The following is a 57,671-nucleotide window of genomic DNA, read 5'->3' on the forward strand; positions in this document are numbered from 1 at the left end:
GCCTGCCGCTGCAGGCCGCTTTCGCCGAGCAAGACGCCCGTCTCGCCGGAAGCTCCGGTCTCGGAGCCCTCACCCCGGCGGCGGCCCACCACCGACCCGGGCTGGCCCCGCACCGGCCACCCGCAACCCAACGCCCAAGGCCCAAGGCCCAAGGCCCAACCCCGCCGGAAACACCCCAACCCACTCGGGAAGGCCCCCGCGCATCCGACTCGAACCAGAGACCGCCCCCGCAGGGTGACGGCGTCGCACGGTGAGGTGGACGTGCGGCCGGAGTCGGGTGACGAAGGGCGCCGGGCCGTCATGGGCTCGGGCGGCGGTGGTTGTGCGCGGTGGTAGCTGTGGGCAGCCGCCATCGGCAGCCGCCGTCGGCGAGCGTGGCGGGCAGGGTTGCCGGGCCGTAGGCGGCACGTTTCTGCACAAAAGCGTGCACCGGCTCTCCTCTGCGTCGGGGTGGGGGGTTACAAAGGGGGCATGAAACAGGACGACGCCGGCACCGGCCCATGCGATACCGAACCGGGCGGCACCGACCGCGTCCGGTCCGACTCCGGATCCGTCGAGGGTGCCGCGCTGCGGGATCGTGCCGATGCCGTGTTGCGGGAGCTGGTGGGGGGTGAGGCTCGGCTGCGGGAGGATCAGTGGCGGGCCGTGGAGGCGCTGGTCGCGCGGCATCGGCGGGTTCTGGTGGTGCAGCGCACCGGGTGGGGCAAGTCGGCGGTGTACTTCGTGGCCACCGCGCTGCTGCGTGCCCGGGGGGCCGGGCCCACCGTGATCGTTTCGCCGTTGTTGGCGCTGATGCGCAATCAGGTCGATGCCGCCGCTCGCGCCGGGATCCGGGCCCGGACCATCAACTCGGCCAACGTCGACGATTGGGACGCGGTCCAGGCGGAGGTCGCCGACGGCACGGTGGATGTGCTTCTGGTCAGCCCGGAGAGGCTCAACAATCCCGATTTCCGGGACGGCGTGTTGCCCAAGTTGGCCGCCACCACCGGGCTGCTCGTGGTCGACGAGGCGCACTGTGTCTCCGACTGGGGGCACGACTTCCGGCCCGACTACCGTCGCCTGCGCACCCTCCTCGAGGAGTTGCCGGCGGGCGTCCCGGTCCTGGCCACCACCGCCACCGCGAACGCCCGGGTGAGCACCGACGTGGCCGAGCAACTGGACCCGACCGGCGACGCGCTGGTGCTGCGCGGCGCCCTCGATCGGGAGAGCCTGTCGCTGGGCGTGTTGCGGCTGCCCGATCCGGTCGAGCGGCTGGCCTGGCTCGACACCCACCTGCCCGAGCTGCCGGGCTCGGGGATCGTCTACACGCTGACCGTCGCCGCCGCCGAGGAGGTCACCGCGTTCCTGCGCTCGCGCGGCCACGCGGTCGCCTCGTACTCGGGCCGCACCGAGGATGCCGAGCGGCGGGTCGCCGAGGCCGATCTGCTGGCCAACCGGGTCAAGGCGCTCGTCGCGACCTCGGCCCTGGGCATGGGCTTCGACAAGGGCGACCTGGGCTTCGTCGTGCACTTGGGCGCCCCGCAGTCGCCGATCGCCTACTACCAGCAGATCGGCCGGGCCGGACGCGCGGTGGAGCGGGCCGACGTACTGCTGCTGCCCGGCCGGGAGGACGAGGCGATCTGGCGCTACTTCGGCTCGCTCGGCTTCCCCGCCCGCGAGCAGGTCGAGCGCACCCTGGCCGCGCTGGAGGGAGCCGGGCGCCCGCTGTCCACCCAGGCCCTCGAACCCCTGGTGGAACTGCGCCGCAACCGCCTGGAGCTGATGCTCAAGGTGCTCGACGTCGACGGCGCGGTCAAGCGGGTGCGCGGCGGCTGGATCACCACCGGGCACCCCTGGGTCTACGACGCCGAGCGCTACGCGCGCGTGGCCGCCGCGCGCGAGCACGAACAGCAGTCCATGCGCGACTACCAGGCCGACGGCACCTGCCGGATGGAATTCCTGCGCCGCTGCCTGGACGACCCGGGCGCCGCCCCGTGCGGGCGCTGCGATACGTGCTCCGGGCCGCGCCACGACGCCCGGGTGGATCCCGCCTCGCGCGACGCGGCACGCGCCGCGCTGGGTCGGCCGGGCGTGGAGGTGGAGGCGCGCCGGATGTGGCCCACCGGCATGGCGGTCACCGGGGTCGCGTTCAAGGGCCGCATCCCCGACGGCGAGCAGGCCGCTGCGGGGCGGGCCCTGGGCCGCTCCTCGGACATCGGCTGGGGCAACCGGCTGCGCCCGATCCTGGCCCCCGGCGCGCCCGACGCGCCCGTCCCCGACGCCGCGTTCGCCGCCGTCGTCGAGGTCCTGGCGGGGTGGGGCTGGCAGCGGCGCCCCGGCGGCGTGGTCACCATCGCCTCGCACACGCGCGGCACGTTGATCGACAGCCTCGGCGAGCGGCTGGCCGAGGTCGGCCGACTGCCCTGGCTGGGCCGGGTGGAATACGCGCCGGGCGCCGGCGGCCCCGCCCCGCGCAGCAACAGCGCCCAGCGGCTGCGCACGGTCGCCGACGCGTTCGTACTGCCGCCCGACGTCGCCGAGCGGGTGGCCGCCCTCGGCGCCCCGGTCCTGCTGGTCGACGACCGCACCGACACGGGGTGGACGCTCACCGTGGCGGCCCGCCTGCTGCGTCGCGCCGGCGCCGTCCAGGTGTTGCCCCTGGTGCTCATGATGGAGGGGTGACCCGCGCCGGCCGGTCGCCCGACCCGCCCGAGTCGATCGCCGGGTCGTCACTCGGACGTAGCGAATGATCACCGGTACGTGTTGCCGAGTTCGTCGGCGTCACGCAAGAATCGACAAGGCGTTCTCTTCACTTTCCCGTGCGGGCCCCCGCGGCGCCGCTCCGCCGCGAGCCGCCCGTAGTCGGAGCGTGCGCCGCTGTCCGCCATGGACGGAAGGAGGACCGTGCACATCGCCGTTACCGCGTCCCCGGCGCCGGCCCACACCGGCACGCCCCCGGCCAGTCCCTCCCGCTGGTTGGACCCGGAGTCCTGGCGCGCGCGCCGGATTCCCCTGCTGCGCGATCCGCGAGCGCTGCTCAAACGGCTCCACGACCTGCACCGACCGGCCGCCCGCACGGCGGTGGTCGCGGTCCTGGATCGGTCCGAACGACCGGTCGCCAGCGCGTCCTTCGGCTTCGGCGAGGGCCGCACCGACGGCTGGCGCTGTCGCAATCTGATCCTGGCCAACCTGCGCCTGATCGTCCCCGACGACCTGCGCCGGGGCACGCCCACGCACACCACGGTGCTGGCGGTGCATCGCGAGGGCGGCCGCGGCTGGGCGGCGGACGACGGCCGCTGGATGTGGGGGCTGCACGACGCGTGCGTGCTGCACGGTCTGCGCTGCGGCGCCTTCGCGATCGTCGCGGAGGACGGCTGGCAACTGGTCGCCGACGGGCGTCGCGGACGTACTCCCGCACTGCCCCCGGGCCGCGACGGCGGTCCCGGCGCCGGAACGCCGATCAGGGCAGCGGGCATCGCCCCGGCCCACCCCGCGACGGAACTGCCGCAGGTGCGCTACCTGCCGGAGACGGGGCCCACTCCCCTGGTACGACCCTCCGCGTCCTGATGGACACGTGTGTGATCAGGCGGTGAGACCACGCTCGGCGAGCCAGTCGACCAGATCGGTCGTGACCGTCAACGCGTGGTCCTGGACGAGTTCCGGGCTCTGCAGCCGCATGCGCAGATGTTGCGCGTGGAACGGCTTGATCCCGGAGATCAACTTGCGTACCCCGAACACGTTGCAGAACGCCCGGTCGTCACCGGCCGAGAAGGCGCGGTCCCATTCCTGGCGTTCTTCCCCGATGAGGGTCGTGTAGGCGTACCGGTTGAGATAGCCCGACAACATGTCGATGACGGTGCTACAGGCCCGGTACTGCTGTATTTTCAGCCGGTCCTCCTGGTCGCTGAGGAACCGGTCAAGGAGCTGCGCGATCGACGGCGATTCCGACATGGCAACGAACCGTAGCCGACCTTGGCGATTCGCGGGGCAGGGGGCCCGAGTTCGGTCGGACCGGATACGGCCGGGCCCCCTACGTGCTACGACGTGTTACGCGACGCCGGTGAGCGCGCGCACCCGCTCCACGTCGCCGCAAACCGTGACCGACGCCCCGGCCGTGAGCGCCGCGGTCAGGATCCGACCCGCGTCGGCGCCTTCGGCGAAACCGTTGACCACGACGACGACCGCGGACCGCCGCAGCGGACGCGAGGCCGGCAGCGACGCGTAGAACACGTCCTTGCCCTCGTCGTACTGGCGCCAGTACTGCGCGGCGCCGAACGTCTCCTCGTGCTGCTGCCACGGGTGCGGCCCACCCGTGGTCAGCACCAGGATCGCGCCGGGCTCGGTACCGGCCTCCAGGAGCGCGTCGACCGCGTCGTCGGCGACGTCGAAGACGTTGTCCGCGGTGGCGGGGATCAGCGTCACGCGCGGCGTCGGCGAGGCGGACAGGTCGGGGCCGGGCTTGGCCGCACCCGGCTTCGGGGGACCGGGCTTGGCCGGACCGGGCTTGGCGGCCGCGCTCGCCTGCCGCGGCACGGCGGGCTTGGGCGGGCCCGGCTTCGGGCCGGGGCGCGGTCCGGGCTTGGGCACCGCGCCGGACGGACGCGGCACGGACGGGGTCTCTGCTGCGGACGTCGTGTCCGCGGTGTTTTCGGCAGTCACCGGATTCACAGTCATGTCTGGGGAAGGCTCGGTTCGTTCGTGGCGGTACCGGGATGCCCGGCGGTGAGGAGACGCGGGGAGGGATCGGTGGAGTCCCGTTCCCCGGAGAACACGCGCGGCATGGTGGCAGTCCTATCAAAGCCGCGCGGAGCGTGCCCACCCAGGGTGCTCCTGGGGTGTGGCCCGGGCGTACGACGGCGCATACTACGATGCCCCGTCAGCTCGGCCGGATCAATCGTCCACCACCACCCCGTGCTCGATCACCAAAGCTGCCAGCCCCTCCGCGTAGCCCTGACCGACCGCTCGCAGACGCCAGGAGTCGCCGCGCCGATAGACCTCGGCCAGGATCATGACGGTCTCGTCGCCTCCGCTCAACCGGAATTCGGCGAGTCGACGGCAGGTCACGGGGTCGACGATACCGACGGTCACCGGCACCTGGGCGAAGGTGGTGCCACTCGTCGCGTCCAACGCGAGCGCGACCACGACCCGACTGCGGCCGGCGGGCAGCGTGGTGACGTCGATCTCGACCGAATCCGAGCCCGGTTCCACGTCGTTGGTGGTCCCGGTCTGGAGTTTGCCGGCCAACCGCACCGCCCCGCTGGCGTGTACCGGTTGGTTGAAGAACACCAGGTCGCCGTCGTCGCCGACCCGCCGATCGTCGTCGAGGACGAGGGCCACCGTGTCGCCGTCGACCTGCGCCGGCGCCCACCACGCGGCCTCGATCCGCACCGTGCCCGCGAACGGGCCCAGGTCCTCGATCGTGACCGCCTGCCCCCGCGTGAGCCCGCGCGGCGGCGCGACCGCCGGCCGCGGCGGTACGGTCGGCGCCGGGCCCGCGGTGGCCGACCGCGCCGACACCTCGCCCGACGCCGGGTGTTCCGGCTTCGGCGGCACCGAAGGGACCGGCGCGGGCGGCACCGGCACCGTCGGCCGCGGCGGCGTGCGCGTCCCCGAGCCCGGCGGTACCTGCGGCGGCGGCGTCTGCGGCCCCGGCACGGGCGGCGGCGTGCTCGGCCCGGCGTCCGGCACCGGCGGCACCTCGGGCGGCGGCGGCAACACGTCCGGGACGGTCGCCTCCAACACCTCGGCGGCCGACGACCCGGCCGCGACCGGCAGATCGGCCGCGGTCGGCGGCGGCGGGATGCTCGGCAGCGTCGCCCCCGTACCCGGCACCGGCGCCGGCGTGGTGGCGGACCCGGCCCCGGACATCGGCGCGCCCGACGCGGACTGCGCCTCGGTGACCTCGAACGCCTCCGTCGGCGCCGACGACGCGTCCGGCCCGAACGCCTCCGTCGCCTCGAATGCCTCGGTCGGCTCGGCCACCGCGGGCAGCACGTCCGAACCGTCCACGGGGGTGTCGTAGGGTCGGTACGGCCCCGGCGTGAACGACCCGGCGCCGGCCGGCGCCGAGGCGCTGGGCCTGGGCAGCAGGAAGCCGCTGGTGGTGCGCGGCATCCCCGGCACGGCAAGCGCCAACGAGGCGGCGGCCACCTGGGAGGCCGCGTCGGCCGCGCTGCTGCGCCCGCGCTCCAGGTCGGCGAGCAGCGCCAGGAACACCGGCTCGATCAGCACCCGGATGCCGCGCTGCCGAGCCCAGTAGGTGCGGTCCGCGGACTCGTCCGGATCGGCGACCACGAGCACGTCCACCCGGTCGTGGATGCCGGACGCCACGGACAGGTCCGCCCGGGCCATCCGCCGCTCCAACTCGCCCCGGGTGACCGCGAGATAGCCGTGGAACAGCACGTGCAGACCCGACTCGAGCGGCCGCCCCCGAGCCAGGATGCGCGGCCCGCCGCGACCCTCCTCGACGGTGGAGCGGGCCATCCCGACGATCTCGTCGAGCGCGGTGCGCGGAATGCCCAACTGCGCCGCCACACGGGTCAGATCGGCCCGTTCCTCCCGGTCGATCGGCCCGGCGGCGACCATCGAGGCGGCCAGCGCGGTCACGTACAACCGGTCCAGGTCCTTGCGCTGCTCCTCGGAGATGCCCAGGGAGACCGCCAGTTCGGCGAGGTCGATCGCCTCCTGCGGGGTGATCACCCGGTCCTCCAGGGCCGCGTCGAGCACCGCCAGGTAGCTGTCGGGCCCCTCCCCCACGCCGGTCGGCGGCCCGTACGCGCGGGCCTTCTCCAGGTACGACACCGCGTCCCGGCGGCGCACCTGCTCGGCCTCCTCGCGGGCGCGCCGGGCCGTGTGCGCGTCGTCGCGGGTGAACACGCGCGGCGGGTCGGCGCCGCGCCGCGGCCAGTTGAGCGAGGCGGCCACGGTCCGGGCCTGCTGCCAGTGCCGGGCCTCGCCCGCGCCGCGACTCAGGTAGTGCTCCAACAGGCGCGCCGTGCCCATCGCCTTGGCCGCCGCGCCGTGTCCGCCGTCCACCGGCACCCCGGCCGCCTCGCAGCAGGCGAGCAGCGTGAACCTGGGCGCCTCCGGCAGGTGGTGCGGCGCCTCGCGCATCGTGCACACGGTGGTCAGCGGTGGCACCGTCGGCCGGCCTCGGCGCTGGAACTCGCGCTCGACGAAGCCGATGTCGAAACGCGCGTTGTGCGCGACCACGACCCGCTGTCGGAACAGGTTGACCAGCCACGGCGCGACCTCGGCGAAGGTCGGGGCGTTGACCACGTCGTCGTCGAACAGCCCGTGGGCCTGGAAGTCGCCGGCGGGACCCTGCGGATCGAGCAGGGTCGTGAAGAACTCGGTCACGCGTCCGTCGAGATCGCATTGCGCGACCGCGATCTCGATGATGCGATGTCGATGTGGGGACAAACCCGTCGTCTCCACGGCCACCACCGAGTAGCCGGGGCATTCGAGGCGATCACCGATGCGCACAGTCACCCCCCAATGATGATGTGCCCGGTGCGGACTCCTTCGGTCGCATCCCGGCAAGCCCGACCTGCGGCGCGCGTCCACGGTACGCGCTCGCGACCGGTGCGGGGTACGGCGCGACCGATCGGGCGTAACCGTAGCGCTGGTGACGAGTCATCAGATATGACACGCGGTCAGGACGCGCTCTCCGAGGGCTGCGGCTTGCCGACCCGGATGCCCTTCAGGACGGTGTCGAGCGTCGCCTTGTCCGGAGCCCCGGCGGTGATCCCCATCTTGAACAGCACGCACGGGTATCTGCCGCGCTCGTTCCTCTCGTCGATCACCACCGCCTGCGCCCAGGCGGACTCCGCGTTCATGCCCAGGTCCTCGGGCTTGCCCGAGACCCGGCCGCGCAGGACGTAACCCGGGTGACCGTCCACCGTGATCGCCTTGTCCAGTTCCATGCTCTCCAGCTTGACCTTGCCGTTGCTGCCGCCGCTCACGTCCTTCTTCAGATCGGCGACCAACGCGGCCATGGAGTCGGCCTTGCGCGTGGTCAGCGTCACCCCCGCCACGTAGCACTTGCGCTCCGCCTGGAACCGGGTCTCGACGTCGGATCCGCCGCTGCGGGTCGCGGACTTGCTCGGGCAGGGCCCCTCCACCGCCTGGTCCGCCGGGGAGTCGGGGTCGGGGGTGACCCAGTCCTTGAACCTGGGCACGGTGAGCCCGGTGCCGGGGTCGGTGAGCGTGCCGTCCGTGGCCACCGTCGTGCCGCCGTCGTCGTCCCCGCCCAGGAGCACGATCAGCGCGGCGATCAGGCCGCCCACCACGACCAGCGCCAGCACGCTCAACCCGATCGCCTTGCCGCGGCCGGGTCGGGCGGCACCGGGGGGTGGCCCGATCGGCTGATAGCCGCCGGGATATCCCCCCTGGGGGTAGCCGGCGTGCGGCGGACCGGGCGGGGCGCTGACCGGCGGTGGCGGAATCTCGCCCTGCGCACGGGCCCGGGTCGAGGCGGTCCACTGCGCCCCGTCCCACCATCGCTCGGACCCGGGAGCCGACGGGTCTTCGTACCAGCCGGGAGGAATCGAGGCAGTCACCCGCGTGACGGTACAACCGGCCCCGGCGCGACACGAGCACCACCCGGCAAACGTGACCGTTCGGAGACGCGAACATCCCGAGCGGGCGCCGATCAGCCCAGGTCGAGGCCGAGTTGCCCGTCGACGGCCGGCTCCACGCGGGGTCGCTTCAGATGCCGCCACGCGGGCAGGTCGTCCCAGTACGCCCACGACATGCGGTGGTGGGGCGTGGGGCCGAATTCGGCCAACGCGGCGCGGTGCACCGGGGCCGGATAGCCGGCGTTGCCCGCGAAGCCGTACTCGGGGTACTTCTCGCCGAGCCCGGCCATCATCGCGTCGCGACGCACCTTCGCGAGCACCGAGGCCGCCGCGACACCGACGCAGGACTGGTCGCCCTTGATCACGCAGCGCACGGCCCACGGCACGCCGAGGAAGTCGTGCTTGCCGTCCAGGACGATCGTGTCGGGGCGGATCGGCAGCGCGGACAACGCCCGCACCGCGGCCAGCCGCAGCGCGGCGGTCATGCCGAGCGTGTCGATCTCCTCCGGCTCGGCCGCGCCGAACGCGTACGCCCGCACCCACGGCTCGACCGCGGCGGCCAGCTCCTCGCGACGCCGCGCGGTGAGCAACTTCGAGTCGGTGAGCCCCGCGGGCGGTACGGACAGGTCGGTGATCGCCGCGGCGACCAGCACCGGCCCGGCCCACGCACCACGCCCGACCTCGTCCACGCCCGCCACCACACGTGCGCCCCGAGCGATCAGCTCCCGCTCGACGTCGTAGGTCGGCGCCGCGATCCGCCCGCCGCCCCGACGCGGCCCGACGACCTTCTTGCCGGCGGCCTTCTTGCCGCCCACCTTCTTGGCGGCGATCGTCTTGCCGGCGACTTTCTTGGCGGCGACTTTCTTGGCGGCGGCCTTCTTGCCGGCGACCTTCTTGGCACCGACCTTCCGGCCGGCAAGCGTCTCGGCAGCGGCCTTCGGGCCCACCGTTGCCCTCGGCGCGCTTCGCGTCGGGGGGTGCGGCGTGGTGTCGGCGCTCGGCTCCGGGGCCGCGGTGTTCGCCGGGGAGTTCGTCGGTTCGGCGCTGGACTGCTTCACGTCTCCACCGTAGGTCACCCGTCAGCGGTGGCCGACCACCGTCTCGCGCTCCCCCTCGGCGATCGAAAGCGGCGGCTTGGGCTCGAAATAGGTCGACACCCCCGCCGCGCGCAGCCGGTCGCGCAGCGCCCGCGCCCCGGCCGCGTCCGCCAGCGCGGCCTCGGCCGCCGAGGCCAGGTCCAGTTCGACGCCGTCGTGGTCGGTGACGGTGCCCGTGCCGGCCCGACTCGGCCGCAGCCGGCCCCGTCCCGACTCGACCCACGCGCACTCCAGCAGGGCGGCCAGCGCCTCGGCGGTGTCCTCGCCGTGCCGGGCGATCAGTTCGCCGCCCCGCCCCTCCACCAGCAGGCCCAGCACGCCGCCGAGGGTGATCGGATACTCCGCGCCCGCCCGCCGCGCGGACATCCCGAGCGCCGCCGCCCTACGGGCCAGCCCGAATCCGAGCAGGTGCTCCAGGAACGCCTCGTCGGACAACTTCACCAGACCGTCCAGCGGCGCGAACCCGTGCCGCCCGAGGTGCCCGTCGTCGTCGGTGGCCAGCAGGTACGGGTGCACGTGCGCCAACAACCGCGGTTCGGCCGGCACACCACCCACCGAGTCCGTACCGGCGGGTGTGCCCCGTCCGTCCGTCGGCCGCGCCCGCAGCCGCTCGATCCGGGTCACGAGGGCCGCCTCCGGCTCGCTCCCGGCCCTGTCCCGCTCTCCCCGAAAAGCCCGGAATCCGGCGATCGGGTCGCGCGGTACGCACCCCGCCGCCATCCCCGGCACCAGGAGTTCGTCCCGGAACCGTCGCCAGTCCGCCCGCACAAGCGCCAGCTCGGTCAACGCGTCCACGACCGCCTCGGTGCCGTACGCGCGCGCGGCGGCCCGATCGGCGGCCCGCTCCTCGAAGCCCACCACGGGCGCGCACACCCGCCGATACAGCGCCGCGTAGCCGGCCGCCATCCGGGCCGACGCACCCCGTCCGGCGAACGCGTCGGCCAGGCCGACCACCGCGTCCACGCTGTGGCAGGCGATGCGGTCCGCCAGCGGGGGTCGGCGGCGGCGGGAATGGCCGAGCGCGTGCGCGATCACCACCCGCAGCCGGCGGCCGGTCATCACGTGGGGCAGCGTGCCGCCGAGGACCAGGTGTCGGCGCAGCAGGGTCCCGGGCCGGCGCACCACCCGCAGTTCGCAACCCGCGCCGCCGGTCAGCACGATCCCGTCCGGGACCGGCACCCGCAGGTCGGCGGCCACGTCCTCGACCAGCTCCCACAACACCGGCTGCGCCGCGGCGTCGACGGCGAGTCCGGCCGGCAGCCGGCGCGGGCCGGTGAGTTCGAACAGCAGGGCGACCACCGCGACCACGCCCAGCCCCCACAACACCGCCGCGCCCGAGGTGAAGAACCGCCCGTGGTCGACGATCGCGCCCGTGGCGAAGGCCACGACCAGAAGCGGCAGCGCGAGCACGACATAGAGCACGCCGAGGAGCAGCACCCCGGCGAGTGCGCGTAGGCCCGTCCGTGCGCCCATCGGTCCCCCTCGAGGAATATTCACCCGTTCGAGGACGACCCTAGAGCCTGGCCCACGACCCGCGCGGGATCCGCGGGCATCCGTGCGCATCGACCGACAACCGACCGCCCGCCGAGCGCCGAGGCGCCGGGGCGCCTCTAGGGCAACAGCGGCTCCAGCAACCGATGCGGCCGCCGCATCGCCCGGGTGACCGGATCGTCCCGGCGCAGCAGGTTCGCCCCCGGCCCCGGCGCCACCTCGGTGTCCGCCGGCGCGACCGGCGCCCCGCACACGGCGCAGACCCCGTGCGGATCGACCGCCCCGCCGCAGCCCTCGTGCCGGTAGATCCGGCAGGCCACCCCGTTCTGCACGTGCTGCTCGCCCCAGCGGGACATCGCCCGCAGGATCGGCCACAGGTCGATGCCGCGCTCGGTGAGCACGTACTCGTCGCGCGGCGGGGACTCCTGATAGCGGCGCCGATCCAGCACGCCCGCCTCGACCAGCGTCTGCAACCGGCCGGAGAGCACCGCGCGCGGGATGTCGAGGTGCCCGAGGAAGTCGCTGTAGCGCCGCACGCCGTAGAAGGCGTCCCGGACGATCAACAGCGTCCAGCGCTCGCCGACGAGTTCGAGCGTGCGGGCGAGCGAGCAGTCCTGCTGTTCGTAGTCCTTGCCCAAAGCCATGCGAGCACTTTAACCCCGGGTCGGTTCATTCATCGAACCAATAGGTGCTACGTTGCTCCGGCACCTTCGGTTCATTCACCGAACCGACGTCGCCAGGAATCGTAATCCGGGGAGCACGAACATGTCCGTCGCCACATCCACCGCCACGCGCACGACATCCGCGACGCCCGAGCCGACCCTCGACGGAAGCGGCGCCGACCGCACCGTGCCGGTGGTGGCGCTGGGCACGCTGTTGCTCCTGGCGACCTACACGATGCCGATGGCGATCGTCCCGGACACCGTCCGCGACCTGCACGCCGGTCCGAGCGGCCCGGCCTGGATCCTCAGCGCCATCGGCCTGGGTCTGTCCGCCGCCCTGCTGATCACCGGCAGCCTCGCCGACGACCTCGGTCGCCGCCGGGTGTTCACGGCGGGCGCGCTCGGCCTCGCGCTGTCCTCCGTACTCACCGCGCTGGCCCCGTCGCTGCCGCTGTTCGTGGTCGGCCGCGCCCTCCAAGGCGTCGCCGGCGCGGCGATCATGTCCGCCGGGCTCGGCCTGCTCGCGCACAACCACCGGGGCGCCGCTCGCGGGCGGGCGATGGCCGCCTACGGCTCCTCGATCGGCGTGGGCATGGTGCTCGGACCGCCGGCCGGCGCCGCCCTGGTCCAGTTGCACCGGTCCGCGCCCTACTGGTTCACCGCCCTCGCCGCGCTCGGCCTGGCCGTCGTCGCCCGCGGCATGCCCGAGTCGCGCGCCGAGCACCCGCGCCGGCCGGACGTATGGGGCACGCTCACCCTGGGCCCGGGCCTGATCGCGCTCACCGCCGCGCTCATCGAGGGCCGCCGGGGGTGGCAGCGCCCGGTGGTCGACGCGCTGCTGGTGGCCGCCGTACTCCTGCTGGCCGGCTACGCCGCGACCGCCCTGCGCGGCCGGGCGCCGATGCTGGACCTGCGCATGTTCGCCCGGCCCGCGTTCCTGGCCGCCACCTTCGGCGCGCTGATCGCCGGCATCGCGGTGATCGCCATCGCCGCCTACCTGGCCACCGTGTTCCAGGGCACCCTCGGCCTGAGCGCCCTGGACTCCGCGCTCCTGCTCGGCCTGTGGTCGGCCATGGCCGCGATCACCGCCTTCGTCGTCGGCCGGGTGCACGTGCTGCCCGATCCCGCCCACCGCTTCGCCGCGGGCCTGCTCGTCTCCGCCGTCGGCTTTCTGGGCCTGTACGGGATCGGCCCCGCCGACTCCTGGCTCCGGGCCGTACCGGGCCTGCTGGTCGGCGGCTTCGGGGTCGGCCTCGTCAACACCGCGCTGGCCCGCCTCGGGGTGGAGAGCGTGCCCGCCGACCGCGCGAGCATGGGCTCCGGCGCCAACAGCACCGCCCGCTACACCGGCGCCTCGATCGGCGCCGCGCTCGTGGTCGCCCTCGTCGACGCGGGCGGCATGGACCTGGCCATCCTGATGGCGGCCGGCGCATCCCTGCTCGGCGCCGTCGTCGTACTCGGCCTCCGGCGCGCCGAGCGGCGGGCGTAGACCGAGCGGCCCGCACCGGCCGCGCGGCAGGCGGCCCGGGAGCACAACGGCACAACCCGCGGGAATACCCTCGGCATCAAAGCGAATAAACCCACAAAGCCGCCCATGTCGGACACCCGCCGGCGACGCCGAGCCCCGCGTCTGGAAAACTCGGGTCATGTGACGAGCGACGTGCAGACACCCACGACGGATCGACCCGCGGCGCCGGCGGGTCGCCGTCGTTTCCGGGCACTCGCCAACGCGATCATCGAGCGTCCGTACCTGATAACCGCGGGTCTGATCGGCCTGATCATCGTCACCGGGGTGAACGGCCCCGACTGGCCGGCGCAATACTTCCGCACCTGGCTGATCCGCGACCACGGCACCTACCTGTGGAACAACCAGTGGTACGGCGGCCACCTGCTCCCGGGCTACAGCATCCTCGCGCCGGTGATCGCCTCCAAGATCGGCACCGCCACCCTCACCGCGCTGTCCTGCGTCACCTCGGCGTGGGCCTGGGACAAGCTCCGGGTCGGCGCCAACGACTTCGCCCGCCAGGTGGGCAGTTGCTGGTTCGCGGTGATGTGCAGCGTCGACTACCTGATCGGCCGCACCCCGTTCGCGCTCGGCGTCGCGGCGGGCATGCTCGCGATACTGGCCGCCCGCCGCCGGCACCCGCTGTGGGCCGGCTTCGCCGCGTTGTTGTGCGGCCTGTCCAGCCCGCTGTCCGGCGCGTTCCTGATGCTGGTCGCGCTCGCGTGGGTGCCCCGGGAGCGGGTCTGGCCGACCCGGCTGTGCTTCGCCCCGGCCGCGCTCGGCCTGGTCGCCGCGCTCGCGTTCCCGAACGAGGGCATGTTCCCGTTCCCGTGGTGGCGCTTCCTGCCGATCCTGGCCTTCGCCGCGGTCGGCCTGGCGATACTGCCCAAGGAACTCGCGAGCGCCCGGCGCTTCCTGTGGCTGTACGCCGCCACCGCGGTGATCTTCTTCTTCGTGCCGACCTCGCTCGGCGGCAACCTGGCCCGACTCGGCGAGCTGACCTCCGGGCCGCTGATGGCGGTGGTCCTGCTCTCGGCCGGCCGGCGCCGGCTGGTGGTGCTGCTGTCCCTGCCGCTGCTGGTCTGGCAGTTCCAGTCCGCCGCGCTGGCCATCACGCACGACATCAAGGACTCGCCGGGCGAGAAGCCGCAGTACTACGCGGGCATGCTCGACTACCTCCAGAAGAACAACACCCACCCGCTGGGTCGGGTGGAGATCCCGTTCACGCGCGGGCACTGGGAGTCGGTCTTCGTCGCCGAGAAGATGCCGCTGGCGCGCGGCTGGGAGCGCCAACTGGACCGCAACTACAACGCGGTGCTCTACCAGGAGGACCTGACCGTCGAGGAGTATCGCGACTGGATCGACGACACGGGCGTACGCTTCGTGGCCCTGCCCGACATCCCGATCGATCCGTCGGCGATCCCCGAGGCCGAGCTGATCCGCAAGGGCATCCCGTGGCTCAAGCCGGTCTACACGGAAAAGGACGGTCGCTGGCAGATCTGGGAGGTGGAGAACCCGAGCCCGATCGTCGAGGGGCCGGGCGAGCTGACCGAGCTGACGCCCAGCCGATTCTCCTTCGACGCGCACTCCGCGGGCACGTTCGTGGTGAAGATCCACCCGACCTTCTGGGTGACCGCCGACCGGCCCGAGATCGTGATCAAGGCGACCAAGGACGAGTGGAGCGAGATCACCGTCGACCGCCCCGGACCGGTCACGGTCTCCGCGCGCGACGCCAAACTCTTCAAGGGCAAGGGCAACAAACCCTGACCCGCGCCGGCCGGCCGGGGGCGGATCCGCGAGCCGCCCCCGGCCGACTCACGGCGCCGGCGGCGCGTCCGGGTCCAGACCGCCGGCCCACTTGGGCGCCCGGGGCTGCCACGCCTCGACCTCGGCCAGCAGGCTCGCGGCACCCCGCGCGACCAGCAGCGTCGAGCGCAGATCCGGCTTGAGGAAGCCGTTGGCGGTCATTGTGTCCAGCGCGGCGAGCAGCGGACGCCAGAAGCCGTCCACCTCCAGGACCGCGACCGGCTTGGCGTGGATGGCCAGGTGCTGCCAGGTCCAGACCTCGAACAACTCCTCCAGCGTGCCCGCACCGCCGGGCAGCGCGACGAAGGCGTCCGCCCGGGCCGCCATCGCCGCCTTGCGCTCGTGCATGGTCTCGGTGACCCGGAGATCGGTCAGGCCGCGGTGGGCGATCTCGCGATCCACCAGCGAGCGCGGCATCACACCGATCACCTCGCCGCCCGCCGCGAGACAGGCGTCGGCGACCGCGCCCATCAGACCCACGTGCCCGCCGCCGTAGACGATCCCGACACCCGCCTCCGCGAGCCCGCGGCCGAGTTCGGTCGCCGCCTCCCGGAACCGGGGCGAGACGCCCGACGCCGACCCCGCGAACACCGCTACCCGCATGACGGGCTCCCCTCGTCGACGACCACCGTGGTGGTGTGCGCAGAAAAATACGCCGATCGAATTCTGCCGAATCCGGTCACGCCGCCGAACGGCGGTCCCGTCCGGGGCGGCGTGGTCGAGCGTCGTCGGCCGGCCGCCGAATCGATGGCGAATCGAGTCGATGAATCGCCTCTCACCCGCCGTGACGGCGGCACAGTCCCGGCATAGAAGGGCAAATTCGGCCATCGTCGGCGGCCGTCACCGAACCCGACGTTGACGGGAAGACCCCTCGCCACGGCAGAATGCCCGCGTGCCCGCCACCGAGCGCCCTGCCTCGGACATCCCGTTCGAGCGGCTGTTTCCCGATCTGGACGACCATGGCCGTGAACGCCTGGTCGCCGCCGCGAGAGCGCTCGATCTGCGCCGCTCCCTCGACGACCCCGCGCGCTGGTTCTGGAACGAGCCCGACCCGCTGAGCCCGGAACCCGAGCCCGAACCGTCGCCGCACATCCTGGGCACCGCACTGCTCCTGTACGAGGCCGACGGGGACTGGCTGGAACTGGGCCTGGACGTCTGGCAGCTGGACGGGCCCTTCGTCAGCGTCACCGCCACCGTCGAGGTGGCGTGCTGGTGCGACACCGACCACAACATGCACGCGGTCCAACGCGCCGAATGGCCGGCGTCCACCGCGCAGGCGTTCCTGGAGGCGTTCCACACCGCCGCGCTGTCCGTGATCCGCCGCATCGAGGGCCCGCGCGACCCGCGCGACCTGCGCGCCCGCGCGGGGCTGCCCAACCCGCCCGAGCCACCCCCTGAGGATGACCCCGCCGCCCCCCCGAACGGCCCCGTGGTCTGAACCACCGATTCATCCGAACGAAGGATTTTTTCGCGGCACACCGGTGATTCCTCGGTGGACATTGCGTCATGGCCCGCCATACATCGGACAATCCGGCGTCCTACCTCAATGCCCACCTGCATCCCATCGGTCCCGGCGTGAAAAACTGGGCCCGTCATGACACACGCTCTGGACGGCCGCATACCCCTGGGGGAGCCCACATCGGGCGCGGGCGGGACCGCCCGCCGTACGTGGCGCCGACACGCGCGCATGGTGCTGATCGGAATCACCGAGCACCCCTACGTGATCACTCTGGCCCTGGTCGGCCTGCTGACCGTGCTCGGCATCAACGGCGCCGACTGGCCGGCCCAGATCTTCCGCGCCTGGCTGGTGCGCGACCACGGCGCGGTGTTGTGGAACAACCAGTGGTACGGCGGGCATCTGCTGCCCGGCTACAGCGTGATCACCCCGGTCCTGGCCGGCGGCATCGGCACCCGCCTGCTCACCGCGATCTCCTGCGTCACCGCCGCGTGGGCCTTCTCCCGGCTGCGCCTGGGCCGCGGGGATCTGGCCCGCCGGGTGGGCAGTTGCTGGTTCGCGGTCATCGTCAGCATCGAATACCTGATCGGCCGCACCCCGTTCGTGCTCGGCGTGGCCGCCGGCCTGATGGCGATCCTGGCGGCCCGGTCCGGGCACCGGGCGTGGGCGGCGGTGGCGGCCGGCTTCTGCGGCCTGGCCAGCCCGCTGGCCGCGGCGTTCCTGCTGATGATCGCGCTGGCGTGGGTGCCCTCCGAGCGGGTGTGGGCGACCCGGTTCAGCCTGTCGCCGGCCGTGCTCGGCCTGGTGATGTCGCTGGTCTTCCCCGGCGGCGGCGACTTCGCCTTCCCGCTGTGGCGGTTCGCCGCCATCCTGGGCTTCGCCGGCGTGGGCCTGGCCCTGGTGCCGCGCACCGAGGTCAGCGCGCGCCGCTTCCTGTGGTTGTACGCGCTCTCCTCCACCGTGCTGTTCCTGATCCCCAGCGCGGTGGGCGGCAACGTGGCCCGGCTCGGCGAGTTGTGCGCCGGTCCGCTGATGGCCGTGGTGCTGCTCTCGCTGGGCCGCCGCCGCCTGGTGATCCTGCTCGCCGTGCCGCTGCTCGCCTGGCAGTTCTCCTCCGCGGGCAAGGCGGTCGCCTTCAACAACCAGGACAGCACCGGCAAGAACTCCGCCTACTACACCGGGATGCTCGACTTCCTGGAGCGGGCCAATCTGCCGGTGGGCCGGATCGAGATCCCGTTCACCCGCGGCCACTGGGAGACCGTCTACGTCGCCGAGCACATGCCGCTCGCCCGCGGGTGGGAGCGCCAACTCGACCGCGCGCACAACTCGGTGCTGTACGGCCCCGGCCTGGACGAGGCGCAGTACCACGCGTGGGTGCGCGAGACCGGGGTGCGCTTCATCGCCCTGCCCGACGTCCCGCTGGACCCGTCCGCCAAGCGCGAGGCGGAGATCCTGCGCGCGGGCGCCGACTGGCTGGTCCCGGTGTGGTCCGACCCGCACTGGGTGATCTGGGAGGTGGCGGACCCGGTTCCGCTCCTGGACGGCCCCGGGCAACTGGTCGACATCACCCCGAGCGGCTTCACCCTGCTCGCCCAGCAGGCCGGCACGTTCACCGTACGGATCCACCGGACCAGCTGGTTCGTCGCGAACAAACCCAATACGAGCATCGGCGAGACCGAGGACGGCTGGACCGAGGTGACCGTCACCGAACCCGGTGAGGTCACCATCACGGCGAAGGCGTCGGCCGTCCTGCCCTGACGGGGGCGGGTAGGGTAATTCGGGTTCATGCCCTGGTGGAAAGGTAAAGCAGACCGATGGCCGAGCACCACGACCACTCCAGCCACGATCACCACGATCACGAAAAGGGCCGGATCTTTGTGATGGGCCGCCCGGTGGACTCGTACCCCGCCATGGCGCCCGAGGCCGCGCGCGGCAAGGTCCTGCGCGTCACCGTGGTCGGCGAGGAAGTCCTGCACCGGCCCTGCGCCGAGATCACCGAGTTCGGCACCGACGAGCTGAACACCCTGATCGACGACATGTTCCTGACCATGTACGTCGCCGACGGCGTGGGCCTGGCCGCGAACCAGGTCGACGTCGGCATCCGGCTGTTCGTCTACGACTGCGTGGACGAGGACGGCCACCGGCACGTCGGCCACATCCTCAACCCGGTCCTGGACGAACTGCCCGCGACCGAACGGCACCTGGAGGAGGCGGGCGAGGGCTGCCTGTCCGTCCCCGGCCCGCACGAGGACCTGGCCCGCCCCGACCGCGCCATCGCCCGGGGTGTGGACAAGGACGGCAACCCGCTGGTGATCGAGGGCGAGGGCTACTTCGCCCGCTGCCTCCAGCACGAGACCGACCACCTCAACGGCTACCTGTACATCGACCGGCTCTCCAAGCGCGAGCGCAAGAACGTGCTCAAGGAGATGGAGTCGATGCGGGACGAGGTGTTCGCCAAGCGCGACGCGAAGGCCAAGCAGCTCGCGGGCTGACGCGGGAGCGCCTTCGAGCACGACACCGCGAACGACACGACCGACAACGCCGGAAGGGGCGGGGAACCGATACCGGTTCCCCGCCCCTTCCGGGCGTTCACGTCAAACCCGGGCCACCGCCCTCGCGGTCAGCTGCACCCGCTGGTCGAGCCGCAGCCCTCACAGACGTAGCAGCTGCCCGCCGGACGCATCTTGATCCCGCAGGAGAAGCACAGCGGGGCGTCCGCGCTGCGGCCCTGGCGGGCCTCCAGCAGCTCGGTGGAGGAGTGCACCGCGGCCGGCACCGGCTTCAGGTCCGGGACCTTGGGCGGGGCGTCGGTCGGCGCGGACTGCGCGAGGGTGCGCATGTCCTCCGCGGCGGCCGGCTCGTCCGGCTCGTAGGAGCCGGTCTCCAGGTGCCGGGTGCGCTCCGCGGCGGAGTGGATGCCGAGCGCCGAGCGGGTCTCGAACGGCAGGTGGTCGAGGGCCAGGCGACGGAAGATGTAGTCGACGATCGACTGGGCCATCCGCACGTCCGGGTCGTCGGTCAGACCGGCCGGCTCGAACCGCATGTTGGTGAACTTGGAGACGTAGGTCTCCAGCGGCACGCCGTACTGGAGCCCCACCGAGACCGCGATCGAGAAGGCGTCCATCATGCCCGCGAGGGTCGAGCCCTGCTTGGACATCTTCAGGAAGACCTCGCCGAGGCCGTCGTCCGGGTAGGAGTTGGCGGTCATGTAGCCCTCGGCGCCACCCACCGAGAAGGAGGTGGTGATGCCGGGCCGGCCCTTGGGCAGGCGCTTGCGGACCGGGCGGTACTCGACGACCTTCTCCACCACGGTGGCCGCGGTCGACTTGCCGTCGTCGGCCTTGCCCTTGTTCTCGCCCTTGCCGGCCGAGAGCGGCTGGCCGACCTTGCAGTTGTCGCGGTAGATCGCCAGCGCCTTGATGCCCAGCTTCCAGCCCTGGAAGTAGATCTCCTCGATCTCCTCCACGGTGGCGTCCTCGGACATGTTGACCGTCTTGGAGATCGCGCCGGAGATCCACGGCTGGATCGCCGCCATCATCCGCACGTGGCCCATCGGCGAGATGGTGCGCTCGCCCATCGCGCAGTCGAACACCTCGTAGTGCTCGGTCTTCAGGCCGGGCGCGTCCACCACGTGGCCGTGCTCGGCGATGTGCTCGACGATCGCCTCGACCTGCTCCGGCTGGTAGCCGAGCCGGGCGAGCGCCCGGGCGACCGTGCCGTTGACGATCTGCATCGAGCCGCCGCCGACCAGCTTCTTGAACTTCACCAGCGCGAGGTCGGGCTCGACACCGGTGGTGTCGCAGTCCATCATCAGGCCGATCGTGCCGGTGGGGGCCAGCACCGAGGCCTGCGCGTTGCGGAAGCCGTGCTTGTCGCCGAGCTTGGCGACGTCCTTCCACGCCTTGGTGGCCAGGTCCCACACGGGGGTGTCCAGGTCGTCCATGCGCTTGCCGGTGTCGTTGGCGTCGGCGTGCTGACGCATCACCCGCTTGTGCGGCTCGGCGTTGCGGGCGTAGCCCTCGTACGCGCCGACGATGGCGGCCAGTTCGGCGGAGCGCTTGTAGGCGGTGCCGGTCATCAGCGAGGTGATCGCGCCGGCCAGCGCCCGGCCGCCGTCGCTGTCGTACGCGTGGCCGGTGGCCATCAGCAGCGCGCCGAGGTTGGCGTAGCCGATGCCCAACTGGCGGAACGCGCGGGTGGTCTCGCCGATCTTCTCCGTCGGGAAGTCGGCGAAGCAGATCGAGATGTCCATCGCGGTGATGACCAGCTCGACGACCTTGGCGAAGTTGACCGCGTCGAAGGTGTCGTCGTCGCGCAGGAACTTCATCAGGTTCAGCGAGGCGAGGTTGCAGGACGAGTTGTCCAGGTGCATGTACTCCGAGCACGGGTTGGACGCGGTGATCCGACCCGACTCGGGGCACGTGTGCCACTTGTTGATCTCGTCGTCGTACTGGATGCCGGGGTCGGCGCAGGCCCACGCGGCCTCGGCCATGCGACGGAACAGCGACTTGGCGTCCACCGTCTCGAGCACGTCGCCGGTGAGCCGGGCGCGCAGCCCGAACTCCTTGCCCTGCTCGACCGCGTTCATGAACTCGTCCGAGACCCGGACCGAGTTGTTCGCGTTCTGGTACTGCACCGAGGCGATGTCGGCGCCACCGAGGTCCATGTCGAAGCCCGCGTCGCGCAGCGCGCGGATCTTCTCCTCCTCCTTGACCTTGGTGTCGATGAAGTCCTCGATGTCGGGGTGGTCGACGTCGAGCACGACCATCTTGGCCGCGCGGCGGGTGGCGCCGCCCGACTTGATCGTTCCGGCGGAGGCGTCGGCGCCGCGCATGAAGGAGACCGGACCCGAGGCGTTGCCGCCCGAGGTGAGCAGTTCCTTGCTGGAGCGGATCCGGGACAGGTTCAGGCCGGCGCCCGAGCCGCCCTTGAAGATCAGGCCCTCTTCCTTGTACCAGTCCAGGATCGAGTCCATCGAGTCGTCGACCGACAGGATGAAGCACGCGCTGACCTGCTGCTTCTGCGCGGTGCCGACGTTGAACCAGACCGGCGAGTTGAAGCTGAAGATCTGGTGCAGGAGGGCGTACGCCAACTCGTGCTCGAAGATCTCCGCGTCGGCGGGGCCGGCGAAGTAGCCGTTCTCCTCGCCCGACTTGCGGTAGGTCTTCACGACCCGGTCGATCAGCTGCTTCAGGCTCCACTCGCGCTGCGGCGTGCCCACCGCACCGCGGAAGTACTTGCTCGTGACGATGTTGACCGCGTTCACCGACCAGGAGTCGGGGAACTCGACGCCGCGCTGTTCGAAGTTGATCGAGCCGTCGCGCCAGTTGGTCATGACGACGTCACGACGCTCCCAGACCACCTCGTCGTACGGGTGGACGCCGGGGGTCGTGTACACGCGCTCGATCCGCAGGCCCTTGCCGGGTCGTGACCGACCTGTACCGCGTGCCGAACCGCTCGTCGTCTCTGTCATGCCGTCTCCTCTTTTGAACAACGCCGTGGGCAGGCCGGGGCATCCCGATGGGAGGACCCGGATGACCGGTCGGGTGGTCCGTCGTTCCTGTACTACCGACGTGTACTACCGAATGAAAATGTGAATGACCCGCGCGCAGGTGGCCCGCGCTCAGTCCGCGGCGGGGGCGTCCGCCGCGTTCGCGGGCACCGCGGGCTCGATCGACTCCGCGCGACCGGCGCGCAGCAGCGCGACCTCGGCCTCGAAGTCCTCCAGGGACTCGAAGGCCCGGTACACGGACGCGAACCGCAGATAGGCGACCTCGTCGAGCTCACGGAGCGGGCCCAATATGGTCAGGCCCACGTCGTGGGTGGTCAACTCGGCGCACCCGGTGGCCCGCACCGCCTCCTCGACCCGCTGGCCGAGCAGGGCCAGCGCGTCACCGGTGACCGGGCGGCCCTGACACGCCTTGCGCACGCCGGCGATGACCTTGTCCCGGCTGAACGGCTCGGTGACGCCGCTGCGCTTGATCACCGTGAGCGAGGCGGTCTCGATCGTGGTGAAGCGTCGTCCGCAGTCGGGGCACGAGCGACGGCGCCGGATGGCGGCCCCGTCGTCGGTGGTCCGGCTGTCCACGACGCGGCTGTCCGCTCGCCGACAGAAGGGGCAGTGCATGCCGTTCCCTCTCCCCCTCGTTCAGACGCAGGTCCTGCGTGGTGCCCGTGCGCGTCGCGCGCGAAGCGGCGAAACGTGCCCTGGTGGTGCCGCGGGTTGCCGCGCCCTCGCCCCGAGGGCCCACGCCTGGGGGCCCGTCCGGTGCGGTCCGGGAATGCTCCGGGAACATAGTATATACGGCAACCACAACTTGTGGGCTTCTGCAACGCCCTCGACCACAAGATGTAGTGGCTACGGTAGACCGCGACCCGAGGCGCTGCAAGCCGACTCGCAGACGCTCGGAGAGCCCGCGGTGACCTCTCGTCATCCCCGCAGGTCACCGCCCGAGGAGTCGCCGAAATTAACCCGACCGGCCGCGTGTCGCGGCACACGAGCCGCGCACGCGACATTTCGGGCATCGGTTCCGTGGGCAATTCCCGAACGGAATTCGAATGTATGTACGATTACTACAGCGGGAACCGAATGATCGCCACCGGATTGGCCTAAATTCACTCGAACGTGTGTTTGGCGCAACCTTTCGAACCCGACTACCGTTCTCCACGTGCGAGCAATCCGTCGAAAGGGCCAGCCGTGACCGGAGAAGCCACCGGAGCCATCCACCCCGGAATCCGCACCGAAACCCTCCCCACGAAACACCCGCACAGCGCCACCGTGCCGCCGCCGGCGCCCGCCCCGGGCACCGAGAACGCGCAGGTCCAGGGCAGTGCGACGCGGCGTCCGGCGGGGGGGCTGACGCCGCGCCAGACGCGCGTCCTCGAAGTGATCCGCACCTCTGTCGAGTCGCGTGGATATCCGCCGAGCATGCGCGAGATCGGCGAGGCGGTCGGACTGTCCAGCACGTCCTCCGTCGCGCACCAGTTGATGGCGCTCGAACGCAAGGGTTATTTGCGCCGTGATCCGCATCGTCCGCGCGCCTACGAGGTGCGTTCGCCCGACGGCGGGCGTCCGCTCGCGCCGGCCGGACCGCACGCCGAGCGCGGCTCGCAGGCCGCGTCCTACGTCCCGGTGGTCGGCCGGATCGCGGCCGGCGGTCCGATACTGGCCGAGCAGTCCGTCGAGGACGTCTTCCCGCTGCCGCGCCAGTTGGTCGGCGACGGTGACGTGTTCCTGCTCAAGGTCAGCGGCGACTCGATGATCGAGGCCGCGATCATGGACGGCGACTACGTCGCGGTCCGCCGCCAGCCGGTCGCCGAGAACGGCGACATCGTCGCCGCGATGCTCGACGGCGAGGCCACCGTCAAGCGTCTGCGGCACCGGGACGGGCACCGCTGGCTGATGCCGCACAACCCCGCCTACGAGCCCATCCCGGGCGACGAGGCGACCATCCTGGGCCGTGTGGTCGCCGTCATGCGCCGAGTCTGAGATGACCGGGGACCCCCACATACCGCCCGCGGGCGGTCGTCCGGCGCGACCACGCCGAACGACCGCCCTTCCCACGTCGGCGGCCGGGTCGTCACACCGGTTCAGGCCGAGTCGTCCTTGTCGATCGCGGCCAGCGAGCGGCGGACCTGGTTGCGGTCCTCCGTGTACCACAGGGGCGGCATCGAGGCCCTGAAGAAGCCGCCGTAGCGGGCGGTGGCCAGGCGCGGGTCGAGCACCGCCACCACGCCCCGGTCGTTCATCGACCGGATCAGCCGGCCGGCGCCCTGGGCCATCAACAGCGCGGCGTGCGTCGCCGAGACCGCCATGAAGCCGTTGCCGCCGCTTTCCTGGACCGACTGCGCCCGCGCGCTCATCAGCGGGTCGTCGGGACGCGGGAACGGGATCCGGTCCATGATCACCAGCTGGCAGGACGGCCCGGGCACGTCCACCCCCTGCCACAGGGACAACGTGCCGAACAGGCACGTGCGCGGCTCGGCCGCGAAGCGCCGCAACAACTCGGCCAGCGAGTCGTCGCCCTGGCACAGGATCGGCACGTCGAGGCGCTCGCGCAGCGCCTCCGTGGCCGCCTCCGCGCCGCGCCGCGAGGAGAACAGGCCCAGCGCCCGGCCGCCCGCGGCCTCGATCAGCTCGGCCAACTCGTCCAGCGTGCCCGTGCTCATCCCGTCGCGGCCCGGTGGCGACAGGTGCCGCGCGACGTAGAGGATGCCCTGCCTGGGGTAGTCGAACGGCGAACCCACGTCCATGCAGCGCCACGGCGCCAGGTCGGCGTCGCCGTCCGGATCGCCCTCCCCCGCCGCCTCCTCGTCGTCACCTGGCCGCACCGCGACCTCCGTGGGCACCGGCTCGGGCGCGTCGGTCAACATCCCCTCGGGGCTCAGCCCCAGGCTGCCCGCCACACCGCGGAAGTTGCCGCCGAGCATGAGCGTGGCCGAGGTGAGCACCACGGTGCGGTCGCCGAACAGCGCCTCGCGCAGCAGCCCGGCCACCGCGATCGGGGCCACCCGCAGCGACGCGCCGGTGCGTTCGTTGCGCTCCATCCAGATCACGTCGTGCGGCGACTCCCGCAGGATGCGCTCGCAGGTGTCGTGGATGTGCTCGACGCCGGCCAGCGCCTGGCGGCGGGCCGCGTCCTCGTTGCTCAGCGACTTGTCCCGCACCTCGCCGAGCGAGGTGATCACGCCTCGGCTCGCGTCGCGCAGCGCGGTCACCGTCCAGCCCAGGTCCGGATCCACCTCGCGCAACCGGCCCGGCTCGCGCCCGTCCAGGGTCTTGCGGAACGCCTCGGAGGCGGCGTTCAGGTTGTCCACCGCGCCCTCGTTGGCCAGCTTGCCGGCCCGCCGCGCGGCCCGGTCGACCGCGCTCAGGCTCAGCTCGGCGGTGGCCACGCCCGTGGCCCGGCTCGCGAACTCGTGCGCCTCGTCGACGATCAGCAGCTCGTGCTCGGGCAGCACCGGCGCGTCCTCCAACGCGTCGATGGCGAGGAGCGCGTGGTTGGTCACCACGATGTCGGCCTGCTTGGCCCGCTCGCGCGCGGCCTCGGCGAAGCAGTCGTCGCCGTACGGGCAGCGCGAGGCGCCCAAGCACTCGCGCGAGGACACCGACACCTGGGCCCAGGCCCGGTCGTTGACCCCCGGACTCAGGTCGTCGCGGTCGCCGGTGTCGGTCTCGTCGGCCCAGTCGCGCACCCGGACCACGTCCTGCCCGAGTCTGCTCGTGGGCGCCGGGTCGAACAGCACCTCGCCCTCGTCGGGCGGCCCGTCGTGCAGCCGGTGCAGGCACAGGTAGTTGCCGCGCCCCTTGAGCGTGGCGAAGGTCGGCGAGCGGCGCAGTTGCGGGCGCAGCGCCTCGACCGTGCGCGGCAGGTCGCGCTCGACGAGTTGGCGCTGGAGCGCGAGCGTCGCGGTGGCCACCACGACCTTGCGGTGCGCGGCCAGCGCGGGCACCAGGTAGGCCAAGGATTTGCCGGTGCCGGTGCCGGCCTGGACCAGCAGGTGTTCGGCGCGGGCGACCGCGCCGGCGACGGCCTCGGCCATCGATACTTGTCCGGGTCGCTCCGATCCGCCGACGGCGGCGACGGCGGCGTGCAGGAGTTCGGTCAGCGCGGGACGGTCGGAGTCGCTCATCGGGCGACAAGCCTAGATGCTCCGACCGACATCCCCGACCGCACGGCCCGCTTCGTCCGACTCCTCCCCGAAGGTTTCCCGGCTCAGCCGAGCTTGGCCAGCACCGCCTCGGCCATGGCCTCCTGGCCGAGCGCGTTGGGGTGCACGGGGCCGGCGGGCGACTCCGGCTTGACGCCCTCGACCCACTTGGTGCCGACCGGCTTGCACACGTCGTGGCCGGCCGAGCCGGTGTAGGTGTCGACGTATTCCGCGCCCTGTTCGGCCGCCGCCTTGGCGATCATGTCGTTGAGCGCGGGCACCACCTTGCGCAGGTACGGCAGGTCGCCGTCGGCGACCGGCACCTGGGCGGGGCAGCCGGGGCCGCTCTCCGGCAGGATCGTGGGGTAGCCGACGACCAGGATCCGGGCCTTGGGCGAGCGCTCCTTGATGCCGGTGATGGCGGCGGCCAGCTTGGGCCCGGTGTCGCCGATCCGCTTGGTCAACTCGTCGTTGCCGCCCGGGGCGTACTTGTCGGTGCACGGCTGGGTCGAGGTGGTGCTGCGGCTTTGCAGCACGCACATCGTGACGATCTCGGAGAAGCCGATGTCGTTGCCGCCGACGCCCAGGGTGACCAGCGCGGTGTCCGGGCGCAGCGCGTCGAACTGCGGCGGCGGGGTGCCCTGGGTCTGCTGGCCGACCGTCAGGTCCGGGGTCCTGGCGCCCCCGCAGGTGACGTCGACGAAGCCGGCGACGTTCTTGCGCTTGGCCACCAGGTGCGCGTAGTTGCTCTCCGAGCGGCTGCAGCCGGGCGGCGCGGTGGGCACGATCACCGGTATCTTCACGCCGGCCGCGTACGAGTCGCCGAGCGCGACGTAGGTGGCGCCACTGGCGGCCGCCGGCAGTGCGCCGGCCGGTGCGGGGGCGGCCCGCGTGGCCGCGGGGGCGCCGCTCTTCGCGGCGGCGGAGGCCTTGGAGTCGCCGGAGTCGTCCGAGCAGGCGGACAGCGCGCCGAGCGCCGTCAGTGCGGCCAGGCCCGCGATCGCCCTGCGAGTTGTGCGCACGAGCGCTCCCCTCTCGTCGTCGCCCGCCCATTACCCGTCGGTAGGCATCGGCGTTCCGGCGAGACTACGGTCTTCCGCGCCCGGATGCCGGCCGCACCGCCGCCGGCTCAGTCCAGCTTGATCGTCTCGCGGCGCGCGCCCGCCGCCGCGCGCGCCCGCGAGGGCAGGTCCTCCAGCATGGTCAGGCACTCGCGGGCGGCGTCGATCTCGATGTCCTGGAAGGTGGCCGCGACCACGTCCACCCGCTCCCCGTCGGCCTCGATCACCACCCGCCCGTCCGGTCCGTACACCCCGCTGCGTCCGCACGCGGGGCCCAGGCCGGTGTCGCCGATGTGGTTGGCCACCACCGTGTAGCAGGTGTTCTCCAGGGCGCGGGCGGCGAAGTAGAGGTCGCGCCGGTGTTCGCCGTCGCCGCGGGTGTACACCCCTGGGCACAGGTAGGCGTCGCACCCGTCGTGCACGGCCGCGCGCGCGTGTTCGGGAAAGCTCACGTCGTAGGCACTGCCCAGGCCCAGCCGCCAGCCGGCGATCTCGATCGTGCAGCCGTGGTCGCCGGGACGGAACAGTTCGCGTTCCTCGCGCCACAGGTGTTGTCGGTCGTAGGCCACGTGCGCGTCGCCGTCGCGGCCGACCACGAGGAGCGAGATGGTCCGCCCGCCCGCGCGGCGCACCGCGGCGCCGACCACGGCGACCGTGCGGGTGGCGTAGCAGGCGGCCTGCAACTCGCCGAGCCGGGTGTCGCCGGGCACGATGTCGCACGGTTTCACGTCGGGTCGGAACAGGTCGAGGTCGTAGCCCGACAGGAACAGCTCCGGCAGCACCACGACATCGGCGCCGGCCGAGGAACCGAAGCGCACGAGTTGCGCGGCCGTGGCGACATTCGCGGGGATGTCGCCCGGCCGCGCCTGGGCCTGTGCGGCGGCGACCCTCAGGGGTTGCCTCGCGTTTTCGGCGACGTCGGTCACCCGCCGCATTCTGGCATCGTGATGGGGATCACACCATCGGCAAACCGGACAGGTTGTTCGCGAGCCCGGGTCGGATCGGGGTGCGTCTCACATGCGCAGCGCGTTCGGCACGGTCCCGTGCGCGCCCACGTGCGGGCGGGTGGGGCGGTCCCGGTAGCCGTCCAGGAGCAGCCGATTGCGGTTCAGGCACAGCCGGTCGATCCGGGGCGTGAGCAGGTCGAACAGCTCGAAGCGGTCCTGGAGTTCGGGGAACGCCGCCTGGTGTGCCAGCACCTCCTCGCGGACCAGCGCCCAGAACCCCTCCTGGGGGATGCCCAGGTGCGCGACCGCGAGATCGGCGAGGTAGCGGTGGTGGCCGACCAGGAGCGCGGCGTGGATGAACTGGCACAGGTAGTCGGGCTTCTCCCGGAGCAGGACCGCGTCCACGTCGGCGGGCAAAGCGGCCAGTTCCGGCAGCGGCCGGTCGCTGATGTTGACGTCGTCGACGAAGTCCTTGATCGCCAGCCGGACCGGGACGTCGTGCTCGTCGAAGACCACGATCGTGTTCTCCCCGTGCGGCGAGAACACCAGGCCGTAGCGGTACAGGCAGTGCAGCAGCGGCGGCAGCAGCGCGTGGAAGAGCCGGCGCAGCCACACCCGGGGGGCCAGGCCGGAGCGTTCGATCAGTTCGGCGACGAACGGCCGCCCGGCCGGGTCCACGTGCAGCAGCGCGGCGAGGGTGCGGGCGCGCTCGCCGGAGTCGAGGTGCGGGGCCAGCGGTTCGCGCCAGATCGCGCCGAGCAGTTCGCGGTACTGGTAGGGGACGCCGGGCAGTTCCTCCAGCACCGGATGGCGCACGGTGATCGACGCGGTCTCGCCGAGCATGATCACCCGGCATTCGTCGCGCAGGAACGGGTCCGCGTCGCGCAGGCCGTGCACCCAGGCGGTGACCGCGGGCGCGGCGAGGGTGCGCTCGCTGGGCAGGCCGCGCCACACCAGCGTGTTGAGCACCGACAGCGGCAGTTTGACGGTGCGCCGGGCCGGGTGGTCCACGTTGAGGAAGGTACGGACCGACTGCTGGGCCAGGTGTCGGTCCTCGGCCTCGCCCAGCGGCACGATCCGCCCGGCGGCCAACTCCGGCGCGAACAACGTCGCGATCGTCTCGTCCCACTGCCACGGGTGCACCGGGAGCCACCGGAAGTCCTCCGGCGTCGACACCCGGGCGGCCAGCGCGCGGTGGAAGCGCTCGGCGGTCGACGGGTCCAGTTCCTCGGCGTACAGCCGTTCTTCGGCCAGGCCCGGCACCGACCGCCACACCGCCAGGTCCCGGTGCACCGCGATCCACGGCAGCCGCATCGGGCGGCGCGCCTCGGGCGCGTAGGCGCGCGCGTCGCTCGCCGAGAAGCCGACGCGGCCCTTGTTCGGCACGATCCACGGGTGACCGGTCTGGTGGCCCTCCAGTTCGGCGTAGCCCAGGTCCGCCAGCACGGCCGCGGTCGGCGCGCTCGCCGCGGTCGCCGCGTCGGCGGCCAGCGTCGCGGTCAACTCGCGCACCAGGTGCCCGGCCGTGTCGCCGGCGAGGCCGATCACGGTGTGCGCGTCGAGCAGGAACTGGAGCATGTCCTCGGCCGGATCGGCGCCGCCCTCCCACTCGCGCACCACCGACGCCGGGTCCACGTGCCACGCGTCGTAGGCGCCGCGCCGGGCCCGGAAGCGGTAGTGCACGTCGCCGGACACCGCGACGGTGTAGGCGTCGCCGTCGGCGACGGGCGCGAGGAGTTCCTCGTAGGCGAACTCGGCGATCGCCTTGGCGATCATGTCCCGGTTGACCCGCCGCCACAGTTCCAAATCGGTGGAGGGCACGCCGTGGCGCGCGGCGGGCACCCGGGAGGCGGGCTCAGGCGCTGCGTGTCGGGCGCCCTGGTGCGGCAGTTCGGCCTCGATGGGCTCCGCTGCCGGGTTCGACTGCGACATTGCGTACCTCTGCGGGGTCGGTCGCGCTCCGTCGGTGCGGTCGGCGCGCGGGCTCGGTGTCGCCCGCGGCCAGGCCGAACGTGGTGAACGCGGTACGGATCGGCAGTCGGTAGACCGCGTTGCCGCACACGGAGTTGAGGATGGTCGCGGCCCGGTGCGCGCCCAGGCCCAGATCGGGTGTGCCCACGCCGTGCGTGTGCAGTTCGGCGTTTTGCGTGTACAGGCCGCCGGTGACGTGCGCGGGCAGGGTGACCCGGTGGTCCAGGTCGATCAACGGGCGCCCGGCGGCGTCCCGGGTGATCAGGTCCCACAGCGGGTCGAGCATCGCGGGGTGCCGCTGCGCGTAGCCGGTGGCCAGCACGACCCGATCGGTGCGGACGGTGAACGCGCGGTCCTGCTCGCCGTGGCGACAGCCCAGTTCCACCCCGTCGCGGGTGGTCCGCGCGGTGGTGACCGTCACGTCGGGCATCAGCGTGGCGCGCACCCGGCCGCCCGCGATGCCGCGCTCGTACAACTCGTCGTGGATCGCGGCGATGGTGTCCGCGCTGATCGCCTTGTACAACTGCCACTGCTCGGGCAGCAGTCGGTCGCGCACCGGCTCGGGCAGGCCGTGGAAGTAGCGCGTGTAGTCGGGCGTGAAGTGCTCCAGGCCGAGTTTGGAGTATTCCATCGGGGCGAACGCGGGCGATCGGGTCAGCCAGGTGAGCCGCCGGCTGGGGCCGGTGCGGCGGCGCAGCAGGTCCAGGAACACCTCCGCGCCGGACTGGCCCGAGCCGAGCACCGTGACGTCCTCGGCGTCGGTGAGGTCGGCGCGGTGGTCGAGGTAGTCGGCCGCGTGCAGCACGCTGTCCCCGAGCAGGCGCGCGAACGGCTCGGGCACCACCGGTTCGGTGCCGATGCCGAGCACCACGTGCCGCGCGTGCACCCGGTGGTGCTCCCCGTCGGCCATGTCGCGAAAGTCGATCCGGTACAGGTCGCCCTCCCAGGCGACGGAGACCACCTCGCTGCCGAAGCGGCAGGCGGGCAGCGCCTCGGCGACCCAGCGGCAGTAGTGGTCGTATTCGCGCCGGGGCACGTGCAGGCGTTCGGCGAAGTAGAACGGGAACAGCCGGTCGTGCGCGCGCAGATAGGCCAGGAACGACCACGGGCTGGTCGGGTCGACCAGGGTGACCAGGTCGGCCAGGAAGGGCACCTGGAGGGTGGTGCCGTCCAGGAGCAGCCCCGGATGCCAACTGAACGTGGGCGCGCGGTCCAGGAACAGCGTGCGCAGCGGCTCGACCCGGTCGGCCAGCGCCGCGAGCGCCAGGTTGAACGGCCCGATGCCGATGCCCACCAGGTCGTGCACCACCGCGCCGGGGTCGGCCGCCCGGCGCGGCGCGGGCAGGAGATCGGTCACGGCCGGGCACCCGATTCCCGCGCGACGCGCGGGCGCGACATCAGCGCGGCGGTCTTGTCCGGCAGGCGCACATCGCCCAGGCGCCGGAAGCCGGCCCGCTCGAAGGCGCGCACCGACGCCTCGTTGCGCACGTCCGGCTCGGCCACCACCCGCATCGTGTCGGGCGCGGCGCGCAACACCAGTTCGGTGACCGCGCGCAGCAGCAGCGAGCCGATCCCGCGCCCGCGGGCGCCGGCGGGCCCGATCAGCAGGTGGATCCCCACGTCGTGCGGGCGCGCGGGGTAGTGCCGGGCCAGGTCGTCCAGGTCGGCCCGGTACAGCTCCCAGTAGCTGACCGGCTCGTCGTCGAGGCAGCCCAGGTAGGCGCTGCCGTGGCCGCGCACGGCCTGGGTCGCCAGGTGTCGGCGCACCACCTCCTCGTCCCCGGCCAGCTCCCACCAGCGGGCGGTCACCGGGTCGTTCATCCACGTGTGCAGCAGCGGCAGATCGCGCTTGGGGTTCACCTCGTGCAGCGAGAACCGGCCGACCGGCAGGGTGAGCGCACCCCAGCGGGCCGCCTCGGTGAGCGGGCCGGTCGGCCCCGTGCTCGGCCGGCGGGTGGTCAGGCGCAGCGTCTCGGCCTCGGCGAGCGGGATCTCGGGGGACGAGAGGGATGACGGGCTCATACGGGGACGGAACCTCCTGGGGCCGGGCTCACGCGGGGACTTCGGCGAGCGGATTGCGGATGTGCACGTAGATCGACTGCGTGGCGACCGGCCCGACGAGTTCGTCGAGGCCGTGCAGGCGGGTCATCAGGTTGGCCTTGCAGCGCGGCCGCGGATCGGTCAGCAGCGAGCGCGCGGCGCCGCAGTCCTCGGCGTAGCGGGTCAGCAGGGCGCGCAGGCGGGCCAGCAGGACCCGCTCGTCGACCAGCCCCTGGGCGCCGAACGCGCCGATCAGGCCGAGCAGGTTGTTGACCCCGACGTAGTAGGCCAGGCGTTCGTCGGCGATCTCGTCCGGCACGATCGTGTCGCTGGCCACCCCGGCCGCGGGCAGTCGGCGGGCCAGGTCGCCGGCGCGCGAGGCGCGGAAGTAGTAGCCCTGGTTGTCCCGGTAGCGCCCGCCCGAGGGCAGCCCGTCGGCGTCGAGCAGGACCAGGGTGTTCTGCTGGTGCGCCTCGAGCGCGATGCCGGCGTGCCGGTCCAGCCACAACACCGGCTCGGCCACCACCGCCAGGTAGCGCTCGAACCACTCCTCGGCCACCGACGCCGGCGCGCGCCCGGTGCGCCGGGCGAGGGTGTGTACGTGTCCGGCCAGCCGCGAGGGGCCGATCCCGGGGCGTTCGGCGACCAGCGCGGCCAGGCACGAGACCCGCTCGCCGGCGCCGAACGGGTTGGCCCGCAGCACCAGTTCCAGGCCGGCCGCGGGCCGGTCCGGGCGCGGGAACGGCTCCGGCGGCGCCACCGAGATCCAGGCCGGGTCCCGGACGATGTCGAACGTGGGGTGCGCGGCCCGCAGTTCGTGTTCCAGGCCGGAGCGCAGGATGCGGTGCACCTCGATGCCGCGCAGCAGTTCCTTGGGCAGGTTCTCCCGGCGGGAGTTGGTGATCCGCAGGCCGAGCGAGAGCTTGAGCATCACCTCGGCGTCGGGCCGGTACACCGTGCGCACCGAGGAGGTGGGGTGCCAGGGGGCTCCGGCGGGGCCCAGGTCGCGCAACCGGCCGGCGTCGAGCAGGGCGCGCAGGTGCGGGCGCTGCGGCAGGTCGCGGGCCTGCCACGGGTGGGCGGGCACGAGCACGGTGCCCTCGGGGGCGCGCAACTCCCCGGCGAGGTCGGCCAGCACGTCGGCGGCCTCCCGGTCCAGCGCGCTGTCCTGGCCGACCAGGTCGGCGTCGGCGGCGAACCAGTGCAGCGGGAAGGATCCGCGCAACTCCGGGGACCACGCGGCGTCCTCGTCGGGGTCGAGCCGGTCCCGGCTCTTGGGTGTGGGGTGCATCGGGTGGCCGAGCACCAGGGACTGCTCGGCGGCCAGGAACGGGGCGGTCCCGGGCGGGTCCTCGGGGTGCGCGCGCCGGTGGGCGATGTAGCGGTCGGCGTGGGTGACCGAGTCGGCCACCCGGATCGCGGTGTCGCCGCAGGCCTCGCCCGCCGCGCCGGCCCCGCTCGCGCTCGCCTCGTCGCCGAGCACCAGGGCCAGCGTGACCGCGTTCAGCGGTCCCTCGCCGTCCAGGTGCGCGGTGCCGAAGCGGTGCCAGCCCGCCGGCGACCAGTAGCGCACCACGACCGTCAGGGTCCGGCCGACCCCGGGCAGTTCGACGGTGAGCACGCCCGACTCCGGCCTCGGCAGCGCGTGTTCGCGCACCCAGCAGCGAAGCAGGCATTCGACCGTCGCCGCGTCGGCGGCGTACCGGGTGTCCGGCGCGTCGAGGTGGTCCGTTTCGGGATCCGTCCGCACGGCGGACTGGTCGGGACCCGCGATGGTCATCGCTGCTCCGTGTGGTGTCGATCGACCCGGTGGTCGATGCCCGTCAATCGTGAATCGTGAATCGTGCGGGAGGGGGCGCTCGGGATGTGGAGATTTCGACCCGTGTCGATTGTTCGGCGAGGATGGTCGCGAATATGCGAGGCGCGCGGTAACGAAGATTGTTGACGGAGCGTCAGCCCGGCGTCGCGCTTTCCGCGCGCCCCGCCTCGACCACCGCGGCGAGCAGCGCGCCGAGGTCGGCGCCGGTGGTGTCGGGGTTGACCAGGGTGAGTTTGAGGCGGACCGCGCCGGGTTCGTCGCCCAGTTCGGTACGGCCGATCACCGCGCGTCCCTCGTGCAGCAGTCGGCGGCGCAGTGCCGCGTTGACCCGGTCCGCCTCGGCCCGGTCGACCGGGTCGTCGGGGTCGTGGCCTCGGCGGAGGTAGCGGAAGACCACGGTGGTGAGCACGGGCTCGGCGGACAGTTCCAGGTGCGGGTCGGCCCGGATCGCCTCGGCCGCGTGTCGGGCCAGGTCGTGGCAGCGGTCCACCAACTCGCCCAGTCCGGCCCGGCCGAGCGCGCGCAGGGTGACCGCGATCTTGAACACGTCGGCGCGGCGCGTGGTGCGCGGCGAGTTGCCCAACAGGCTGACGTAGCCCGCCCGTTGGTCGTCGTCGGGGTTGAGGTAGGCGGCGCGCTGGGCGAGCGGCCCGAGCAGGGCCGCGTCGCGGACCAGGAACACCCCGGCCGCGATCGGCTGCCAGCCGAGTTTGTGCAGGTCCAGGCCCACCGAGTGGGCCCCTTCGAGGCCGGTGAGCAGCGGCGTGAGCCGGTTCGAGAACAACGCGCCGCCACCGTAGGCCGCGTCCACGTGCAACCACGCGCCCGCCGCACGCGCCACCGCGGCGATCGCCGGCAGCGGGTCGATCGCGCCCAGGTCGGTGGTGCCGGCCGTGGCCACGATCGCCGCGATCCGGTCGTTGCCCGCCCGCACCCGTCCGACCGCGGCGGCCAGCGCGTGCGGATCCATCCGGTGCTCGGCGTCGGTGGGCACGGTGACCACCGCGTCCTCGCCCAGGCCCAGGTGGCCGGCGCAGCGGCGGATGGAGAAGTGCGCGGCCTGCGAGCACAGGATCCGCCGCCGGCCGACGCCCGGGCCGAGCGCGTCGCGGGCGAGGAGCAGTCCCATCAGGTTGGACTCGGTGCCGCCGGTGGTGATCGTGCCGCCCGCGCCGCCGGGTGGGAAGCCGACCAGGCCGGCGAGGGCGGCCACCACCTCGGCCTCCAGGGCCACCGCCACCGGCGCCTGGTCCCACGAGTCGAGCGAGGGGTTCAGCGCGGAGGCGATCAGGTCGGCGGCCACCGCGACGGCGAGCGGCGGGCAGTGCAGATGGCCGGCGCAGCGCGGATCGGCCGGGTCTGCGGACCCCCACGCGAGCAGCGCGGACAACTCGCGCAACGCGGCGAAGTCACCCACCCCGATGTCCGGCAGCGTCCCGGGTCCCGGGCCCGCCGACGCCGCACCGCGCGCGGCCGGCACCGGTCCCGCCGCACCGGAGCCGAGCACTCGGGCCACCTCGGCCGCGACCCCGGCGGGCCCGCCCGACGGCAGCGGCCCACCTCGCGCACCGATCCCGGCGTCCATCGCGAGGAGCGCGACGTCGACCAACGCCCGCAACGCGTCGGGCCCGGCCACACCCCCCGAGAGCGACACCCCGACGGGGTGCCGCACCTCCCGCCCGGCATTCACACCGACTCCGATCCGACCACCACGAACCCGACCCCCGGGGCTTCGCCCCTCACGCCCTCGGCCGCCGAGGACCCGGCGGCCCCGGACCCGACACCCGCGGGCTCGACACCGTCGGACTCGCCACCGGCGGAACCGACAGCCTCGGCGACGGCCCCGAAACCACCCGCTTCGCACTCGACAACCGAGGACCCGACACCCCCGACCCGGGCGCCCTGGAACCCGACGCCCGGGGACCCGGCCGTCGAGCCGCCGGCTCCGGCCCCGGTCGCCCCCGACGCGGCACTCGTGAACCCGGCAGTCCCCGACCCGGCACGCGCGGAGCGGGCGGTCCCGGTCCCGGAACCGGCGCCTCCGGGCCCCGCGCCCGGACCGCGATATCCCGCCCGGGCGGCCTCGATGGCCTCGGCCAGCCGCTCGAGGACCGCGTCGGCCTGGACCTCGGTCATCGTCAGCGGCGGCAACAACCGCACCACGCTGTCGTGCCGCCCGCCCAACTCCACGATCAGCCCCCGGGCCAACGCCTCGCGGCGCACCGCGAGCGCCAGGCCGGGCGCCGCGGGGCGGGCCCCGATCGTGTCCGGCGCCGCGTCGGGCTCGACGATCTCCACGCCGAGCATCAGGCCCCGCCCGCGCACCTCGCCGATCGCGGGCCGGCCGGGCATCAGGCCCCGGAGCGCGCCCGCGAGTCGGGCGCCGACCCGGGCCGCGTGCTCGTGCAGACGGTGCTCGCGCACGAAGGCGATGGTGGCGGTGCCGGCCGCCATCGCCAGCTGGTTGCCGCGGAAGGTGCCCGCGTGCGCACCGGGCCACCAGCGGTCGAGTTCGGCCCGATAGACCACCACGGCCAGCGGCAGGCTGCCGCCGATCGCCTTGGAGACCACCATCACGTCGGGCACCACGCCGGCGTGGTCCACACCCCACATCGCGCCGGTGCGACCCAGGCCGGTCTGTACCTCGTCGGCGATCAGCGGGATCCCCCGCTCGGCGGTGAGCCGGCGCAGCTCGCGCAACCACCCGTCGGGCGCCGGCAGCACCCCGCCCTCGCCCTGGACCGGTTCCACGATCATCCCGGCGGGCGTCGGCACGCCGCCGCCCGGGTCGGCGAGCAGCGTGCCCGCGTAGTGCCCGGCGATCCGCGCGCCCTCGGCCCCACCGACGCCGAACGGGCAGCGGTAGTCCTGCGGGAACGGCAGCCGCACCGTGTCGCCCGTGCCCGCCCCGGTCGCGTCGCGGATCGCGGTGTCGCCGCTCACCGCCAGGGCCCCCTCGGTCATCCCGTGGTAGGCCCCGGTGAACGCGACCACCCCGCGCCGCCCGGTCGCGGTCCGCACCAGCTTGAGGGCCGCCTCCACCGCGTCGGTGCCGGCCGGCCCGCAAAACTGGACGCGGCCGTCGCGCGCCAACTCCGGCGGCAGCGTGGCGAACAGCTCCTCGACGAACCGGTCCTTGACCGGGGTGGCCAGGTCGAGCACGTGCAGCGGCGCGCCGGTGTCGAGCACGCCCCGGATCGCGGCGAGCACCACGGGGTGGTTGTGGCCCAGGGCCAGCGTGCCGGCGCCGGAGAGGCAGTCGAGGTAGCGCCGGCCGTCCGCGCCCTCGACGGTCATGCCCCGGGCCCGCACCGGCACGATCGGCAACGAGCGCGCGTAGGTGCGGGCCGAGGACTCGCGGGCGGCCTGTCGCCGCAGGATGCCCGGCGCGTCCGCACTCGTGGCCCCCGAGCGCTGCCGACCGATCGCCGCACCGATTCGCCCCTCGCCGTCGGGGCTCACGGTGTCGGCAGGCGGCCCGAGCGGCGCCGGGTCTTGGGCACCGGAGCGGTCGTCCGGCCTGGTCGGGGCGGCGGTCATGACTGCGGCACCTCCACGAGGGCGATCGGGAACTTAGGTAAGGCTTACCTTTGCATGACAGCGGATCGCGACGCCATCACCACAAAGAGTGACATTCGCCGAATCGGCGATCCCCTCGCTGACAACGACCGAACGGCCGCCCGATCACGGGCGGCGGCCCCTCCGATACTGTCGACCGGCACACACGGGGGGCGCACACGGGGAGGTAGGCGCTTGACGCGCGGCGCTCGCACGCTGTTCGTCACGCTGACGGTGGCGGTATCGCTGCTGGTGACGGGCACCGTCATGGCATTGACACTGGGCGGCGTCGGCACCGACGACGGCCACGGCCGGGGGCCGGCGGCACTCGCCGATCCCGGCGATCCCGCGCACTGGACCCCGGAGCGGATGAGTCGGGCCAAACCGCGCGAGCCGCGCGGCAGCGAAGAGGGCCCGGCCCTACCCCTGCCCTCGCCCGACCCCGGACACACCGGGGCACCGGCCGGCCCGGGACCCCTGCCCGACGTGCTCGCCGAGGCCAAACCGCCGCCGGTGCAGGCCCGCGCGGTCGCCCGCCCGTACACCGGCGAGGCCGGCACGGTCGCCGTCGGCAAACTGTTCTTCGAGGCCCCCGACGGCCCCTCCGTCTGCTCGGGCACCGTGATAGCCGACCCCAAGCGGCCCGGCCACAGCAACCTGGTGTGGACCGCCGGCCACTGCGTACACGCCGGACGCGGCGGCACCTGGTTCGACAGCCTGCAATTCGTACCCGCGTTCAACAGCAGCGGCCAGGCCACCCTCGCCAACCTCGGCAACCCCGGCCCGGTCGCCCCCTTCGGCCAGTGGTGGGCGACCTCCGTGACCACCTCCGACCAGTGGCGCGCCGGCGGCACCAACGCCACCTCCTCCGCCACCTCGTACGACTACGCGGTCGTCGAGGTGAAGAACCCGGACCGCAGCGGGCGCAGCCTGGAGGAGGTGGTCGGCCGCGCCCTGCCGGTGTGGTTCGACGCCCCGCGCGAGCTCGCCGAGACCGGCGCCTACGGCTATCCCCAGGACACCCCCTTCGACGGCCTGACCATGTTCGGCTGCGCCCAGGCCCCGCGCCGGATGACCGTCGACCCGAACACCCCGCCCCTGCTGCGGATCGGCTGCACCATGACCGCCGGCGCCAGCGGCGGCGGCTGGTACGCCACCGCCCCCGACGGCACGCTGTGCCTGATCGGGAACAGCGCGCTCAGCGGCGCCGGCCACACCTGGATCGCCGGGCCCTACCTGGACCAGGAGGCCCGCCGCATGCTCGACGACCTCAAGCGCAAGCGCTGACCCGACCGGACACGACGAGGGGCCCGGGTCGCGAACGCGACCCGGGCCCCTCACCATCCGACGATCAGCGCTTGACCACCACGAACCGCTCCAGCTCGGCCGCGAGTTGCCGGCCCACCCGGGCATGCAGCCAGGTGCCCGACTCGCGGTGGTCGGTGCCGAGCAGTTCGCCGCTCGCGTGCACCTTCGCCACCAGGTCGCCGCGCTCGTACGGCACGACCACCTCGACCTCGACGTCGGGACGCGGCAGTTCCTCGTCGATCAGCGCGAGCAGTTCGTCCATGCCCTGCCCGGTGCGGGCGGACACCACGATCGCGTGCTTCTCCCGACGCAGCAGCCGCGCCAACACCTCCGGATCGGCCGCGTCGGCCTTGTTCACCACCACGATCTCCCGCACGCGGTGTGCGTCGACCTCGGTGAACACCTCACGCACGGCCGCCAGTTGGGCCTCCGGCGTGGGGTCGGAGCCGTCCACCACGTGCAGGATCAGGTCGGCGTCGGCGACCTCCTCCAGGGTGGACCGGAACGCCTCGACCAGCTGGTGCGGCAGGTGCCGCACGAATCCGACCGTGTCCGCCAGCGTGTAGCCGCGGCCGCTGGGCGTCTCCGCCCGACGCACCGTCGGATCCAGCGTGGCGAACAGCGCGTTCTCCACCAGCACGCCCGCGCCGGTCAACCGGTTCAGGATCGAGGACTTGCCGGCGTTGGTGTAACCCGCGATGGCCACCGAGGGAACCGCGTTGCGGCGGCGCTCCTGGCGCTTGGTGTCGCGGGCCTTCTTCATGTCCGCGATCTCGCGGCGCATCTTGGCCATCTTCTCCCGGATGCGCCGACGATCGGTCTCGATCTTCGTCTCACCGGGACCACGCGTGGCCATGCCGCCACCGCCGCCGCCACCCATCTGGCGCGACAGCGAGGCGCCCCAGCCGCGCAGGCGCGGCAACATGTATTGCATCTGCGCCAGCGAGACCTGCGCCTTGCCCTCTCGGGACTTGGCGTGCTGCGCGAAGATGTCCAGGATCAGCGCGGTGCGGTCCACGACCTTGACCTTGACGACATCTTCCAGCTGGATCAGCTGACCGGGTGTCAGTTCACCGTCGCAGACCACGGTGTCCGCGCCGGTGGCGATCACCACGTCGCGCAGTTCGCGGGCCTTGCCGGAGCCGATGTAGGTCGCCGGGTCGGGCTTGTCGCGGCGCTGGATCAATCCGTCCAGCACCTCCGAGCCCGCGGTCTCCGCGAGCGCGGCGAGTTCCTTGAGCGAGTATTCGGCGTCGGCGGCGGTTCCGTCGGTCCAGACCCCGACGAGGACCACCCGTTCCAGGCGAAGCTGTCGGTATTCGACCTCGGTGACGTCGGTCAGCTCGGTGGAGAGACCGACCACCCGGCGCAGCGCGCTGCGCTCGTCACGGTCGAATTGGTCGCCGTCGTAGTCGAGCGGACGACCCCCGACGTCATCGCCCGGTCCGAATCCGTCGAAGGCCGCTCCGTCGTCGAAGCCGTCGGCGTCGTCGAAATGGGGAGTCGAGTCCGTGTCGTCGTGTCCGGCGCGGTGTGAGCGAGAAGTCATATCGTCCTGTTCAACGTAGTCGGCGGGCCGCTCCATTCCCCGAAGCGGCCGTCACGATGGTCCCACGAGGGTCCCCGCTCGGGCATCCGGGTTTTCGGCCGGTTCGCCCCGGGTCCGGCCCCCGGGGTGCGGCGAACCGGGCCGGCGGCCGGCCCGCGGGGATCTCACGAGGTCAGCAGTCGGGCCTGCCCGACTTCGGTGCGCACCTTGATCTTGTGCGGCGACTGGTCGTTGCGCGAGACCTTGACGTCGCTGTCGCCGATCGTGGTGGACACATCCGCCGCGTACTGCTGCCCGCCGGGCACCCGCACCGTCGCCCGACCGGCGTCGGTCTTGGCGCTGACGTCGGTGGGCGCCTTGGTGAAGGTGATGTCGATCGAGCCCGCGCTCGTCTGCGCGGTCACCTTCGCCGAGGTGATCCCCTCGCCGTCGATCTTGCCCGCGCTGGTGTGCAGGTTGAGCGTCCCGGTCACATCGCGCAGCGTCACGTTGCCCGCGTCGGTGCGGATGTCCAGCGCGGCGCCGCCGCGCGGGATGGTCACCTCGTACGCCACGAAGCAGGCCTTCTTGCTCGCGCAGTCGTAGTCCAGGACCAGCTGGCCGTTGCCGTCCACGTTGTGCGTGGTCGTCGGCGCGGTCTTGTCGTAATGCTGTTTCTCGGTCACCTTGACCACGTTGACGTCGCCCTCGGTCACCTTGACGTTGCCCGCCGCACTGTCCACCTTGAGCGACTTCACGCTCTGTGAGACGTCGTAGGACGTGGTCTTCTTCTCCGCGTCGTGGTCGGTGTCCACGTTGAACTCGCACGCGGTCAGGACCAGCGGAAGCGCGACGAGCGGGACGAGCAGGGCCAGACGACGGTTGCGGGCAGCCATAAGGGTCTCCTTGGGTCGGGGCGGGGTACGCCGCCCGAACGCACGACCACTCCCCCGCTGTCCTCTTGCCCTCCAGGCTAGGAAGCACCCCTGTCTCCCCGCGTCGGTCCGGCGTCGGGTTGGCCGGCTCCTTCCCTGGCAGGAGGCGACCCCGAGGCAGTCCACCTCCAGGCAGGGCCCGCCTCGGGGATGTCCCGGACCCCGGTACCGGGACCCGACCCGCCGGTCAGTGCGCCAGCCGGGCGCCCAACGCCGGTGCCAGCGCCGCGAATTCGGCCGACTCGGCCTCGTCGAGCACGGCATACGCGGCCGCCACCAGCTCGTCCGTGGTGTCCTCCGCGGCCTGTCGGCGTGCCGTCAGCTCGTCGGTGACCTGCGGAAACGGCTTGGCGTGGCCGTAGAACTCGAGGTAGGGGCTCGCCTCGGCGGCCTGCGCCTCCACCGCGGTCAGGCGATGTGCGGCCAGCGCCAGGATGTGCAGCCCACCGCGGTGCTCGCGCAGCGTCTGGAGGTTCTGCGCGAGCCGGGCGGGCGCATCATCCGCAAGAGGTACACCGCGCCAGGCCGAGTACAGCGGGGCCAGCGCGCCCAGGTCGTTGGCGCGCACGATCGTGGTGGTGAGGTCCGCCAGCCGGGCCGCCTCCGGCAGATCGGCGAGGTGCTCACGTCCCCAGTCGCGGGCGCATTGGGCGTACAGCGCCCCGACCCGCTCGGGCGGCGCGACCTTCCTGCCGCCCTGCCACAGCGGAAGCAGCGCGTCGGCGGTGAAGTGATGGAACGCGGCGACCACCGCGGCGTCGTCGACGTCGCCGAGCACCCCGCCGCGGCCGGCGACGTAGAGCGTCACGCCGTCCAGACCCAGTTCGGCGCCGCGCGCGACGGTGTGCGGCGCGAAGAAGAACGCCCCGGCCGCCTGCACCGTCTCCTTGACCGCGCGGGTGGTCTCGCGGGCCGTGTCCATGCTGCTCATGCTCGTGTCTCCCCGGGGACGATCTTGCTTGACCATGTCAGGCAAGACCTATCACGGCGGATCGAACGAGCACAGGTGTTCGGACACCGGCTCCGCGACGCCCGCACCGGGGTCACAGCCGGGAGAGGTCGACCCGTCCCTCGGCGACGATCACGGCCGGGCCGGTCATCTCGATGTGCCCGTCCACCCGCTCGGTGATCACCAGGCGCCCGCCGGGCACGTCCACCGTGTAGGTGACCGGCTCGCCGGTGACCGAGGGCTCCGCGCCGTCGGCCCGCGCCGCGGCGACCATCACCGCACACGCGCCGGTGCCGCAGGACCGGGTCTCCCCCGAGCCGCGCTCGTGCACCCGCATCGCCACGTGACCCGGCGCCCGGCGCACCACGAACTCGACGTTGACCCCGTGCGGATAGGCCCCCGCGGGCGTCACGGCCGGCGCGGTGTACAGGGTGCCCGCCTGGGCCAGGTCCTCGACGAAGACCACCGCGTGCGGGTTGCCCATGTCCACGTTGGTGGCCGGTCGCACCCGCCCCTCGACGTCCACCCCGATGCCCTCGGAACCGGGCAGCCGGGCCGGGCCCATGTCCACGGTGACCGGGCCCTCGGCGGACACGGTGACCGTCTTGACCCCGCCGCGCGTGGCCACCCGCAACTCGCCCGCCTCGGCCAGACCCCGCTCGACCAGGAACCGTGCGAACACCCGCACGCCGTTCCCGCACATCTCCGCGATCGAGCCGTCGCCGTTGCGGTAGTCCATGAACCACTCGGCCTCGCCGGCCAGGTGCTCGGCGGCCGGATCCTTGGCCGAGCGCACCACCCGGAGCACCCCGTCGCCGCCGATGCCCGCCCGCCGGTCGCACAGCGCGGCGACCTGCGCGGCGGACAGGTCCGTCTCGCCGTCGGCGTCCGGCACGATGACGAAGTCGTTCTCGGTGCCGTGCCCCTTGAAGAAGTGCAGAGTGCTCACCCGGCAATCCTAGGACGAGCCGGGACGGACCACGCGCGAGCGGCCTCGGCGGAATTCCGCCGAGGCCGCTCGCGCGTTTCATTGGCCCGTTATCGGTCCGGGTGCACCACTCCGGCCGCGCCGCCGCCCCGGCGGGTGGGTTCCGCCACCGCCTGGACGCGCCCGCCGGGCAGGAATTCCAGCGCCGCCGCGGCGCCGATCTCCGGGTTGTCCTTGAGGACGTGCCCACGCTGTTCCAGCGCCGTGCGCAACCACGCCGGCACCCCCGGTTCCACCTCGGTGGCCGCGCCGTTGCGCTGGGACAGTCGCGGCGCCGCGACCGCCTGCGGCAGCGAGAGGCCACGATCGAGCCGCTCGGTCAGCACCTGGAGCACGGTGGTGATGATGGTCGCCCCACCGGGCGAGCCCACCGCGATCAACGGCCGACCGTCGCGCAGCACGATCGTCGGCGACATGCTGCTGCGCGGCCGCTTGCCCGGCGCGGGCAGGTTCGGGTCGAACACGCCCGGGGTCAGCGGCGCGAAGTTGAAGTCGGTCAATTCGTTGTTGAGCAGGAAACCGCGTCCGGGCACGGTGATCGCGCTGCCGCCGGTCTGCTCGATGGTCAGCGTGTAGGAGACCACGTTGCCCCAGCGGTCGGCGGTGACCAGGTGCGTCGTGGACAACCCCTCGGTCGGCTCGGTCGCCTCCGGCGTGCCGCTCGCCCGGCACGGCCGGTCGTACGGCGGCTTCGGGTCACCCGGCGGCACCGGGCTCACGGCGGCGTGGTCCGGGTCGATCAGGCACGCGCGTTCCTTGGCGAAACCGTCGGAGAGCAGGCCCTTGAGCGGCACGTCCACGAACGCGGGGTCGCCCACGTGGCGGTTGCGGTCCGCGAAGGCCAGGCGCGACGCCTCCAGGTAGTGGTGCGTCGCGGCGACCTCGTCCTGCGCGCGCGGGTCGGTGGTCTCCAGGATGTTCAGCGCCTCGCCCACGGTGGAGCCGCCCGACGAGGACGGGGCCATGCCGTAGACGTCCAGGCCCCGGTAGTCGAGGCGGGTCGGCCGCTGCTCCCGGATCCGGTAGTTCGCCAGGTCGCCGTTCTCGATCAGTCCGGGCCGGAACACCCGGTCGGCTCCCGGTGCCACCGGCGGTTGTTGCGCGGTGCGCACCACCTCGCGGCCGAGGCCGCCCCGGTAGAACCAGTCGACGCCGTCGCGACCGAGTCGGTCGTAGGTACGGGCCAGGTCCGGGTTGCGGAACACGCTGCCCACGACCGGCGGTTGCCCGTTCGGCAGGAACAACTGCGCGGTCGGCGTGATGTCGTCGAACCGGGACGCGTTCGCCGCGGTCTGGTCGTGGAACGTCCGGTCCACCACGAACCCGCGCTCGGCCAGTTGCCGAGCCGGCTCCAGCGCGGACCGCAGGCTGGTCGTACCCCACGTGCGCAGCGCGGTGTCCCATGTCCGCGGCGTGCCGGGAACCCCGACCGAAAGCCCGGAGTTGACTCCCTGGTCGAACGGGATGGGCAACCCGGTGGCGGGGTCGAGGAACGCGTCCTGCCGCATGTTCGCGGGTGCCGTCTCCCGCCCGTCCAGGGTGCGCACGCTGCGGCTGCGCGCGTCGTAGTAGACGAAGTAGCCGCCCCCGCCGATCCCCGACGAGTACGGCTCGGTCACGCCCAGCGCGGCCGCGGTGGCCACGGCGGCGTCCACCGCGTTGCCGCCCCGGCGCAGCACGTCCAGGCCGATCCGGGTGGCGTCGGGATCGACGCTGGACACCGCGCCGCCCCATCCGGTGGCCACGGGTTGTTTGGCCGGCGCCTCCGCCGGCCCACCGGGTTGCGCGGACGCCACTCCCGGGATGGTCAAAGCGAGCCCAAGCGCCGCAACCGACGCCATGGCGCGACGAACCGAGCGAATCACGACCGCCTCCCCCGAACAGGTTCCGGTGTGTCACGGACCCCCACGGTGTCACGCCGACCCCACCCGCAACACCCCCAGCCCCGGACCCGGAACAAGGTTCACCCGGTCGTGCGCACCGCCGCGCGCCCGGTGCGGAGCGGACGCGCGCCACCCGCCCGGCGTCCGGGCTACGAAGCGGTCACCCTTTCCAGGGCCGCTTCGAGCAGGTCGGCGCGGGCGTGGTCCAGCCACTCGATTCTCGGGTCGCGCCGGAACCAGGTGTCCTGGCGCCGGGCGAACCGCCGCGTGGTGCGGACCGTGTCCTCGCGGGCCTCCTCGTCGCCGCACTCCCCCGCGAGCATGCGCAGCACCTGGGCGTAGCCCAGCGCGCGGGAGGCGGTGCGGCCCTCGCGCAGCCCGACCCGTTCCAGCTCGCGCACCTCCTCGACCAGGCCCGCCGCCCACATGCGGTCGACCCGCGCGGTGATCCGCTCGTCCAGCACCGGTCGGGGTACGTCCACCCCGATCTGCACGCTGTCGTAGAGCGAGCGGTGGGTGGGCAGGGTCGCGGTGAACGGCCGCCCGGTCAGCTCGATGACCTCCAGGGCACGCACGATCCGCCGGGCGTTGCTCGGCAGGATCACCGCGGCGGCGGGCGGATCGGCGACCGCCAGGCGCGCGTGCAGCGGCCCGGGACCCACCCGCTCGGCCTCGGCCTCCAGGCGGGCCCGGATCTCCGGGTCGGTGCCGGGAAACTCCAGGTCGTCGAGGACCGCGCGGACGTACAACCCCGAACCGCCGACCAGGATCGGGGTCCGCCCGCGCGCGAGCAGGTCGTCGACCACGGCCCGCGCGTCGCGTTGGTATTCGGCCACGCTGGCGGAGCTGGTCACCTCCCACACGTCGAGCAGGTGGTGCGGGACGCCGCCGCGCTCGGCGACGGTCAGCTTGGCGGTGCCGATGTCCATGCCCCGGTAGAGCTGCATGGAGTCGGTGTTGATCACCTCCCCGTCCAGCGCACGGGCCAAGGCGACCCCCAGATCGGACTTTCCGGCCGCAGTGGGACCGACGACGGCAATGACACGGGGACTCACCCCCCAAGTCTGCCGGATCGCCGACCGGTCGCCGCGCACGGTGGTGGGCGACGGCGCCCGTCCCGGCACGCGCCGGCGCGCCCGCGCCGTCGCCCGATGCGGTACGGCCGCGCGCAAGGTCGTGACCGGCCACGTTCGCTCTCGTTGAGTTCGGACACAGCCATTCGGTCAAGGAGCAATCGTGAGTGTTTTCGACTGGTTCAAGCGGCGCCCCGACACGACGGAGGCGGGCGGCTCGTGCTGCTCGGGGAACACGGCGGGCACGGACACCGCCACGCTCGTCGAGGACCGGCCCGGGACGCCGGCCGAGGCGCCCGCCGCGACCGAGCCCGGCGAACCGGTGGCCGCCCCGGCCCCCCGGACCGCCGGGGACGCGGTCGCCGAGGCGGACGGGGCACGAACCCGGGAGGAGCCGGACACGGGTGTCGCCCACGACACCGAGGCCGGGGCCGAGGACGCGCCGGCCGAGAACGGCGACGGCGCGCCCGAGGCGGCCGGCAAGCAGCCGGCGGCAGCGTCCGGCGCGTGAGTCGAACAGCGGGCGGCGGTCACCGGATCCGGTGACCGCCGCCCGTCGTGTTCACGGGGGCACGCGCACCGGGGCACCGCGCACGCGGCACCGGCCCGGCCGGCGCGCGCCTTCCCGGGCATCAGGCGTCAGGCGTCAGGCGTCAGGCGTCAGGACCAAAGCGCCACGAAATACCCCACGCCATAAGGCGCTTCGTCATACAGCAGCCGCCCGCTCCGGCCCGGCCCCGCGGCCCCGGCCAGCACCTGGAGCGCCGGGCGGCCCGCCACCCACAGCTCCTCCGCGAGCGCCGGGTCGAGCGCCGCCAGCGCCGCCGGGTCGGCCGTGTCCAGTGCCGTCGCGAGCGCAAGGTCGTAAGACTCGGCACGCGCGTCGAGGTAGCCGGGGGCCTTCTCGGTCCGACACGCGGACCCGTCGCCCACCACCAGGAGCGCCACCCGATCCGCGCCCGCGACCAGCTCCGCACCGCGCGTCGCACAACGCGTCGGATCGGCGTCGGCGGCGATCACCACGCCGGACACCGGGCTCGGCGCGGTGCCCGCGGCGACCCGGTCCACGGCCCACGGGGAACGACCGAGCAGCCACGCGCCGACGGTCAGCGCGGGCGGCAGTTCGTGGTCCGCGCCGGCGCCCAGAGTGACCTCCAGGTCGACCCCGTATCGCGCGAAGGACCCGATCCCGCCCTCGCCGAGGGTCGCCTCGACGGGGCCCGCCCCCACCACCACCAACCGGTCCGGCGCGCTCGCGGCCAGTGCCGCCAGCGCCTGATCGCACGCCGCGCGCAGCGCGTCCAACTCCGCTACGGCCCCGCGGGCCAGCTCGGGCACGATCATCGGGGGGCACGGGACTACCGCGGCGGCTACGAGCATTCAGGGAGAGTACTAAGCGGCCGCCGCGACGCCTCCCGGGTCGCATGATGGGATGGATCACATGCGTGAACTGATGCTGGTGCGACACGGTGAGACCGAGTGGAGCAGGTCCGGGCGGCACACGGGGCTGACCGACATCCCGCTCACCCCCGAGGGCGAGACACAGGCGAAGGCGGTGGCCGACCTGCTCGTCGGACGCGAGTTCGGGCTGACCCTGGTGAGCCCGCTGAGCCGGGCCCGGCGGACCGCCGAACTGGCCGGGATCACCGGCGGGACCCCGGAACCCGACCTGGTCGAGTGGGACTACGGCGGCTACGAGGGCATCACCACGGATCAGATCCGCGAGCGGGTGCCGGGCTGGGTGGTGTGGCGTGACGGGGTGATCCCCGGCGACGCGGCGCACCCGGGCGAGTCGATCGCCGACGTGGGCCGGCGGGTGGACCGGGTGCTGGAGAAGGTGCGCCCGGTGCTGGCGCGCGGCGAGGACGCGATGCTGGTCGCGCACGGCCACCTGCTCCGGGTGCTCACCGCCCGCTGGCTGGGCCTGCCGCCCGAGGACGGCCGACTGTTCCGCCTGGAGACCGCCCGGCTGTCCACCCTCGGCTACGAGCGCGAACAGCCGGCGATGCTCGGCTGGAACGTGTCCTGACCGACGGCCGGAACACGGCCCCACCGGTCAGTCGCAACAACCCGCCGTCGCCGTCGGCGCCCCCACCGCGACCGGGGCGCCGACGCTCGGCATTCCGAGCAGTACGCCCGGGCTCGGCGCGGGGGTCGCGGTGCGGCGCTCCCACGCGTCGCCCGCGCGGGTGCGCCGGATGGCGAGCGGGGGGCGCTCGGCCAACAGGTGGTGCGGCGCGGCATAGGTGATCTCGACCGAGACCATGTCGCCGGGCCGCACCCCGTCGGCGGGGCGCTCGAAGTGCACGAGCCGGTTGTCCGGGGCCCGCCCGGACAACCGCGCGGTGTCGTGGTCCTTGCGACCCTCGCCCTCGGCGACCAGCACCTCCAGGGTGCGACCGACCTGGGTGCGGTTCTCCGCCCAGGAGATCTCCTCCTGGAGCGCGAGCAGCCGCTGGTAGCGCTCGGTGACCACTTCCTTGGGCACCTGGCCGTCCATCGTGGCGGCCGGGGTGCCGGGACGCTTGGAGTACTGGAAGGTGAACGCGGCGGCGAAGCGGGCCTCGCGCACCGTGTGCAGGGTCTGCTCGAAGTCCTCGTCGGTCTCCCCGGGGAAGCCCACGATGATGTCGGTGGAGATGGCCGCGTCGGGCATCGCCGCGCGCACCCGCTCGATGATCCCCAGGTAGCGGTCCTGGCGGTAGGAGCGGCGCATCGCCCGCAACATCGTGTCGGACCCGGACTGCAACGGCATGTGCAGTTGGTGCATGACGTTCGGCGTCTCGGCCATCGCGGCGATCACGTCGTCGGTGAAGTCGCGCGGGTGCGGCGAGGTGAAGCGCACCCGCTCCAGGCCCTCGATCCGGCCGCACGAGCGGAGCAGCTTGGAGAACGCCTCGCGATCGCCCATGTCGGAGCCGTACGCGTTGACGTTCTGGCCGAGCAGCGTGACCTCGATCACGCCCTCGCCGACCAGCGTCTCGATCTCGGCGAGCACGTCGCCGGGGCGGCGGTCCTTCTCCTTGCCGCGCAGCGCGGGCACGATGCAGAACGTGCAGGTGTTGTTGCAGCCCACCGAGATCGCCACCCAGGCCGCGTAGGCCGACTCGCGGCGGGTGGGCAGCGTGGAGGGGAAGACGTCGAGCGATTCCAGGATCTCGACCTGGGCCTCCTGCTCGACGCGGGCCCGCTCCAGGAGCACCGGCAGCGAACCCACGTTGTGCGTGCCGAAGACCACGTCGACCCACGGCGCCTTGCGCACGATGGTGTCCCGGTCCTTCTGCGCGAGGCAGCCGCCGACCGCGATCTGCATGCCGGGGCGTTCGGCCTTCGCGGGCGCGAGATGGCCCAGATTCCCGTACAGCTTGTTGTCCGCGTTCTCCCGGACGGCGCACGTGTTGAAGACGACCACGTCGGCCGGCTCCCCCTTGGGTGCGCGGACGTAACCCGCGTCCTCCAGCAGGCCGGACAGCCGCTCGGAGTCGTGGACGTTCATCTGGCACCCGTAGGTGCGGACCTCATAGCTTCGCGCAGTCATAACACCCGACAGGGTACGGGGTTTGCTTCCTCGCGTGTGTGGCCGACCTCCATGGCAATATCGCCGCCGTGCCCTCCTTGTCGTTCCTCCCCGTTTCCCTGCGCGACGCCTGCGCGCGACGCCCCCGCCTGGTGCAGGCCGGGGTGGCGACGCTGCTGCTGTTCTGCCTGGTCGGGGGCTACCTGGTGCTCGGCAAGGACGACCGGCGGGCGCCGAGCGGGCCGGTCTCGTTGGCCACCGGAGTGCCGATGGGGGTGTATCACCGCTACGGCGAACTGCTGCGGCCCCGGCTGTCCGCGGACCTGGGCGTGCGGGTGAGCGTGGATGCCAGCGGAGGGTCGGTGGAGAACCTGCGTCGGGTGGTCGCGGGCGCGAACACGTTCGGCATATCCACCGCCGACGCGGTGGCCGATCTGGGGCCGGGCGACCGGGACCAGTTGCGCGCGGTGGCACGGCTGTACGACGACTACGTGCAACTCGTGGTGCCGGTCGGCTCGCCGGTGCAGAAGATCACCGACCTGCGCGGGCGCCGCGTGGTGGTCGGGCTGCCCGGTTCGGGAGTGGAGTTGATCACCCGCCGGCTGCTCAGCGAGGTGGGCATGGGCGACATGGAGCAGGCCATCACGCCGGTGCGGGTCGGCATCGGCGAGGCCACCGAGCGGCTCAAGGACGGCACCGTCGACGCGTTCTTCTGGTCCGGCGGCCTGCCCACGGGCGCGGTCTCCGACCTGGCCGAGCACTGGCAGGTGCGGCTGGTGCAACTCGGCGACCTCGCGGGCAAGCTGCGCGATCGTTACGGGCCGGTGTACCGCGAGGCGGTGGTGCCGGCCGACGCCTATCCCGGCGGGACCGAGACGCCGACCATCGCCGTGCCGAATCTGCTGGTCACCCGGGCGTCGCAGGATCCGGAGCTGATCAGGCGGGTGACCGAGACGGTGATGGAGAACCGCGAGGTGATCGGACGCGAGGTGCACGCCGCCCAGTTGGTGGACCCGAGGACGGCGATCTTCACCGATCCGCTGCCGCTGCACACGGGCGCGCTGCGGTGGTACCGATCGGTGAAACCCTGATGGGACAGATCGTGATGCCCAGGGCGTCGCGCGAACGGCTTCGATGGCACATGCTGGGTCGTGTCATCGTGTTCGGGACCGACATCTACGCTCTGAGCCTGTGGGCCAGACCGTGCGCGGTCCCCGAACCGACGCCGTGAGCCGACCGGGGGGAAGGCCGCACAGCATGGTCAGGGAGGCCCGCTTGCTCGGGAGGAGGGTGCGACCGCGGTGTCCGAGGGGGAGATCGGCCGAATACTGAACGATCGTTACCGGCTGAGCCGCAGTCTCGGCCGAGGCGGTATGGGCGAGGTCTGGCTGGCCGTCGACACCGCCCTCGGTCGCGAGGTCGCGATCAAGGAACTGCTGCTGCCCAAGTCGCTGGACGCGGGATCCCAGCGTTCCTGGCTGGAGCGCAGCAAGCGCGAGGCGATCGCGGCGGCCCGTATTCGCCACGAGAACGTGGTGACGGTGCACGACGTCTTCGAGGAAGACGGTTTGCCGTGGATCGTCATGGAATTGGTGATTTCGCGGTCGCTGGCCGACGTGATCCGCGCGGAGGGTCGACTCGACCACGCCGAGGCGGCCCGGATCGGCCTGGACGTGCTGCGGGCGTTGCGCGCCGCACACGCCAAGGGTGTGCTGCACCGCGACGTGAAGCCCGCCAACGTCCTGCTCGGCATGGACGGCCGGGTGGTGCTCACCGACTTCGGCATCGCCACCTTCGTCGACGCGCCCCAGGTGACCCAGTTCGGCGAACTGCTCGGCACGCCGGGCTATCTGGCGCCCGAGCGCGCGGAACAGTTCGCCCGGGCCCGGCCCAGCGTGCTCACCGACGACGCGAACGGGGACCACACGCTCGCCGACCGGCCGGACGTGCTCGATCCCGCCTCCGACCTGTGGTCGCTGGGCGCGACGCTGTACGAAATGGTCGAGGGCCTGGCCCCGTTCAACCGGGCCTCGCCGGTGGAGGTCGTGGACGCGGTGGTCAACGCGCCGCCCGCGCCGCCCCGGCACGCCGGTCCGCTGGAGTCGGTGATCATGGGCCTGTTGCGCAAGGACCCGACCCGGCGCCTGGACGCCAAGGAGACCGACGCGCTGCTGACCCGGGTGGTGCAGGACTCGGTACCGGTGACCTGGGGTGGTGATCCGCTGCCCCGCCGCGACGAGCGCGCCGAGCGGGACGAGGACGTCGACGCGACCTTCGCGGGCGAGCCGCCGGCCGACGAGCCGCCCGCGCGCCCGGCGCGCCGGTCCCGCTGGTGGCGGCGTACCCGGATCGCGCTGCCCGCCGCGCTGGCCTTCCTGCTGGTCGCGGTCGGGGTGTCGTGGCTGGCGGTGGAGAACAACCGGGCGGAGGGCGGCACGCACGAGGCCGACCCGCTCGCGAATCTGCGCAAGAACTCGCCGACGTACCGGGAGATGGTGGCCCGGGGCCGGGTGATCATCGGGGTCAAGCCGGACCAGCCGGGGTGGAGCGTGCGCACCGGCGATCAGGCGTATCAGGGCTTCGACGACGACGTGGCCCTGATGATCGCCGAGGACCTGGGGTTCAAGGACCGCGTCACGTTCATGGACGTGGAGACGCAGAACCGCGAGTACCGGATCACCAGCGGCCAGGTCGACCTGGTCGTGGCGAGCTACACGATCAACGCGGCCCGCGCGCAGAAGGTCTCCTTCGCCGGGCCGTACTACATCGCCGGGCAGGACTTCCTGGTCCGCACCGACGATCCCGACGTCAACGGTCCCGAGGACCTCGCGCGCAGCTCCGTGTGCGTGGTGCGCGAGTCGACCTCGGCGCTGCGCATCCGGGGCGAGTTCCCGACCATGCGGGTGGAGGAGCGCGGCAAGTACTCGGAGTGTGTGGACGAGTTGCTGGCCGGCAGGGTGCGCGGGGTGAGCACCGACGACGCGATCCTGTCCGGCTTCGTCGTGCAACACCCGGGGGCGCTGCGGATCCTGGGCCGGCCGTTCTCCGACGAGCCGTACGGAGTGGGACTGAGCAAGGGCGACATGGCGCTCGCCGAGGCCGTGTGCGGCGCGCTGAACCGGCACATCGCCAACGGCGACTGGCAGCGCGCGTACGACGCGCGGTTGCGCCCGCTGGGCCTGCCGCAGCCGCGCGCGCCGCAGTGCCGGGTGAACGAGTAGGCCGCCGACCGGAACGGGCCCGCGTCCGCCTTCGCGGCGGCCGGGCCCGCACGGCCTCGGCGCCGGGTGGATCCCGTGTCGCGCGGCGCCGGTTCAGTCGGCCCTGGGGACCGTCAGCGTGACGGTGAGGCCGCCGCCCTCGCGCGCGGCGAAGTCGATCGTGCCGCCGCTCGCGGCGAGCAGGGTGCGCGCGATGGACAGGCCCAGACCGGAGCCGTCCACGTTCTGGTGCCGGGGGCTGCGCCAGAAGCGGTCGCCCACCCGGCGCATCTCCTCGAAGGTGAGCCCGGGGCCGCGGTCGCTGACCCGGATCTCCACCTCGCCGCCCACCGCCGCGCACGCGACCGTGATCGTGCTGTCCTCCGGGGCGAACTTGAGCGCGTTGTCCAGGATCGCGTCCAGCGCGCTGCCGAGCGTGACCGGGTCCACGTTGCCCGTCAGCGCCGCCGGGCCCTCCTGCTCGAACCGCCGGGCGCGCGAGCGGGCCAGGGTCTGCCACGCGTCCACCCGCTCGTGCACCAGCGCCGCCACGTCCACGGCCCGGGCCGACGGGCGCGCGTTCTCGGCCAGTGCCAATTCGAGGAGTTCGTCCAACACACGGGTGAGCCGACGGCCCTCGTCCCGCACCCCCTCCAGCGTCTCGCCGTGTCCCGGCGGCAACGACAGGCCCAGTTCCTCGATCCGCAGGAGCAGCGCGGACAGCGGGTTGCGCAACTGGTGCGAGGCGTCGGCGGCGAACGCCCGCTGCTGGTCCACCACGGTCTCCACGTGGTCCGCCATCTCGTTGAACGACCGTGCCAGGCGCCGCAGTTCCGGCGGCCCCTGGGCGCCGGCCACACGCGCCCCGAGCCGGCCGGTGGCGATCTCGTGGGTCACCGAGTCGAGCACCCGCACCGGGCGCAGCACCCAGCCGGTCAGCCGGGTCGCGAGCAGCAACGCGGCCAGTACCGCGACCACTTCGCCGGCGAACAGAATCAGCCACACCCGCTGGATCTTCGCGCGCATCCGACCGGTCGGCGAGTCGGTGAGCACCACCGCCACCACGTCGCCCCGGTGGATCACCGGCACCGCCACCACGATGCGATCGCGCTGCCAGGGCCACACCTGTCCTGGGTCGTCGCTGCGTCGTCCGGCCAGCGCCTCGGTGAACGCGGGCGAGCGCGGATCGACCCGAAATCCCTGATGGGACACGGCGATCGGCTGGCCGCGCCGGTCGAAGGCGCCGACCCGGATGCCGTAGACGGCCTCGTAGCGCTCCAGCTCGGAGCGGAGCATGTCGAGGTCGACGGCGTCCGGTCCGGGCGGCACGTCGCCGTCGGTCTGCGCGCGCAGCGTGTCCGAGACCACGGTCAGCTGGGTGTCCGAAACGAAGCGGGTGAGGTCGTCCACGCGATCCCGGATCAGCTCCTGCTGATGCGCGGCGGCGCGGGAGATGGCCAACGGGATGCCGAGGGCGATCAGCACCGCGGTCATCAGGGCGAGGAGCAATGCGAGCAGGCGGGTGCGCACGGGAACCGGTGACGATCCTTCGGGAAGCCGGTGGGATCAGGCTTCGGGGACGACACGGTAGCCCACGCCGCGCACCGTCTCGACGATCGCCGGGTTCCCGAGCTTGGAGCGCAGCGACGCGACGTGCACCTCCAGGGTGCGATTGTTGCCCGCCCAGCTGGTGTGCCAGACCTCGCTGATGATCTGTTCGCGGCGGAAGACCACGCCGGGACGCTGGGCGAGGAGGGCGAGCAGGTCGAACTCCTTGCGGGTGAGCACCACGTCGACGCCGCCGACGGTGACCCGCCGGGTGGCGGGGTCCAGCTCGATGCCGCCGGGCCCCTTGGCGGGCGGCGGGGTCTCCGCGGCGGGCGCGTCGCTGCGCGTGCGCCTGCTCACCGCGTGTATTCGGGCCAGCAGTTCGCCGATGTCGTAGGGCTTGGTGACGTAGTCGTCGGCGCCCAGGTTCAGTCCGTGTATCCGGGATCGGATGTCCGCCCGCGCGGTCACCATGATCACCGGGACGTCGCACAGCCTGCGGATCCGGCTGCACACCTCGAAGCCGTCGTGGTCGGGCAGCGACAGGTCCAGGAGCACCACGTCGGGCACGTCGTCGAGCGCGGCGAGGGCCTCCTCGCCGGTGGTCGCGTGCCGCACGGTGAATCCGTGTCGGCCCAGCACCGCGCGTAGCGGCGCGGCGACTCGCAGGTCGTCCTCAACGAGCAGGAGGCGCACGTGGTTCCTCACATCTGACGGTCCGTTACCGACTCTTGACCTCAAGACAAGCTCAAGTGCACTGACTGGAGGGGTGCTGCCTGCCTTAGTGTCACGCACCACCCGGCCTCGCCGGGAGCCCTCGAACCCACCTGCCACCCGGTCGCGCAAAAAGATACGGGACGACTCTGGACGGAGCCCGCCATCGTGACGACGGATGCCTCTGACACCACACCGAAGCCGCCGGTGCTCACCAAGAGCGAAGTCGGCAAGGACGCCGTCCACCCCGGCGCACCCCTTGTCGTCTTGGAGAACGTCAACAAGCACTTCGGCGCCCTGCACGTGTTGCAGGACATCGACCTGACCATCCACAAGGGCGAGGTCGTCGTCGTCATCGGTCCGTCCGGATCGGGCAAGTCGACCCTGTGCCGCACGATCAACCGCCTCGAGGCGATCGACGGCGGCCGGATCACCATCGACGGTGCCCTGCTGCCGCAGGAGGGCCGCGAGCTGGCCCGGCTGCGCTCCGACGTGGGCATGGTGTTCCAGTCGTTCAACCTGTTCGCGCACAAGACCGTGCTGCAGAACGTCACGCTCGGCCCGCTCAAGGTCCGCCGCGAGAAGGCCGACGTGGTCACCCGGCGCGCGCACGAGCTGCTCGACCGGGTCGGCGTGGGCAGCCAGGCGGACAAGTACCCCGCCCAGCTCTCCGGTGGCCAGCAGCAGCGCGTCGCGATCGCCCGCGCGCTGGCCATGGAGCCCAAGGTGATGCTCTTCGACGAGCCCACCTCGGCGCTCGACCCGGAGATGATCAACGAGGTACTGGAGGTCATGCGCGACCTGGCCCGCGAGGGCATGACGATGGTCGTGGTGACCCACGAGATGGGCTTCGCGCGCTCCGCCGCGAACCGGGTGATCTTCATGGCCGACGGCCGCATCGTCGAGGAGAACACGCCCGAGGAGTTCTTCAGCAACCCGCGCAGCGACCGGGCCCGGGACTTCCTCTCCAAGATCCTGCACCACTGAGCGCCGTCGGGCGCCCCCAGCCCGCCCGACGCCGCGACTCCCGCTCCGCAGCCCGTGATTCGGCTGCCGCCAGGCCTGTTCCCCTTTTTCGAAGGACGTTGATCATGAAGATGCGCTCATCCGTGGCCGTCGCCGGCATCGCCGTGCTCGCCCTGTTCGGCACCGCGTGTGGCAAGGACGGTTCGCCCGAGGCCAAGACCCCGGCCGGCTCGACCGGCGGTTCGCAAGGTGCCCCCGGCGCGCCCGGCGGCGCCGCGCCCGAACTGCCCACCTACACGCCCAAGACGGGTGTGGCGCTCACCGGCTCGAAGACGTTCGACGCGGCCAAGTCGCGCGGCAAGCTGGTCGTCGGCGCCAAGGAGGACCAGCCCTTCCTCGGCTCCAAGGACCCGGCCACCGGCAAGGTCTCCGGTTTCGACATCGAGATCGCCAAGATGATCGCGGCCGACCTCGGCTTCGGCCCGGACAAGATCGAGTTCAAGGCGATCGCCTCGACCAACCGTGAGAACGCCCTGGTCAACGGCGACATCGACTACTACGTCGGCACCTACAGCATCACCGACAAGCGCAAGCAGCAGGTGTCCTTCGCGGGTCCGTACTACATCGCCGGCCAGTCCCTCCTGGTCCGCAAGAACGAGACCGCGATCACCGGCAAGGACACCATCAAGGGCAAGACGGTCTGCTCGGCGAAGGGCTCGACCCCGCTGCAGAACCTGCAGACCAACTTCCCCGACACCACCACCCGGGTCTTCGACACCTACTCGCTGTGTGTCGAGAGCCTGCTCTCCAACCAGGTCGACGCGGTCTCCACCGACGACGCGATCCTCAAGGGCTACGCGGCCAAGGACCCGAAGGCGCTCAAGGTGGTCGGCGAGCCGTTCACCGTCGAGAACTACGGCGTCGGCCTGAACAAGGACGACTCGGTCTTCCGCAACGCGGTCAGCGACGCCCTCGACGCGCACGAGAAGAGCGGCGACTGGAAGAAGGCGTACGACGCCACCCTGGGCCTGTCCGGCTCGGCGGCCCCGGCCATCCCGGCGCTCGTCCGCTACTGATCGTCCGCAGTCACGCGCGCCGGCCGGTCCCGGCTCCCCCTCGACCGGCCGGCGCGTGCCCCCTCCCGTCCCCGTCGCACCAGACCGTGGGTACGGGCCGTCACGCCAACCCCTGAACCCACGATCACGGAGAGGAGGGCTCGATCACGATGCTCGAAGTGATCCAGGACAACTGGGACCTCTTGCGGCACGGCTTCGTCGGGACGCTCAAGCTGACCGTCGTCTGTGGGATCGTGTCGCTTCTGCTCGGCACGCTGATAGCCGCGTGTCGGGTCTCGCCGGTGCCGCCGCTGCGCTGGTTCGGCACCGCCTACGTCAACCTTTTCCGCAACACCCCCCTGACGCTGATCTTCTTCGCCGTCGCG

At 72.7% G+C, this 57,671-nt stretch carries 45 protein-coding genes and 1 pseudogene (1 of these 46 running past the window's edge); 16 read left to right on the forward strand and 30 right to left on the reverse strand.

The features are described from left to right. Positions 1-298: 298 nt before the first annotated feature. Positions 299-430, reverse strand: coding sequence for a hypothetical protein (locus tag EMA17_RS55580; protein ID WP_281290576.1), 132 nt, complete (start codon positions 428-430; stop codon positions 299-301). A gap of 41 nt (positions 431-471) precedes the next feature. Here EMA17_RS55580 and EMA17_RS36900 point away from each other — a divergent pair, with 41 nt between their 5' ends. Beyond that, the gene (locus EMA17_RS36900) at positions 472-2,661 is read left to right on the forward strand and encodes a RecQ family ATP-dependent DNA helicase (RefSeq protein ID WP_246127138.1); all 2,190 of its coding nucleotides are present in this window, start codon (positions 472-474) and stop codon (positions 2,659-2,661) included. Between the two features lie 204 nt (positions 2,662-2,865). Further along, positions 2,866-3,546 carry a hypothetical protein gene (locus EMA17_RS36905; protein WP_371863099.1) on the forward strand — a complete coding sequence of 227 codons (681 nt, stop codon included), beginning with the start codon at positions 2,866-2,868 and terminating at the stop codon, positions 3,544-3,546. A gap of 15 nt (positions 3,547-3,561) precedes the next feature. Here EMA17_RS36905 and EMA17_RS36910 read toward each other — a convergent pair whose 3' ends face one another. From EMA17_RS36910 to EMA17_RS36940, 7 genes are all read right to left on the reverse strand, one after another. After that, positions 3,562-3,930 (reverse strand): hypothetical protein, encoded by a 369-nt coding sequence (locus EMA17_RS36910; protein WP_126641566.1) that lies wholly within the window; start codon positions 3,928-3,930, stop codon positions 3,562-3,564. Positions 3,931-4,026: 96 nt separating this feature from the next. After that, positions 4,027-4,638 (reverse strand): hypothetical protein, encoded by a 612-nt coding sequence (locus tag EMA17_RS36915; RefSeq protein ID WP_126641567.1) that lies wholly within the window; start codon positions 4,636-4,638, stop codon positions 4,027-4,029. A gap of 231 nt (positions 4,639-4,869) precedes the next feature. Next, a complete protein-coding gene (locus EMA17_RS55585) occupies positions 4,870-7,470 on the reverse strand; it encodes a TerD family protein (protein ID WP_160161706.1) in 2,601 nt (866 codons plus the stop codon). 164 nt (positions 7,471-7,634) lie between these two features. Continuing rightward, positions 7,635-8,540, reverse strand: a complete 906-nt coding sequence (locus EMA17_RS36925) for a DUF2510 domain-containing protein (protein WP_160161707.1) — start codon at positions 8,538-8,540, stop codon at positions 7,635-7,637. Between the two features lie 92 nt (positions 8,541-8,632). After that, positions 8,633-9,313 (reverse strand): ribonuclease HII, encoded by a 681-nt coding sequence (gene rnhB, locus EMA17_RS36930; RefSeq protein WP_126641694.1) that lies wholly within the window; start codon positions 9,311-9,313, stop codon positions 8,633-8,635. 324 nt (positions 9,314-9,637) lie between these two features. Further along, positions 9,638-11,128 carry a M48 family metalloprotease gene (locus EMA17_RS36935; RefSeq protein ID WP_126641570.1) on the reverse strand — a complete coding sequence of 497 codons (1,491 nt, stop codon included), beginning with the start codon at positions 11,126-11,128 and terminating at the stop codon, positions 9,638-9,640. Positions 11,129-11,265: 137 nt separating this feature from the next. Further along, the gene (locus tag EMA17_RS36940; protein ID WP_126641571.1) at positions 11,266-11,790 is read right to left on the reverse strand and encodes a winged helix-turn-helix transcriptional regulator; all 525 of its coding nucleotides are present in this window, start codon (positions 11,788-11,790) and stop codon (positions 11,266-11,268) included. A gap of 121 nt (positions 11,791-11,911) precedes the next feature. On the opposite strand from EMA17_RS36940, the gene EMA17_RS36945 reads away from it, so the two are divergent. Then, a complete protein-coding gene (locus tag EMA17_RS36945; protein ID WP_126641572.1) occupies positions 11,912-13,297 on the forward strand; it encodes an MFS transporter in 1,386 nt (461 codons plus the stop codon). Between the two features lie 159 nt (positions 13,298-13,456). Beyond that, positions 13,457-15,079 carry a hypothetical protein gene (locus EMA17_RS36950; RefSeq protein WP_246127139.1) on the forward strand — a complete coding sequence of 541 codons (1,623 nt, stop codon included), beginning with the start codon at positions 13,457-13,459 and terminating at the stop codon, positions 15,077-15,079. Between the two features lie 48 nt (positions 15,080-15,127). Here EMA17_RS36950 and EMA17_RS36955 read toward each other — a convergent pair whose 3' ends face one another. After that, a complete protein-coding gene (locus EMA17_RS36955) occupies positions 15,128-15,721 on the reverse strand; it encodes an LOG family protein (protein ID WP_126641574.1) in 594 nt (197 codons plus the stop codon). A 289-nt stretch (positions 15,722-16,010) separates the two neighbouring features. Between EMA17_RS36955 and EMA17_RS36960 the strand changes: the two genes are divergently transcribed. The 3 genes from EMA17_RS36960 (at position 16,011) to def (ending at position 19,066) form a co-directional block, all read left to right on the forward strand. Continuing rightward, positions 16,011-16,556, forward strand: a complete 546-nt coding sequence (locus EMA17_RS36960) for a hypothetical protein (protein ID WP_126641575.1) — start codon at positions 16,011-16,013, stop codon at positions 16,554-16,556. A gap of 156 nt (positions 16,557-16,712) precedes the next feature. Next, positions 16,713-18,332: a hypothetical protein gene (locus EMA17_RS36965; RefSeq protein WP_126641576.1), complete on the forward strand. Its 1,620-nt coding sequence runs from the start codon at positions 16,713-16,715 to the stop codon at positions 18,330-18,332. A 56-nt stretch (positions 18,333-18,388) separates the two neighbouring features. Beyond that, on the forward strand, positions 18,389-19,066 hold the full coding sequence (gene def / locus EMA17_RS36970; RefSeq protein WP_126641577.1) for a peptide deformylase: 678 nt from the start codon (positions 18,389-18,391) through the stop codon (positions 19,064-19,066). Positions 19,067-19,194: 128 nt separating this feature from the next. Here def and EMA17_RS36975 read toward each other — a convergent pair whose 3' ends face one another. Both EMA17_RS36975 and nrdR read right to left on the reverse strand, forming a co-directional pair. Continuing rightward, complete coding sequence (locus EMA17_RS36975) at positions 19,195-22,047, reverse strand: vitamin B12-dependent ribonucleotide reductase (protein ID WP_126641578.1); 2,853 nt, start codon at positions 22,045-22,047, stop codon at positions 19,195-19,197. A gap of 150 nt (positions 22,048-22,197) precedes the next feature. Next, positions 22,198-22,701 (reverse strand): transcriptional regulator NrdR, encoded by a 504-nt coding sequence (gene nrdR / locus EMA17_RS36980; RefSeq protein WP_126641579.1) that lies wholly within the window; start codon positions 22,699-22,701, stop codon positions 22,198-22,200. A gap of 570 nt (positions 22,702-23,271) precedes the next feature. Here nrdR and lexA point away from each other — a divergent pair. Further along, a complete protein-coding gene (gene lexA, locus EMA17_RS36985) occupies positions 23,272-24,063 on the forward strand; it encodes a transcriptional repressor LexA (RefSeq protein ID WP_307721584.1) in 792 nt (263 codons plus the stop codon). A gap of 101 nt (positions 24,064-24,164) precedes the next feature. Here the strand turns inward: lexA and EMA17_RS36990 are convergent, their stop codons facing one another. The 9 genes and pseudogenes from EMA17_RS36990 to EMA17_RS37030 all read right to left on the reverse strand — a co-directional run. Beyond that, a complete protein-coding gene (locus tag EMA17_RS36990) occupies positions 24,165-26,207 on the reverse strand; it encodes an ATP-dependent DNA helicase (RefSeq protein ID WP_126641580.1) in 2,043 nt (680 codons plus the stop codon). An 83-nt stretch (positions 26,208-26,290) separates the two neighbouring features. Beyond that, the gene (locus EMA17_RS36995; protein WP_126641581.1) at positions 26,291-27,247 is read right to left on the reverse strand and encodes an SGNH/GDSL hydrolase family protein; all 957 of its coding nucleotides are present in this window, start codon (positions 27,245-27,247) and stop codon (positions 26,291-26,293) included. A gap of 107 nt (positions 27,248-27,354) precedes the next feature. After that, complete coding sequence (locus tag EMA17_RS37000) at positions 27,355-28,212, reverse strand: carbon-nitrogen hydrolase family protein (protein WP_160161708.1); 858 nt, start codon at positions 28,210-28,212, stop codon at positions 27,355-27,357. Between the two features lie 87 nt (positions 28,213-28,299). Beyond that, positions 28,300-30,165: an IucA/IucC family protein gene (locus EMA17_RS37005; RefSeq protein WP_126641583.1), complete on the reverse strand. Its 1,866-nt coding sequence runs from the start codon at positions 30,163-30,165 to the stop codon at positions 28,300-28,302. After that, complete coding sequence (locus EMA17_RS37010; protein WP_126641584.1) at positions 30,089-31,561, reverse strand: lysine N(6)-hydroxylase/L-ornithine N(5)-oxygenase family protein; 1,473 nt, start codon at positions 31,559-31,561, stop codon at positions 30,089-30,091. The genes EMA17_RS37005 and EMA17_RS37010 overlap by 77 nt, the downstream gene beginning before the upstream one ends. Further along, positions 31,558-32,226, reverse strand: a complete 669-nt coding sequence (locus EMA17_RS37015) for a GNAT family N-acetyltransferase (RefSeq protein ID WP_126641585.1) — start codon at positions 32,224-32,226, stop codon at positions 31,558-31,560. Before EMA17_RS37015 ends, EMA17_RS37010 begins: the two co-directional genes overlap by 4 nt. Positions 32,227-32,254: 28 nt before the next feature. Further along, entirely contained in the window at positions 32,255-34,024 is a 1,770-nt protein-coding gene (locus EMA17_RS37020; RefSeq protein ID WP_126641586.1) for an IucA/IucC family protein, read from the reverse strand. A 172-nt stretch (positions 34,025-34,196) separates the two neighbouring features. Beyond that, positions 34,197-35,717 (reverse strand): pyridoxal phosphate-dependent decarboxylase family protein, encoded by a 1,521-nt coding sequence (locus tag EMA17_RS37025; RefSeq protein ID WP_246127140.1) that lies wholly within the window; start codon positions 35,715-35,717, stop codon positions 34,197-34,199. 389 nt (positions 35,718-36,106) lie between these two features. Beyond that, positions 36,107-37,603 (reverse strand): annotated as a pseudogene (locus EMA17_RS37030) (diaminobutyrate--2-oxoglutarate transaminase); the annotation flags it as partial. 213 nt (positions 37,604-37,816) lie between these two features. Here EMA17_RS37030 and EMA17_RS37035 point away from each other — a divergent pair. Continuing rightward, positions 37,817-38,908 carry a trypsin-like serine peptidase gene (locus EMA17_RS37035; RefSeq protein ID WP_126641588.1) on the forward strand — a complete coding sequence of 364 codons (1,092 nt, stop codon included), beginning with the start codon at positions 37,817-37,819 and terminating at the stop codon, positions 38,906-38,908. A gap of 64 nt (positions 38,909-38,972) precedes the next feature. On the opposite strand, the gene hflX is transcribed toward EMA17_RS37035, so the two are convergent. The 6 genes from hflX to miaA all read right to left on the reverse strand — a co-directional run bounded on the left by hflX (position 38,973) and on the right by miaA (position 46,267). Further along, positions 38,973-40,478, reverse strand: coding sequence for a GTPase HflX (gene hflX, locus EMA17_RS37040; protein WP_246127141.1), 1,506 nt, complete (start codon positions 40,476-40,478; stop codon positions 38,973-38,975). Between the two features lie 164 nt (positions 40,479-40,642). Then, positions 40,643-41,353, reverse strand: a complete 711-nt coding sequence (locus EMA17_RS37045; RefSeq protein ID WP_160161709.1) for a DUF4097 family beta strand repeat-containing protein — start codon at positions 41,351-41,353, stop codon at positions 40,643-40,645. Between the two features lie 226 nt (positions 41,354-41,579). Beyond that, positions 41,580-42,323 carry an SCO6745 family protein gene (locus EMA17_RS37050; protein ID WP_126641591.1) on the reverse strand — a complete coding sequence of 248 codons (744 nt, stop codon included), beginning with the start codon at positions 42,321-42,323 and terminating at the stop codon, positions 41,580-41,582. Between the two features lie 112 nt (positions 42,324-42,435). Beyond that, the gene (gene dapF, locus EMA17_RS37055; RefSeq protein ID WP_126641592.1) at positions 42,436-43,290 is read right to left on the reverse strand and encodes a diaminopimelate epimerase; all 855 of its coding nucleotides are present in this window, start codon (positions 43,288-43,290) and stop codon (positions 42,436-42,438) included. Positions 43,291-43,379: 89 nt separating this feature from the next. Then, complete coding sequence (gene ggt / locus EMA17_RS37060) at positions 43,380-45,170, reverse strand: gamma-glutamyltransferase (protein WP_126641593.1); 1,791 nt, start codon at positions 45,168-45,170, stop codon at positions 43,380-43,382. A gap of 191 nt (positions 45,171-45,361) precedes the next feature. Then, positions 45,362-46,267, reverse strand: a complete 906-nt coding sequence (gene miaA / locus EMA17_RS37065) for a tRNA (adenosine(37)-N6)-dimethylallyltransferase MiaA (protein ID WP_126641594.1) — start codon at positions 46,265-46,267, stop codon at positions 45,362-45,364. Positions 46,268-46,448: 181 nt separating this feature from the next. Between miaA and EMA17_RS37070 the strand changes: the two genes are divergently transcribed. Then, on the forward strand, positions 46,449-46,796 hold the full coding sequence (locus tag EMA17_RS37070; protein WP_126641595.1) for a hypothetical protein: 348 nt from the start codon (positions 46,449-46,451) through the stop codon (positions 46,794-46,796). A 149-nt stretch (positions 46,797-46,945) separates the two neighbouring features. Here EMA17_RS37070 and EMA17_RS37075 read toward each other — a convergent pair whose 3' ends face one another. Next, the gene (locus tag EMA17_RS37075; protein ID WP_126641596.1) at positions 46,946-47,665 is read right to left on the reverse strand and encodes a class III extradiol ring-cleavage dioxygenase family protein; all 720 of its coding nucleotides are present in this window, start codon (positions 47,663-47,665) and stop codon (positions 46,946-46,948) included. 61 nt (positions 47,666-47,726) lie between these two features. Here EMA17_RS37075 and EMA17_RS37080 point away from each other — a divergent pair, with 61 nt between their 5' ends. Continuing rightward, entirely contained in the window at positions 47,727-48,314 is a 588-nt protein-coding gene (locus EMA17_RS37080) for a histidine phosphatase family protein (protein ID WP_126641696.1), read from the forward strand. Positions 48,315-48,341: 27 nt separating this feature from the next. Here the strand turns inward: EMA17_RS37080 and miaB are convergent, their stop codons facing one another. Next, positions 48,342-49,823, reverse strand: a complete 1,482-nt coding sequence (gene miaB, locus EMA17_RS37085) for a tRNA (N6-isopentenyl adenosine(37)-C2)-methylthiotransferase MiaB (RefSeq protein WP_126641597.1) — start codon at positions 49,821-49,823, stop codon at positions 48,342-48,344. A 68-nt stretch (positions 49,824-49,891) separates the two neighbouring features. On the opposite strand from miaB, the gene EMA17_RS37090 reads away from it, so the two are divergent. Then, complete coding sequence (locus tag EMA17_RS37090; RefSeq protein WP_246127142.1) at positions 49,892-50,893, forward strand: TAXI family TRAP transporter solute-binding subunit; 1,002 nt, start codon at positions 49,892-49,894, stop codon at positions 50,891-50,893. Positions 50,894-51,103: 210 nt separating this feature from the next. Next, positions 51,104-53,023, forward strand: coding sequence for a bifunctional serine/threonine-protein kinase/glutamate ABC transporter substrate-binding protein (locus EMA17_RS37095; RefSeq protein ID WP_126641598.1), 1,920 nt, complete (start codon positions 51,104-51,106; stop codon positions 53,021-53,023). Between the two features lie 93 nt (positions 53,024-53,116). On the opposite strand, the gene EMA17_RS37100 is transcribed toward EMA17_RS37095, so the two are convergent. Next, positions 53,117-54,532 carry a sensor histidine kinase gene (locus EMA17_RS37100; RefSeq protein WP_126641599.1) on the reverse strand — a complete coding sequence of 472 codons (1,416 nt, stop codon included), beginning with the start codon at positions 54,530-54,532 and terminating at the stop codon, positions 53,117-53,119. A gap of 36 nt (positions 54,533-54,568) precedes the next feature. Then, entirely contained in the window at positions 54,569-55,246 is a 678-nt protein-coding gene (locus EMA17_RS37105) for a response regulator transcription factor (RefSeq protein WP_126641698.1), read from the reverse strand. Positions 55,247-55,471: 225 nt separating this feature from the next. Between EMA17_RS37105 and EMA17_RS37110 the strand changes: the two genes are divergently transcribed. From EMA17_RS37110 to EMA17_RS37120, 3 genes are all read left to right on the forward strand, one after another. Continuing rightward, positions 55,472-56,251, forward strand: coding sequence for an amino acid ABC transporter ATP-binding protein (locus tag EMA17_RS37110; RefSeq protein WP_126641699.1), 780 nt, complete (start codon positions 55,472-55,474; stop codon positions 56,249-56,251). A 104-nt stretch (positions 56,252-56,355) separates the two neighbouring features. After that, the gene (locus EMA17_RS37115; RefSeq protein WP_126641600.1) at positions 56,356-57,306 is read left to right on the forward strand and encodes a glutamate ABC transporter substrate-binding protein; all 951 of its coding nucleotides are present in this window, start codon (positions 56,356-56,358) and stop codon (positions 57,304-57,306) included. A gap of 149 nt (positions 57,307-57,455) precedes the next feature. Beyond that, positions 57,456-57,671: the 5' portion of an amino acid ABC transporter permease gene (locus tag EMA17_RS37120; protein ID WP_126641601.1), read on the forward strand. Its footprint extends 432 nt past the window's final position; 216 of the gene's 648 nt are visible here — the first part of the coding sequence; the start codon lies at positions 57,456-57,458; the stop codon falls past the right edge of the window.

The organism is Embleya hyalina (genome assembly GCF_003967355.1).
Lineage (GTDB): Bacteria > Actinomycetota > Actinomycetes > Streptomycetales > Streptomycetaceae > Embleya > Embleya hyalina.

What these genes read in the sequence shown, in the direction of transcription:
- EMA17_RS36900 (WP_246127138.1), top strand. Translation starts at nt 472, where the DNA reads ATGAAACAGGACGACGCCGGCACCGGCCCATGCGATACCGAACCGGGC.
- EMA17_RS36905 (WP_371863099.1), top strand. Translation starts at nt 2,866, where the DNA reads ATGGACGGAAGGAGGACCGTGCACATCGCCGTTACCGCGTCCCCGGCG.
- EMA17_RS36955 (WP_126641574.1), bottom strand. Translation starts at nt 15,721, where the DNA reads ATGCGGGTAGCGGTGTTCGCGGGGTCGGCGTCGGGCGTCTCGCCCCGG.
- EMA17_RS36935 (WP_126641570.1), bottom strand. Translation starts at nt 11,128, where the DNA reads ATGGGCGCACGGACGGGCCTACGCGCACTCGCCGGGGTGCTGCTCCTC.
- EMA17_RS37045 (WP_160161709.1), bottom strand. Translation starts at nt 41,353, where the DNA reads ATGGCTGCCCGCAACCGTCGTCTGGCCCTGCTCGTCCCGCTCGTCGCG.
- EMA17_RS36940 (WP_126641571.1), bottom strand. Translation starts at nt 11,790, where the DNA reads ATGGCTTTGGGCAAGGACTACGAACAGCAGGACTGCTCGCTCGCCCGC.
- miaB (WP_126641597.1), bottom strand. Translation starts at nt 49,823, where the DNA reads ATGACTGCGCGAAGCTATGAGGTCCGCACCTACGGGTGCCAGATGAAC.
- EMA17_RS37020 (WP_126641586.1), bottom strand. Translation starts at nt 34,024, where the DNA reads ATGACCATCGCGGGTCCCGACCAGTCCGCCGTGCGGACGGATCCCGAA.
- EMA17_RS36975 (WP_126641578.1), bottom strand. Translation starts at nt 22,047, where the DNA reads ATGACAGAGACGACGAGCGGTTCGGCACGCGGTACAGGTCGGTCACGA.
- EMA17_RS37015 (WP_126641585.1), bottom strand. Translation starts at nt 32,226, where the DNA reads ATGAGCCCGTCATCCCTCTCGTCCCCCGAGATCCCGCTCGCCGAGGCC.
- EMA17_RS36965 (WP_126641576.1), top strand. Translation starts at nt 16,713, where the DNA reads ATGACACACGCTCTGGACGGCCGCATACCCCTGGGGGAGCCCACATCG.
- EMA17_RS37050 (WP_126641591.1), bottom strand. Translation starts at nt 42,323, where the DNA reads ATGAGCAGCATGGACACGGCCCGCGAGACCACCCGCGCGGTCAAGGAG.
- EMA17_RS36990 (WP_126641580.1), bottom strand. Translation starts at nt 26,207, where the DNA reads ATGAGCGACTCCGACCGTCCCGCGCTGACCGAACTCCTGCACGCCGCC.
- EMA17_RS36945 (WP_126641572.1), top strand. Translation starts at nt 11,912, where the DNA reads ATGTCCGTCGCCACATCCACCGCCACGCGCACGACATCCGCGACGCCC.
- ggt (WP_126641593.1), bottom strand. Translation starts at nt 45,170, where the DNA reads ATGGCGTCGGTTGCGGCGCTTGGGCTCGCTTTGACCATCCCGGGAGTG.
- def (WP_126641577.1), top strand. Translation starts at nt 18,389, where the DNA reads ATGGCCGAGCACCACGACCACTCCAGCCACGATCACCACGATCACGAA.
- EMA17_RS37075 (WP_126641596.1), bottom strand. Translation starts at nt 47,665, where the DNA reads ATGCTCGTAGCCGCCGCGGTAGTCCCGTGCCCCCCGATGATCGTGCCC.
- hflX (WP_246127141.1), bottom strand. Translation starts at nt 40,478, where the DNA reads ATGACTTCTCGCTCACACCGCGCCGGACACGACGACACGGACTCGACT.
- EMA17_RS37080 (WP_126641696.1), top strand. Translation starts at nt 47,727, where the DNA reads ATGCGTGAACTGATGCTGGTGCGACACGGTGAGACCGAGTGGAGCAGG.
- EMA17_RS37115 (WP_126641600.1), top strand. Translation starts at nt 56,356, where the DNA reads ATGAAGATGCGCTCATCCGTGGCCGTCGCCGGCATCGCCGTGCTCGCC.
- EMA17_RS36910 (WP_126641566.1), bottom strand. Translation starts at nt 3,930, where the DNA reads ATGTCGGAATCGCCGTCGATCGCGCAGCTCCTTGACCGGTTCCTCAGC.
- EMA17_RS37005 (WP_126641583.1), bottom strand. Translation starts at nt 30,165, where the DNA reads ATGTCGCAGTCGAACCCGGCAGCGGAGCCCATCGAGGCCGAACTGCCG.
- nrdR (WP_126641579.1), bottom strand. Translation starts at nt 22,701, where the DNA reads ATGCACTGCCCCTTCTGTCGGCGAGCGGACAGCCGCGTCGTGGACAGC.